The 57,671-nt window shown below is 54.0% G+C and carries 50 protein-coding genes, 2 tRNA genes and 2 pseudogenes (1 of these 54 running past the window's edge); 30 read left to right on the forward strand and 24 right to left on the reverse strand.

What is annotated here, in order from left to right; genetic code table 11:
- Positions 1-236: 236 nt before the first annotated feature.
- Complete coding sequence (locus ACNAU7_RS06605) at positions 237-866, reverse strand: biliverdin-producing heme oxygenase (protein ID WP_002257975.1); 630 nt, start codon at positions 864-866, stop codon at positions 237-239.
- 423 nt (positions 867-1,289) lie between these two features.
- Between ACNAU7_RS06605 and ACNAU7_RS06610 the strand changes: the two are divergent.
- From ACNAU7_RS06610 to gcvP, 6 genes and pseudogenes are all read left to right on the forward strand, one after another.
- Positions 1,290-2,662: pseudogene (locus ACNAU7_RS06610) on the forward strand (PqiA/YebS family transporter subunit).
- Positions 2,655-4,316 (forward strand): intermembrane transport protein PqiB, encoded by a 1,662-nt coding sequence (pqiB, locus tag ACNAU7_RS06615; protein ID WP_416301650.1) that lies wholly within the window; start codon positions 2,655-2,657, stop codon positions 4,314-4,316. Before ACNAU7_RS06610 ends, pqiB begins: the two are co-directional and overlap by 8 nt.
- On the forward strand, positions 4,316-4,834 hold the full coding sequence (locus ACNAU7_RS06620; RefSeq protein WP_416301652.1) for a PqiC family protein: 519 nt from the start codon (positions 4,316-4,318) through the stop codon (positions 4,832-4,834). The genes pqiB and ACNAU7_RS06620 overlap by 1 nt, the downstream gene beginning before the upstream one ends.
- Before the next feature lie 3 nt (positions 4,835-4,837).
- A complete protein-coding gene (locus ACNAU7_RS06625; RefSeq protein ID WP_416301654.1) occupies positions 4,838-5,389 on the forward strand; it encodes a DNA-3-methyladenine glycosylase I in 552 nt (183 codons plus the stop codon).
- Positions 5,379-6,020: an arylesterase gene (locus ACNAU7_RS06630; RefSeq protein WP_308034371.1), complete on the forward strand. Its 642-nt coding sequence runs from the start codon at positions 5,379-5,381 to the stop codon at positions 6,018-6,020. Before ACNAU7_RS06625 ends, ACNAU7_RS06630 begins: the two co-directional genes overlap by 11 nt.
- 192 nt (positions 6,021-6,212) lie before the next feature.
- Positions 6,213-9,065 (forward strand): aminomethyl-transferring glycine dehydrogenase, encoded by a 2,853-nt coding sequence (gene gcvP, locus ACNAU7_RS06635; RefSeq protein WP_416301656.1) that lies wholly within the window; start codon positions 6,213-6,215, stop codon positions 9,063-9,065.
- A gap of 311 nt (positions 9,066-9,376) precedes the next feature.
- Here the strand turns inward: gcvP and ACNAU7_RS06640 are convergent, their stop codons facing one another.
- Positions 9,377-10,216, reverse strand: a complete 840-nt coding sequence (locus tag ACNAU7_RS06640) for a c-type cytochrome (protein ID WP_416301658.1) — start codon at positions 10,214-10,216, stop codon at positions 9,377-9,379.
- A 284-nt stretch (positions 10,217-10,500) separates the two neighbouring features.
- Here ACNAU7_RS06640 and ACNAU7_RS06645 point away from each other — a divergent pair.
- A tRNA-Arg gene (locus tag ACNAU7_RS06645) sits at positions 10,501-10,576 on the forward strand.
- 64 nt (positions 10,577-10,640) lie between these two features.
- Here ACNAU7_RS06645 and ACNAU7_RS06650 read toward each other — a convergent pair.
- Together ACNAU7_RS06650 and trmA are read right to left on the reverse strand one after the other, a co-directional pair.
- Complete coding sequence (locus ACNAU7_RS06650) at positions 10,641-11,831, reverse strand: aromatic amino acid transaminase (RefSeq protein WP_118787627.1); 1,191 nt, start codon at positions 11,829-11,831, stop codon at positions 10,641-10,643.
- 5 nt (positions 11,832-11,836) lie between these two features.
- On the reverse strand, positions 11,837-12,940 hold the full coding sequence (gene trmA, locus ACNAU7_RS06655; RefSeq protein ID WP_416301661.1) for a tRNA (uridine(54)-C5)-methyltransferase TrmA: 1,104 nt from the start codon (positions 12,938-12,940) through the stop codon (positions 11,837-11,839).
- 130 nt (positions 12,941-13,070) lie between these two features.
- Here trmA and aroC point away from each other — a divergent pair, with 130 nt between their 5' ends.
- The gene (gene aroC, locus ACNAU7_RS06660) at positions 13,071-14,171 is read left to right on the forward strand and encodes a chorismate synthase (protein WP_416301663.1); all 1,101 of its coding nucleotides are present in this window, start codon (positions 13,071-13,073) and stop codon (positions 14,169-14,171) included.
- Positions 14,172-14,262: 91 nt separating this feature from the next.
- The gene (locus ACNAU7_RS06665; protein ID WP_416301665.1) at positions 14,263-14,688 is read left to right on the forward strand and encodes a ProQ/FINO family protein; all 426 of its coding nucleotides are present in this window, start codon (positions 14,263-14,265) and stop codon (positions 14,686-14,688) included.
- 73 nt (positions 14,689-14,761) lie between these two features.
- Here the strand turns inward: ACNAU7_RS06665 and parE are convergent, their stop codons facing one another.
- Positions 14,762-16,747 carry a DNA topoisomerase IV subunit B gene (gene parE, locus ACNAU7_RS06670; RefSeq protein ID WP_416301667.1) on the reverse strand — a complete coding sequence of 662 codons (1,986 nt, stop codon included), beginning with the start codon at positions 16,745-16,747 and terminating at the stop codon, positions 14,762-14,764.
- Positions 16,748-16,813: 66 nt separating this feature from the next.
- On the reverse strand, positions 16,814-17,338 hold the full coding sequence (locus tag ACNAU7_RS06675) for an RNA pyrophosphohydrolase (RefSeq protein ID WP_416301774.1): 525 nt from the start codon (positions 17,336-17,338) through the stop codon (positions 16,814-16,816).
- 165 nt (positions 17,339-17,503) lie between these two features.
- Between ACNAU7_RS06675 and serS the strand changes: the two genes are divergently transcribed.
- Entirely contained in the window at positions 17,504-18,799 is a 1,296-nt protein-coding gene (gene serS, locus ACNAU7_RS06680) for a serine--tRNA ligase (protein ID WP_416301669.1), read from the forward strand.
- A 72-nt stretch (positions 18,800-18,871) separates the two neighbouring features.
- Here serS and ACNAU7_RS06685 read toward each other — a convergent pair whose 3' ends face one another.
- From ACNAU7_RS06685 to folP, 7 genes are all read right to left on the reverse strand, one after another.
- Positions 18,872-19,870, reverse strand: a complete 999-nt coding sequence (locus tag ACNAU7_RS06685; RefSeq protein ID WP_416301671.1) for a 2-hydroxyacid dehydrogenase — start codon at positions 19,868-19,870, stop codon at positions 18,872-18,874.
- 124 nt (positions 19,871-19,994) lie between these two features.
- On the reverse strand, positions 19,995-21,071 hold the full coding sequence (prfA, locus tag ACNAU7_RS06690; RefSeq protein WP_416301673.1) for a peptide chain release factor 1: 1,077 nt from the start codon (positions 21,069-21,071) through the stop codon (positions 19,995-19,997).
- A gap of 103 nt (positions 21,072-21,174) precedes the next feature.
- On the reverse strand, positions 21,175-21,942 hold the full coding sequence (locus tag ACNAU7_RS06695; protein ID WP_416301675.1) for a TatD family hydrolase: 768 nt from the start codon (positions 21,940-21,942) through the stop codon (positions 21,175-21,177).
- Positions 21,943-21,949: 7 nt separating this feature from the next.
- Positions 21,950-22,942, reverse strand: a complete 993-nt coding sequence (locus tag ACNAU7_RS06700) for an asparaginase (protein WP_416301677.1) — start codon at positions 22,940-22,942, stop codon at positions 21,950-21,952.
- A gap of 209 nt (positions 22,943-23,151) precedes the next feature.
- Positions 23,152-23,835 (reverse strand): DedA family protein, encoded by a 684-nt coding sequence (locus ACNAU7_RS06705; RefSeq protein ID WP_416301679.1) that lies wholly within the window; start codon positions 23,833-23,835, stop codon positions 23,152-23,154.
- A gap of 190 nt (positions 23,836-24,025) precedes the next feature.
- Complete coding sequence (gene glmM, locus ACNAU7_RS06710; RefSeq protein WP_118808025.1) at positions 24,026-25,360, reverse strand: phosphoglucosamine mutase; 1,335 nt, start codon at positions 25,358-25,360, stop codon at positions 24,026-24,028.
- Between the two features lie 129 nt (positions 25,361-25,489).
- Complete coding sequence (folP, locus tag ACNAU7_RS06715; RefSeq protein ID WP_101148227.1) at positions 25,490-26,341, reverse strand: dihydropteroate synthase; 852 nt, start codon at positions 26,339-26,341, stop codon at positions 25,490-25,492.
- Between the two features lie 275 nt (positions 26,342-26,616).
- On the opposite strand from folP, the gene ACNAU7_RS06720 reads away from it, so the two are divergent.
- Positions 26,617-28,737: an AsmA family protein gene (locus ACNAU7_RS06720; RefSeq protein ID WP_416301682.1), complete on the forward strand. Its 2,121-nt coding sequence runs from the start codon at positions 26,617-26,619 to the stop codon at positions 28,735-28,737.
- Positions 28,738-28,800: 63 nt separating this feature from the next.
- On the opposite strand, the gene ubiD is transcribed toward ACNAU7_RS06720, so the two are convergent.
- From ubiD to ACNAU7_RS06755, 7 genes are all read right to left on the reverse strand, one after another.
- Entirely contained in the window at positions 28,801-30,279 is a 1,479-nt protein-coding gene (gene ubiD / locus ACNAU7_RS06725) for a 4-hydroxy-3-polyprenylbenzoate decarboxylase (protein ID WP_416301684.1), read from the reverse strand.
- A 29-nt stretch (positions 30,280-30,308) separates the two neighbouring features.
- Entirely contained in the window at positions 30,309-30,824 is a 516-nt protein-coding gene (locus tag ACNAU7_RS06730) for a DUF2199 domain-containing protein (RefSeq protein ID WP_416301686.1), read from the reverse strand.
- Positions 30,825-30,830: 6 nt separating this feature from the next.
- The gene (locus tag ACNAU7_RS06735; RefSeq protein WP_416301688.1) at positions 30,831-31,376 is read right to left on the reverse strand and encodes a hypothetical protein; all 546 of its coding nucleotides are present in this window, start codon (positions 31,374-31,376) and stop codon (positions 30,831-30,833) included.
- Between the two features lie 74 nt (positions 31,377-31,450).
- The gene (locus tag ACNAU7_RS06740) at positions 31,451-31,696 is read right to left on the reverse strand and encodes an acyl carrier protein (protein ID WP_416301691.1); all 246 of its coding nucleotides are present in this window, start codon (positions 31,694-31,696) and stop codon (positions 31,451-31,453) included.
- An 11-nt stretch (positions 31,697-31,707) separates the two neighbouring features.
- A complete protein-coding gene (locus ACNAU7_RS06745) occupies positions 31,708-31,968 on the reverse strand; it encodes a phosphopantetheine-binding protein (RefSeq protein ID WP_003750043.1) in 261 nt (86 codons plus the stop codon).
- Entirely contained in the window at positions 31,965-32,723 is a 759-nt protein-coding gene (locus ACNAU7_RS06750) for a lysophospholipid acyltransferase family protein (RefSeq protein WP_416301694.1), read from the reverse strand. The genes ACNAU7_RS06745 and ACNAU7_RS06750 overlap by 4 nt, the downstream gene beginning before the upstream one ends.
- Positions 32,716-33,471, reverse strand: a complete 756-nt coding sequence (locus ACNAU7_RS06755; protein WP_416301696.1) for a beta-ketoacyl synthase chain length factor — start codon at positions 33,469-33,471, stop codon at positions 32,716-32,718. Before ACNAU7_RS06755 ends, ACNAU7_RS06750 begins: the two co-directional genes overlap by 8 nt.
- A 153-nt stretch (positions 33,472-33,624) precedes the next feature.
- On the opposite strand from ACNAU7_RS06755, the gene ACNAU7_RS06760 reads away from it, so the two are divergent.
- Genes ACNAU7_RS06760 through ACNAU7_RS06770 form a run of 3 tightly spaced genes read left to right on the forward strand, consistent with a single transcriptional unit; the run spans position 33,625 to position 36,147 of the window.
- Positions 33,625-34,149 (forward strand): thioester dehydrase, encoded by a 525-nt coding sequence (locus ACNAU7_RS06760; protein ID WP_019272667.1) that lies wholly within the window; start codon positions 33,625-33,627, stop codon positions 34,147-34,149.
- A gap of 37 nt (positions 34,150-34,186) precedes the next feature.
- Positions 34,187-34,915: a 3-oxoacyl-ACP reductase FabG gene (gene fabG, locus ACNAU7_RS06765; protein WP_416301698.1), complete on the forward strand. Its 729-nt coding sequence runs from the start codon at positions 34,187-34,189 to the stop codon at positions 34,913-34,915.
- Positions 34,909-36,147 carry a beta-ketoacyl-ACP synthase gene (locus tag ACNAU7_RS06770; RefSeq protein WP_416301700.1) on the forward strand — a complete coding sequence of 413 codons (1,239 nt, stop codon included), beginning with the start codon at positions 34,909-34,911 and terminating at the stop codon, positions 36,145-36,147. The genes fabG and ACNAU7_RS06770 overlap by 7 nt, the downstream gene beginning before the upstream one ends.
- A gap of 61 nt (positions 36,148-36,208) precedes the next feature.
- Here the strand turns inward: ACNAU7_RS06770 and ACNAU7_RS06775 are convergent, their stop codons facing one another.
- On the reverse strand, positions 36,209-36,841 hold the full coding sequence (locus ACNAU7_RS06775) for a 4'-phosphopantetheinyl transferase family protein (protein ID WP_416301702.1): 633 nt from the start codon (positions 36,839-36,841) through the stop codon (positions 36,209-36,211).
- 29 nt (positions 36,842-36,870) lie between these two features.
- Here ACNAU7_RS06775 and ACNAU7_RS06780 point away from each other — a divergent pair, with 29 nt between their 5' ends.
- The 12 genes from ACNAU7_RS06780 to ACNAU7_RS06835 all read left to right on the forward strand — a co-directional run bounded on the left by ACNAU7_RS06780 (position 36,871) and on the right by ACNAU7_RS06835 (position 49,232).
- Positions 36,871-38,586, forward strand: a complete 1,716-nt coding sequence (locus ACNAU7_RS06780) for an AMP-binding protein (protein WP_416301704.1) — start codon at positions 36,871-36,873, stop codon at positions 38,584-38,586.
- Positions 38,587-38,634: 48 nt separating this feature from the next.
- Positions 38,635-39,360 (forward strand): glycosyltransferase family 2 protein, encoded by a 726-nt coding sequence (locus ACNAU7_RS06785; protein WP_416301706.1) that lies wholly within the window; start codon positions 38,635-38,637, stop codon positions 39,358-39,360.
- The gene (locus ACNAU7_RS06790; RefSeq protein WP_416301775.1) at positions 39,357-40,286 is read left to right on the forward strand and encodes a glycosyl transferase family 2; all 930 of its coding nucleotides are present in this window, start codon (positions 39,357-39,359) and stop codon (positions 40,284-40,286) included. The genes ACNAU7_RS06785 and ACNAU7_RS06790 overlap by 4 nt, the downstream gene beginning before the upstream one ends.
- Positions 40,286-40,726: an acyl-CoA thioesterase gene (locus tag ACNAU7_RS06795; RefSeq protein WP_304677731.1), complete on the forward strand. Its 441-nt coding sequence runs from the start codon at positions 40,286-40,288 to the stop codon at positions 40,724-40,726. The genes ACNAU7_RS06790 and ACNAU7_RS06795 overlap by 1 nt, the downstream gene beginning before the upstream one ends.
- A 60-nt stretch (positions 40,727-40,786) precedes the next feature.
- Positions 40,787-41,380 (forward strand): outer membrane lipoprotein carrier protein LolA, encoded by a 594-nt coding sequence (locus tag ACNAU7_RS06800; protein ID WP_416301709.1) that lies wholly within the window; start codon positions 40,787-40,789, stop codon positions 41,378-41,380.
- Positions 41,381-41,396: 16 nt separating this feature from the next.
- Positions 41,397-43,742, forward strand: a complete 2,346-nt coding sequence (locus ACNAU7_RS06805) for an MMPL family transporter (protein WP_416301776.1) — start codon at positions 41,397-41,399, stop codon at positions 43,740-43,742.
- 9 nt (positions 43,743-43,751) lie between these two features.
- Complete coding sequence (locus ACNAU7_RS06810; protein WP_416301711.1) at positions 43,752-44,282, forward strand: hypothetical protein; 531 nt, start codon at positions 43,752-43,754, stop codon at positions 44,280-44,282.
- Positions 44,279-45,481 (forward strand): beta-ketoacyl-ACP synthase, encoded by a 1,203-nt coding sequence (locus tag ACNAU7_RS06815; protein WP_416301713.1) that lies wholly within the window; start codon positions 44,279-44,281, stop codon positions 45,479-45,481. Before ACNAU7_RS06810 ends, ACNAU7_RS06815 begins: the two co-directional genes overlap by 4 nt.
- A gap of 53 nt (positions 45,482-45,534) precedes the next feature.
- Positions 45,535-45,610, forward strand: a tRNA-Ile gene (locus ACNAU7_RS06820).
- Positions 45,611-45,684: 74 nt separating this feature from the next.
- Complete coding sequence (locus ACNAU7_RS06825) at positions 45,685-46,443, forward strand: glycosyltransferase family 2 protein (protein WP_002246376.1); 759 nt, start codon at positions 45,685-45,687, stop codon at positions 46,441-46,443.
- Positions 46,444-47,508, forward strand: a complete 1,065-nt coding sequence (locus ACNAU7_RS06830; RefSeq protein ID WP_416301716.1) for a glycosyltransferase family 4 protein — start codon at positions 46,444-46,446, stop codon at positions 47,506-47,508.
- Between the two features lie 386 nt (positions 47,509-47,894).
- Positions 47,895-49,232, forward strand: a complete 1,338-nt coding sequence (locus tag ACNAU7_RS06835; RefSeq protein ID WP_304667435.1) for a sodium-dependent transporter — start codon at positions 47,895-47,897, stop codon at positions 49,230-49,232.
- 62 nt (positions 49,233-49,294) lie between these two features.
- Here ACNAU7_RS06835 and ACNAU7_RS06840 read toward each other — a convergent pair whose 3' ends face one another.
- Both ACNAU7_RS06840 and ACNAU7_RS06845 read right to left on the reverse strand, forming a co-directional pair.
- A complete protein-coding gene (locus ACNAU7_RS06840) occupies positions 49,295-50,320 on the reverse strand; it encodes an FAD:protein FMN transferase (protein ID WP_416301718.1) in 1,026 nt (341 codons plus the stop codon).
- Positions 50,321-50,328: 8 nt separating this feature from the next.
- The gene (locus ACNAU7_RS06845) at positions 50,329-51,123 is read right to left on the reverse strand and encodes a thymidylate synthase (protein ID WP_304668386.1); all 795 of its coding nucleotides are present in this window, start codon (positions 51,121-51,123) and stop codon (positions 50,329-50,331) included.
- A gap of 423 nt (positions 51,124-51,546) precedes the next feature.
- On the opposite strand from ACNAU7_RS06845, the gene gdhA reads away from it, so the two are divergent.
- Complete coding sequence (gene gdhA / locus ACNAU7_RS06850) at positions 51,547-52,881, forward strand: NADP-specific glutamate dehydrogenase (RefSeq protein ID WP_416301720.1); 1,335 nt, start codon at positions 51,547-51,549, stop codon at positions 52,879-52,881.
- Positions 52,882-53,015: 134 nt separating this feature from the next.
- Here gdhA and ACNAU7_RS06855 read toward each other — a convergent pair whose 3' ends face one another.
- A complete protein-coding gene (locus ACNAU7_RS06855; RefSeq protein ID WP_416301722.1) occupies positions 53,016-53,795 on the reverse strand; it encodes a FadR/GntR family transcriptional regulator in 780 nt (259 codons plus the stop codon).
- Between the two features lie 39 nt (positions 53,796-53,834).
- On the opposite strand from ACNAU7_RS06855, the pseudogene ACNAU7_RS06860 reads away from it, so the two are divergent.
- The 3 genes and pseudogenes from ACNAU7_RS06860 to ACNAU7_RS06870 form a co-directional block, all read left to right on the forward strand.
- Positions 53,835-53,957, forward strand: a pseudogene (locus ACNAU7_RS06860) (IS5/IS1182 family transposase); the annotation flags it as partial.
- Positions 53,958-54,248: 291 nt separating this feature from the next.
- Positions 54,249-55,892, forward strand: a complete 1,644-nt coding sequence (locus tag ACNAU7_RS06865) for a lactate permease LctP family transporter (RefSeq protein ID WP_416301724.1) — start codon at positions 54,249-54,251, stop codon at positions 55,890-55,892.
- Positions 55,893-56,071: 179 nt separating this feature from the next.
- Positions 56,072-57,671, forward strand: partial view of a TonB-dependent copper receptor gene (locus tag ACNAU7_RS06870; protein ID WP_416301726.1) — the 5' portion only. 377 nt of this gene lie beyond the right edge of the window; the window shows 1,600 of its 1,977 coding nt (coding positions 1-1,600); it begins with the start codon at positions 56,072-56,074; its stop codon lies off the right edge, out of view.

The following is a 57,671-nucleotide window of genomic DNA, read 5'->3' on the forward strand; positions in this document are numbered from 1 at the left end:
TTCCGAGGATTTGACCGCAGGCGCATCCCCTCCTCCTGAAATACAGGCGGAAAGGGCAAGGACGGATGCCATTGCAAGCAGGCTTGGTTTGAAAGGAATCGTCATAATTATCTCCTATGGCATATTTTTAATAAAAAATATGATAATTATTTATATCTGATGGTTTGAAAAATGCCGTCATACGCGGCAGAAAATACGGTTCCGCTTCACGAGCCGAGGCGAAACCGTAAAATATATCAATGCCTGTGCGGCATCATACCTTCGGGGGCTTCGGCATCGGCTGCCAAGCCGAAGGTTTCGCGCAACACGACTTTGTAGAATGCAAAGGCTTCGCGTGCGCCTTGGATGGCTTCCGCTTCGGCTTCGGGAGTCAAGTTCAAAGCGTTCAGATGCTCGACGAAGGCGCGCCAGTGTTTGCCGCGACCGTCGGGATGGGGGGCGAGGTGGCGCGCGCCGTGTTCGCCGTTGTAATCGAGTTTTTGGGCGTGTTTGAACAAAAACGCCGCGCCCAAATTGGATCCTTCAGCGCAATAAAGCCAGCCGATTGCTTTGTTGCCGGTTTCGTGTGGCAATTCTTTGTCGAATTTGTAAGGCTCTTCGCCCAAGTCTTTCAAGTCTTGCGTTACGGCATCGTATCGCGCCATGTATTCCAGCTCGGGAATGGCTTTGTTTAATTCGGCATCTTTATAGATGTGGTCGACGGCCTTGTGGAAAACGGATTGGAGTTTCAAAAATTTAATGTAGTTTTCTTTGCTGACAAACGGTTGGACAGACATAACGAGATTGTCCACGCTGTCGTGAACCGCCGTGGTATCCGCCTTCAGACGTTTGGCAAACGTCAGGGCTTGATTTTCAGTTTCGCTCATAGCTTTTCCTTTGTCGGTAAGGGATAAGGATGCGGGGCGGGCAAAATCCGCACTTGCCCGCATATATAGTGGATTAACAAAAACCAGTACGGCGTTGCCTCGCCTTAGCTCAAAGAGAACGATTCTCTAAGGTGCTGAAGCACCAAGTGAATCGGTTCCGTACTATTTGTACTGTCTGCGGCTTCGCCGCCTTGTCCTGATTTTTGTTAATCCACTATAAAAATAATAAAGAATCATAAACGAAATTTATTATCACATATTTTTGGAAAAAATATCATTTGCGTGATGTTTTTAAGCAGGTATTTTACTATTCTTTACAGAATCGGGATTTTATCAAATGGGTTCGGCAGTCGGCGGACAACCGCTCAAAAAATATTTTTGCCGGACGACAAGGGTTTGTTCATACTGCCGAACCCGACGATTTTGCATCCTGATTGGGTGCGTTGCTTTTTTCCTTTATAATGCCGCCACTTATATTTGCTACTTTCCCGATGAAGCCGTTTGCCGAAAATATCCCCCACAGCCTTCGCGGCAGCTGCCGCGACGAAACCCTGCCGCCGCATACGGTAGATTGCCCGGAATGCGGCTGCCGCGCGGATGTGCCCCGGTTGGACAGGGGAGAGGCGGCGTTCTGCCCGCGCTGCGGCTATAAGCTCTTCAGGGTGGGCAGCCACCCTTTTTCCGGCCCACCCGCTTATGCGGCGGCTTCGCTGATTTTGATGGCGTTTGCTTACGGTATGACGTATATCGAGGTCGGGATACCGGGTGCGGCATCCGTCCTTTCGCTGCCCGAGATGGTACGCCTGATGGTGTTTCAGGATTATGGTTTTTTGGCCGAAGTGATGTTTGTGCTGACTTTCGGCGCGCCGGTTCTGTTTCTGCTGCTGTGCCTGTATGTCTATGCCGCGCTGATACGGAAACGGGTGTATCCTGCGCTGCGTTTGGCAACGCGTGTGATGGTGCGCTTGAGGCAGGCGATGATGGTGGATGTGTTTTTTGTTTCCACTCTGGTGGCGTATATCAAGCTCTCGTCTGTGGCAGAGGTTCGCTTCGGGTCGGCGTTTTATCTGATGTTCGCGCTGTCGGTTATGCTGATTCGGACTTCGGTATCAGTTCCCCAGCATTGGGTGTATTTTCAAATCGGGCAGCTGACGGGGGATAATGCGGTTCAGACGGCATCAGAAGGCAAAACCTGTTGCAGCCGCTGCCTGTATTTCCGCGACAGTGCCGAATCCCCCTGCGGCGTGTGCGGCGCGGAACTGTACCGCCGACGGCCGAAAAGTCTGAGTATTTCGTCGGCGTTTCTGACGGCGGCGGTTATTTTGTATTTCCCTGCCAATATCCTGCCGATTATGATTTCGTCCAATCCTGCCACCACGGAGGCCAACACTATCCTTAGCGGCATCGCTTATATGTGGGACGAGGGCGACAGGCTGATTGCGGCGGTTATTTTCAGCGCGAGTATTTTGGTGCCGGTGCTGAAGATTGCGGCAATGTCGGTTTTGATTGCGTCCGCCCGCTTCGCTTTGCCGGCGGGCGCAAAGAAATTGTCGCACCTCTACCGCATCACCGAAGCAGTCGGTCGCTGGTCGATGATTGATATTTTTGTGATTATTATTTTGATGTGTTCGTTCCACACTTATGCCGCGCGCGTCATTCCGGGCAGTGCGGCAGTCTATTTCTGCCTGGTCGTGATTCTGACGATGCTGTCCGCCTATTATTTCGACCCGCGCCTGCTTTGGGACAAACGCGCTTCAGACGGCATTGCTTTCAACGAAACGGAAAAATATGACTGACAACAACCCTCCTCCAAACGGACACGCTCAAGCACGCGTCCGCAAAAACAACACCTTCCTCTCCGCCGTCTGGCTGGTCCCGCTGATTGCGCTGATTGCCGGTGGCTGGCTGTGGATTAAGGAAATCCGCAACAGGGGGCCTGTGGTTACGCTCTTGATGGACAGCGCGGAAGGCATTGAAGTCAACAATACGGTCATCAAAGTATTGAGCATCGATGTCGGACGCGTTACCCGAATCAAACTGCGCGACGACCAAAAAGGCGTGGAAGTAACCGCCCAACTCAATGCGGACGTATCCGGCCTCATCCGCAGCGATACCCAGTTTTGGGTAGTCAAGCCGCGTATCGACCAAAGCGGCGTAACCGGTTTGGGTACGCTGCTTTCGGGTTCGTACATCGCTTTTACACCCGGCAAAAGCGACGAGGCAAAAGACGTGTTCCAAGTGCAGGACATTCCGCCCGTTACCGCCATCGGGCAAAGCGGGCTGCGCTTGAATTTGATTGGTAAAAACGACCGCATCCTCAACGTCAACAGCCCTGTTTTGTATGAAAACTTTATGGTCGGGCAAATCGAAAGCGCGCATTTCGACCCGTCCGACCAAAGCGTGCATTACACCATCTTCATCCAAAGCCCCAACGACAAACTGATTCATTCCGCCAGCCGTTTTTGGCTGGAAAGCGGCATTAATATCGAAACCACAGGCAGCGGCATCAAACTCAATTCCGCCCCTCTGCCTGTCCTGCTGTCGGGCGCGATTTCATTTGATTCGCCGAAAACCAAAAACAGTAAAAACGTCAAAAGCGAAGACAGCTTCACGCTTTACGACAGCCGCAGCGAAGTCGCCAACCTGCCTGACGACCGTTCGCTGTACTACACCGCGTTTTTCAAACAATCCGTGCGCGGACTGACCGTCGGTTCGCCCGTCGAGTACAAAGGGCTGAATGTCGGCGTGGTTTCCGACGTTCCCTATTTCGACCGCAACGACAGCCTGCATCTGTTTGAAAACGGTTGGATTCCCGTACGCATCCGCATCGAGCCTTCCCGCTTGGAAATCAATGCCGACGAACAAAGCAAAGAACATTGGAAACAACAATTTCAGACGGCCTTAAACAAAGGCCTGACCGCCACCATCTCCAGTAACAACCTGCTGACCGGCAGCAAAATGATTGAGTTGAACGATCAGCCTTCCGCCTCGCCCAAGCTGCGACCGCATACCGTTTATGCAGGCGATACCGTCATTGCCACACGGGGCGGCGGTTTGGACGACTTGCAGGCAAAAGTAGCCGACTTGTTAGACAAGTTCAACAATCTGCCATTGGATAAAACCGTTGCCGGCTTGAACGGTTCGCTTACCGAGCTCAAGTCCACACTCAAATCTGCCAATGCCGCCCTAAGCTCCATCGACAAACTGGTCGGCAAACCGCAGACGCAAAACATTCCAAACGAGCTGAACCAAACCCTGAAAGAGTTGCGCATAACCCTGCAAGGCGTATCGCCTCAATCGCCTATCTACGGCGACGTACAAAATACGCTGCAAAGTTTGGACAAAACCTTAAAAGACGTTCAACCCGTCATTAACACTTTGAAAGAAAAACCCAACGCGCTGATTTTCAACAGCAGCAGCAAAGACCCTATCCCGAAAGGAAGCCGATAATGCGCCTTTTCCCAATTGCCGCCGCCCTGACGCTTGCCGCCTGCGGTACTGTGCAAAGCACACAATATTTCGTGTTGCCCGACAGCCGCTACATCCGTCCTGCAACGCAAGGCGGCGAAACCGCCGTCGAAGTCCGTCTTGCCGAGCCGCTCAAACGCGGCGGATTGGTCTATCAAACCGACCCCTACCGCATCAACACCGCACAAAACCACGTTTGGGCAGACACCTTGGACGATATGCTCGAAGCGGCGTTGAGCAATGCATTCAACCGTTTGGACAGCACACGCATCTTTGTTCCTGCCTCACGCAGCGGCAGTACCGACAAATGGACGGTCTATATCGACGCATTCCAAGGCAGCTACACGGGCAAAACCCTCATCAGCGGCTACGCCGTCCTACCCGACGGTACGAACAGACCCTTCCATATCGAAACCGAACAGCAGGGTGACGGCTACGCCGCCATGACCGCCGCACTCGAACAGGGACTGAAACAGGCGGCGCAACAGATGGTCGAGTAAACCGTGAACTATTGCGAATTTGCCGCCTCACTTCCCGAAAACACCGACAACCCGAACAAACATTACCACGACACGCAATACGGTTTTCCGATTGAGGACGACAATGAATTGTTTGAGCGGCTGGTGTTGGAAATCAATCAGGCAGGATTAAGCTGGACGCTGATGCTGAAGAAGCGGCAGGCGTTTCAGACGGCATTTGAAGGTTTCGACATCGATACGGTCGCCGCCTTCGACGACACCGACCGCGAACGCCTGCTTGCCGACACGGGCATCGTCCGCAACCGCCTGAAAATCGATGCCGCCATTTTCAATGCACGGCAAATCCAAGCGTTGCAACAAGAATACGGCTCGTTCAAGAACTGGCTCGACGCGCACCATCCGCTCGACAAGGCTGAATGGGTCAAACTCTTTAAAAAACATTTCAAATTTGTCGGCGGCGAAATCGTCGGCGAATTTCTGATGAGTACCGGCTACCTCAAAGGCGCGCACGCCGAAAGCTGTCCGGTTTACCGTAAAACCCTGAAATACCACCCGAAATGGCTCGATGCCGTCTGAAAAACCAATGAACAGAAGAACCTTCCTCCTCGGTGCAGGCGCGTTGCTGCTTACCGCCTGCGGCAGAAAATCCGCCCGAACCCACGCCAAAATTCCCGAAGGAAGCACCGTACTTGCCTTGGGCGATTCGCTCACCTTCGGCTACGGCGCAAACCCCGGCGAATCCTACCCCGCGCAACTGCAAAAACTGACGGGTTGGAATATTGTCAACGGCGGCGTATCGGGCGATACGTCCGCGCAAGCCCTGTCGCGCCTGCCCGCGCTGTTGGCACGCAAACCCAAGCTTGTGATTGTCGGCATAGGCGGCAACGACTTTCTGCGCAAAGTTCCCGAAGAACAGACCCGCGCCAATATCGCGAAAATCATCGAAACCGTGCAAAAGGAAAACATCCCCGCCGTCCTCGTCGGCGTGCCGCACATCACACTGGGCACGTTGTTCGGGCATTTGAGCGACCATCCGCTGTATGAGGATTTATCCGAGGAATACGGCATTCCGCTGTTCGGTGGCGCGTGGGCGGAAATTTTGGGCGATAATAATCTGAAATCCGACCAAATCCACGCCAACGGCAAAGGCTACCGCCGATTTGCCGAGAAATTGTCCGATTTCCTGCACACTCAGGGATTCCGATAAACGTGCGCCCCATCCGTTGAAACACATCATTATGAAACAAGGCAAACGCACAGACGCTTCCCCGACATCCCGTCTGAGATGCACCGACTACGCCATACGCCCCCGAGAAATATCGGCCCTCCGGCTTTGGATGTGCAAGTCATTCTGCCGCTTCAGACGGCATATCCACGCAACACTATCTAAGGAGTAGGAATGAAACTATCTGAATTGTTCAACCCCAACGAATTTGCCGCGCGGCATTTGAGTTTCGGCGACGAAGCGGCGTTGCTTGCCGCTGTCGGCGAGAAAAGCATGGACGATTTTATCGGCAACACCGTGCCGCAAAGCATCCGTATGCCGTCTGAACTCGATTTGCCCGAGGCCTTGACCGAGGCGGACGCATTGGCGAAATTGAAAGGCATTGCGTCGAAAAACGTGATCAACAAGTCCTATATCGGCTTGGGCTATTATCCGACCCGCGTGCCGAACGTGATTTTGCGCAACGTATTGGAAAACCCGGGTTGGTACACCGCCTACACGCCGTATCAGGCGGAGATTGCCCAAGGTCGTTTGGAAGCGTTGTTGAATTTCCAACAAGTGTGCATCGATTTGACCGGTTTCCCTGTGGCGGGCGCGTCTTTGTTGGACGAGGCAACTGCCGCGGCGGAAGCGATGGCGATGGCGCACCGCGTGGGCAAAGTGAAATCCGAGCGTTTCTTTGTAGATGCGCGCGTGTATCCGCAAACTTTGGACGTGATGAAAACCCGCGCCAAATATTTCGGCTTTGAACTGGTGGTCGGCGATTTTGCCCAAGCGGATGAAGGCGAATACTTCGGCGCGCTGTTCCAATACGTCGGCAAAGACGGCGACGTACAAGATTTGCAGGATGTTATCAGCCGTCTGAAAGCAAAAGGCACGATCGTGGCCGTTGCCGCCGACATCATGAGCTTGGTTTTGCTGAAGTCGCCTGCCGAATTGGGCGCGGACATTGCGTTGGGCAACACTCAACGCTTCGGTGTGCCGATGGGCTTCGGCGGGCCGCACGCCGCTTATTTCGCCTTTAAAGACGCGTTCAAACGTTCCGCCCCGGGCCGCATCATCGGCGTATCCAAAGACGCATCGGGCAAACCTGCCTTGCGCATGGCGTTGTCCACCCGCGAGCAACACATCCGCCGCGAAAAAGCGACATCCAATATTTGTACCGCGCAGGCATTGCTGGCGAACTTGGCGGGTATGTACGCCGTTTACCACGGCCCTGAAGGTGTGAAACGCATCGCCAACCGCATTCACGCGCTGGCTTCTGCCTTTGCCGATGCGCTGGTTTCAGACGGCCTGAATGTGGTTCATAAGGTCTTCTTCGATACCGTTACCGTCGATTTCGGCAACAAAGAGAAAGCAGACCAAGTGTTTGCCGCTGCTTTGGAATCGGGCTATAACCTGCGCCGCGTTAACGATACTCAAGTTGCGGCTGCATTCCACGAAACATCGGCATGCGAAGATTTGGTTGATTTGTACCGCGCGTTTACCGGCAAGGATACGTTCGCATTTGCCGATGATGTCAAAGGCCGTCTGAATGCAGAATTGCTGCGTCAGGACGATATTCTGCAACATCCTGTGTTCAACAGTTACCACACCGAACACGAAATGCTGCGCTACCTGAAAAAACTCGAAGACCGCGATTTGGCGATGAACCGCAGCATGATTTCGCTCGGTAGCTGCACCATGAAGCTCAATGCGACTGCGGAAATGCTGCCGATTACTTGGGCGGAATTCTCCGACATCCACCCCTACGCCCCCGAAGCGCAAACCGCAGGCTACCGCGAACTCCTGACCGACATGGAAAACAGCCTGAAAGCCATCACCGGCTTTGACGCGATTTCCTTCCAGCCCAACTCCGGCGCGCAGGGCGAATACAGCGGTATGCTCGCCATCCGCCGCTATCAGGAAGCCCAAGGCGAAGCGCACCGCAACATCTGCCTGATTCCCAAATCCGCCCACGGCACAAACCCCGCCACCGCCGCCATGCTCGGTTTGAAAGTCGTCGTCGTTGATACCGACGAACACGGCAACGTCAACATTGACGATTTGAAAGCCAAAGCCGAGCAACACCGCGACGCTTTGTCCTCCATCATGATTACCTATCCGTCCACCCACGGCGTGTACGAAGAAGGCATCCGCGACATCTGCCGCATCATCCATGAAAACGGCGGACAGGTTTATATGGACGGTGCCAACCTCAACGCTCAAATCGGCATCATGCAGCCTGCTGAAGTCGGCGCGGACGTGTTGCACATGAACCTGCACAAAACCTTCTGTATCCCTCACGGCGGCGGCGGCCCGGGCATGGGTCCGATTGGCTTGAAAGCCCATCTGGCTCCGTTCGCACCAGGCCATACCTTGACCGACACCCACAGCGCAAGTGCCGATCAAACTGCCGTGGCTGCCGCAGCATATGGTTCTGCGTCCATCCTGCCGATTACTTGGATGTACCTGACCATGATGGGCAAACAAGGCATGGAGCAGGCAACACGCTGGGCATTGCTCAACGCCAACTACGTCGCTAAACGCTTGAGCGAAGACTATCCGATTCTGTATACAGGCAAAAACGGCCGCGTCGCGCACGAATGTATCGTCGATTTGCGTCCGCTCAAAGCCGAAAGCGGCATCACCGAAACCGACATCGCCAAACGCCTGATGGACTACGGCTTCCACGCGCCGACGGTTTCCTTCCCTGTTGCCGGTACGCTGATGATCGAACCGACCGAGAGCGAAAGCAAAGCCGAACTCGACCGCTTCATCGCCGCCTTGAAATCCATTCGCCGCGAAGTGCAGAAAGTCATCGACGGCGAATGGCCGAAAAACGACAACCCACTGGTCAACGCGCCGCACACCGCCGCAGATATAACCGGCGAATGGGCGCATCCGTACTCTCGCGAAGAAGCCGTCTTCCCGCTGCCCTTCGTGCGCGAACACAAATTCTGGCCGAGCGTCAACCGTGTGGACGACGTGTACGGCGACCGCAACCTCGTGTGCAGCTGCCCACCGATGGAAAATTATGAAGACTGACTGTTGAAAGGCTGAAACAAAAATGCCGTCTGAAACACTTTCAGACGGCATTTTCATCAACGGAAAACCAGTTGCACCGATACACGTATCTCGACTATAACTTTAAAACAAATAAGTTAAACCAATATCCATACACCGGTTTTTTATCATCCTACTTTTTATTCATCCGATCGGGCAGACAGATTTCAAAGATGAAAAGCCTATTTGCACCCTTTGATGTCATTTCCACACGGACAAACAAATAAATTCCCATAAAAAAACGGAGCAGATACCTGCCCCGTTTTTATTTAATCCGAAATTTTAATCCGAATTTAGAATTTCGCACCGGATTGGTTTGCCATATAGTCAACAGCCGCTTTGACTTCGTCATCGCTCAAGCCGGCGTTGCCGCCTTTTGCAGGCATTGCGTTAAAGCCTTCAAGGGCGTGTTTATGCAAGGTTTCTTTACCTTGTTTGATGCGGGGAGCCCAATCGTCTTTTTTACCTATGCCGGGAATGCCGGGGATTGAACCGCCGTGGCACGCCTGACAGTTTGCTTCAAAAACTTTCTTGCCGTCTGCACCGGCTGCAGGTGCGGCAGCACCTTTGTCTTCTGCCTTCGCTTCCGCCGGAGCTGCATTATCGGCAGGAGCAGAAGCTGTTCCTGAAGCGGCACTGTCGGCAGGCGCTGCCTCATCCGGATTCGGGAAAGAACCTCCACTTTTGTTCGCCATGTAGGTAATCGCCCGTTTGAGTTCCTGATCGGTCAGGTCTGCCGCACCGCCTTTGGCAGGCATGGCGTTAAAGCCGTTCAGCGCGTGTTGGAACAAAGTATCGAAGCCTTGCGCGATACGCGGCGCCCAGTCGCCGTTGTGCTCCAGTTTCGGGGCGTTCGGCACATTGCTGTCCGCCGCATGGCATTGGATACAGATTTTGCCGAAAATCTGTTCTCCTTGGCGTTCGCCGACGGGGATACCGTCGCCCATCGTCAATTGTCCGACGGGCTGGATACGGGTCTGCGTCGCCGCCTCCGTAGTGGCATCGACATCGCCGAACGAGCCGCTGCCCGCCAGCTTAATCAGGAAATAAAGGACTGCAATAACAATAACGATACCGCTCACAAGGGTAAACAGTGCAGAGCCTTGGGCTTTATTGTCGCGGAGTTGTTTCATTTGGTAGGCCTCGCCGTCAGGTTAGGTTGTGCTGTAAATTATAGTTTGGTGTGTTAAACGCAGTTAACAATATTTTGCTGGATTATACTGAATTCACAGGGTCTTTCCAATCGCTATCATTGAAAATATGAAAAAATTTGCCAACGGTATCCATATAAAATAAATAATTCGTTGAAAATACTGGATTATCTCCAAGAAAACATCCCTCACGCCGCCATACGCCGCCTGCCGGCGCAAGATAACCTTTGCCAATTTGCAGAATTTACGTTAACCTTACGCTTTCCGCACCCATAGCTCAGTTGGAAGAGTGTCAGTTTCCGAAGCTGGAGGTCACAGGTTCGATCCCTGTTGGGTGCGCCAATTATAAAGAGGCCGTCTGAAAGATAAATACTTTTCAGACGGCCTTTTGACTTACTTCAAACTCTTATTTCAAGACTTCCGCGAATGCGCGGGCAACATAGCCGGTATTCGACGTATTCAGCCCGGCGACGCACATCCTGCCCGAATCCAGCAGGTAAACGGCAAATTCGTCGCGCAACCGGCGGACCTGCCCCACGCTCAACCCCGTGTAGCCGAACATTCCGCGCTGCTTGATGAAATAAGTGAAATCGCGGTCGGGGATTCGGTCGGTCAATACGCCGTAAAGTTTCTGCCGCATCGCACGGATGCGGTCGCGCATCATATAAACTTCGTTTTGCCACAAAGCGTAAAGTTCGGGGCTGCTCATCACGTCGGCGGCGATATACGCGCCGTGCGCGGGCGGGCTGGAGTAGATGCGGCGGACGGTAAATTTGAGTTGTCCGAACACCAAATCCGCTTCTTCCTTATTCGGGCAAACCACGCTCAAACCGCCGACGCGCTCGCCGTAGAGCGACAGGTTTTTCGAGAAGGAATTGCTGACGAACAAGGGCAATTCCATTTCCACAGCCTTGCGGACGGCGTAGGCATCGCTGTCCAAATCGCCGCCGAAGCCTTGGTAGGCGATGTCCATAAACGGAATCAGTTTGCGCGTTTTGATGATGTGCAACACTTCGTCCCATTGCTGTTCCGACATATCCGCGCCAGTCGGATTGTGGCAGCAGGGATGCAGGATTAAGACGCTGTGTTCGGGCAGGGTGTTGAAAAACGCGGTCATTTCGTCGAATTTCACGCCGGCGGCAGGGTCGTAATATGGGTAAGTGCCGACTTCGAAACCTGCGCCTTCAAAAATGCCGCGATGGTTGTCCCAAGTCGGGTCGCTGACGTAGGCGCGCACTTCGGGAAACCAGCGGTGCAGGAAATCCGCTCCGACTTTGAGCGCGCCCGAGCCGCCCAAGGTTTGCACGGTAACGATGCGTCCTTGTGCGAGCGCGGGGTTGTCTTTGCCGAACAATAAATGCTGCACCGCGCTGCGATAAGCATCCAAACCTTCCATCGGCAGGTAGGGCGACGGCGCAGGCGTGGCGGCGCGGGCGGTTTCGGCACGGCGCACGGATTCCAACACGGGCATTTTGCCTTCGTCGTCGAAATAAATGCCTATGCTCAAATTGACTTTTTCGGGGCGCGGGTCGTTTTTGAAGGTTTCGACCAAACTCAAAATCGGATCGCCGGGATAGTATTCGATGTGTCGGTACATAGTCCTTACCTCTTGCTTTTTCCAAGGATTTTCTTTTTCAACAGTACGCCGCTTTCAATATGCGGCGTGAACGGAAATTGGTCGAACAGGGCGACACGCTCTACCGTATGGGTTTGTGCCAAGGTGTCCAAATTAGCACGCAGCGTTTCAGGATTACAGGAAATGTAGATAATATTGTCGAACTGCGACACCAGCTTCAAAGTTTCCCCATCGATACCGGCACGCGGCGGATCGACGAAAATAGTGGAAAATGCGTAATCCGCCAAAGCAATACCGCCCTCCTTAAGACGTTTAAACTCGCGTTTGCCCGTATAGGCTTCGGTAAATTCTTCGGCAGACAGGCGGGCGATTTTGATGTTGCCTATCCCGTTTGCCTCAATATTCCATTGCGCCGCGCCTACTGAAGTTTTGGAAATCTCGGTTGCCAAAACACGTTCAAACTTTTCAGATAAAGGAAGCGTAAAATTGCCGTTTCCGCAATATAGTTCGAGCAAATCCCCACCCAGCCCTTCTGCCGCACCGCATGCCCATTCAAGCATTTTTTGACACACGGCAGCATTGGGTTGGGTAAAACCGCCTTCAATTTGCCGATAATGGAAATCCCGGTTGCCGACCTTCAAAGTTTCCGTCACATAGTCCTGTTTTAAGACTATTTTCTGCCCCCTGCTCCGCCCGATAACGGAAATATCCAGCTGTTGCTGTAACGCTTGCGCCGCCCGTATCCACTCATCGTCAAGCCTTTTGTGGTAAATCATAGTAACCAGCATTTCTCCGCCGAGCGTAGACAGAAATTCGACGGCATACCAACGGTTTCTCAGTTCGGCAGATTGGGCGGCAAGGGCGATCAATTCGGGCATCAGGCGGTTGACGGCCTCGGAAGCAGCATCGAAGCGGTCGCAACGGATCAGGCTTGCCCCGCCGGCCTTCTGCCCTTTTTCAAACATAGCGTAAAACATTTCACCGCCTTCGTGCCAAATACGGAACTCGGCGCGCATACGATAGTGTTTGTCCAGGGATTCATACACTTCCCACTCGGGAACATCCAAACCTGCAAAAAGGGTTTTAAGGCGGTCTTTTTTATCTTGAAGCTGCTGCGTGTAGTCATTCATATCGCTATCCTGAAAAATCAGACCGGATTATAAGCCGATTCACTGCAAAACACGCAACCCCTTACCCGTTTCCCGCCGGCTTTTATGCTAAAATCCGCCGTCTCCAACATACCGCCCACAGAAGGAAAACATGGCAGGCAACACTTTCGGACAACTCTTTACCGTTACCACGTTCGGCGAAAGCCACGGCGCAGGCTTAGGCTGCATCATTGACGGCTGCCCGCCCGGATTAGAATTGAGTGAAGCGGATATCCAATTTGACCTCGACCGGCGCAAACCCGGCACCAGCCGCCACGTTACCCAACGCCGCGAAGCCGACCAAGTCGAAATTCTTTCCGGCGTATTTGAAGGCAAAACCACCGGCACACCCATCGCCCTCTTAATCCGCAATACCGACCAGCGCAGCAAAGACTACGGCAACATCGCCCAAAGTTTCCGCCCCGGCCACGCCGACTATACCTATTGGCACAAATACGGCACGCGCGACTACCGGGGCGGCGGCAGGAGTTCGGCCCGCGAAACCGCCGCCCGCGTTGCTGCCGGAGCCGTCGCCAAAAAATGGCTGAAAGAAAAATTCGGCACGAAAATCACCGCCTACGTTACCCAAGTCGGCGAAAAAGAAATCCGGTTTGAAGGCTGCGAACACATTTCCCAAAATCCCTTCTTCGCCGCCAACCAAAGCCAAATTGCCGATCTGGAAAACTATATGGACAGCGTGCGCAAATCCTTGGATTCCGTCGGCGCGAAGCTGCATATCGAAGCCGCCAACGTCCCTGTCGGTTTGGGCGAACCCGTTTTCGACCGCCTCGATGCCGAAATCGCCTACGCGATGATGGGCATCAACGCCGTCAAAGGCGTGGAAATCGGCGCAGGTTTTGACAGCGTAACGCAACGCGGCAGCGAACACGGCGACGAACTCACCCCGCAAGGCTTCCTGTCCAACCATTCGGGCGGCATCCTCGGCGGCATCAGCACCGGACAAAACATCCGCGTCAATATCGCCATCAAACCGACCAGCTCCATTGCCACACCGCGCCGCAGTATCGACATCAACGGCGACCCCGTCGAACTCGCCACCCACGGCAGGCACGACCCCTGCGTCGGCTTGCGCGCCGCGCCGATTGCCGAAGCTATGCTGGCATTAGTTTTAATCGACCACGCCCTGCGCCATCGTGCGCAAAATGCCGACGTTCAGGTTAATACGCCCGACATTACCCTTTCAAACAAATAAAAATTTAGCCAAAACACAGACTTTATAATAGAATACCCAGCATTGCCGTGCAGCCTTGACGCACGGGTTTGTTTAGAGGAATGCAACTGAAATGATACAAGAAACCGCTTTGGGCGCAGCACTGAAATCTGCGGTCCAAACCATGAGCAAAAAGAAACAGACAGAAATGATTGCCGACCATATCTACGGCAAATACGATGTATTCAAACGATTTAAACCGTTGGCACTCGGTATCGACCAAGACTTGATTACCGCGCTGCCCCAATACGATCCTACACTTATTGCACGCGTTCTCGCCAACCACTGCCGCCGTCCGCGCTATCTGAAAGCCTTGGCGCGCGGCGGCAAACGTTTCGATTTGAACAACCGTTTCAAAGGCGAAGTTACCCCCGAAGAACAGGCGATCGCGCAAAACCATCCTTTTGTGCAGCAGGCTTTGCAACAGCAGTCCGCCCAAGCTCCCGCCGAAACGCCGTCTGTTGAAGTCGAAGCAGCCGAATCTTCCGCAGCAGAATAAATCCCCAAACGAAATGCCGTCTGAAAACCGATTTGGTTTCAGACGGCATTTTTTCGTATGCGGCAATCACGGTTCAAATATCGAGTTCCGCCGTATCGCCTTCGCGCTCCATCCAGGCACGGCGGGCGGCGGCTTCGCCTTTGCCCATCAGTTTGACGAAGATGTCGCGCGTCTCGTCCGCCGCGCCTTCGGGGATTTGCACCTGCAACAGGCGGCGGGTGTCGGGGTGCATGGTGGTGTCTTTGAGCTGGTCGGGATTCATCTCGCCCAAGCCTTTGAAACGGCTGATGGAATAGGCGGTTTCTTTGACGCCTTCTTTTTGCAGCCGCTCTAAAATGCTGTCGAGTTCGTTTTGGTCGAGGGCATAGAATTTGCGGGCGGGTTTGCTTTTGCCTTGTGCGTTGACATCGACGCGGAACAGCGGCGGCTGGGCGACGTAGATATGTCCGTCGGCAACCAGTTTGGGGAAATGGCGGTAGAACAGGGTCAACAGCAAAACCTGAATATGCGAACCGTCCACGTCGGCATCGGACAGGATGGCGATTTTGCCGTAGCGCAGGCCGCTTAAATCGGGATGGTCATTGATTCCATGCGGATCAACGCCGATGGCGACGGAAATGTCGTGGATTTCGGCGTTGCCGAAGAGTTGGTCAGGGTGGACTTCAAAGCTGTTGAGCACCTTACCGCGCAGAGGCAGGATGGCTTGGGTGGCTTTGTCGCGGGCGAGTTTGGCGGAGCCGCCAGCGGAATCGCCTTCGACGAGGAAGAGTTCGTTTTCGCGAATGTCTTCGCTTTCGCAGTCGGTCAGCTTACCGGGCAGGACGGCGACGCCGCTGCCTTTTTTCTTTTCAATCTTTTTAACCGAACGCATCCGTGCTTGTGCCTGACGGATAGCGAGTTCGGCGATTTTTTTGCCGTAATCCACGTTTTGGTTCAGCCACAATTCCAAAGGGTCGCCCGATACGGTGGCAACGAGTTTCAGCGCATCGCGGTTGGTCAGCTTGTCTTTGGTCTGACCTTGGAACTGCGGGTCAAGGACGCGGGCGGAGAGGACGAAGGCGGTTTTGCCGAACACGTCGTCACTTTGTACTTTCACGCCGCGGGGCAAGAGGTTGTGCAGATTGATGAAGTTGTTGACAGCGTTGAACACGGCTTGTTTCAAGCCTGCTTCGTGCGTGCCGCCCAGCGGGGTGGGGATGAGGTTGACGTAGCTTTCGTTGGCGCACGAGCCTTCTTCCAGCCAAGTCAGGGCAAAGGCGGCGCCTTCTCCGATGCTGAAATCGCCGTTGTGGTCGTCTGAAATATAGTTTTCGCAGGAGAACAGCGGCACGGCTTCCTGCGCGTCGGCAATCAGGTCGGTCAGATAGCTTTTCAGGCCATCGGGGTAATGCCAGGTTTGAGTGCGCGCTTCGTCTTCGCCTTTGACCGGACGGGTCAGGGAAACGCGCACGCCCGGCAGCAGCACGGCTTTGGCGCGCAGCAGGCGTTCGAGTTCGGGAATGCTGTAATTCGGACTTTCAAAATATTTGCCGTCCGGCCAGACGTGCACTTCGGTGCCGCTGTCTTTGACGGCGCATTTGCCCACTTCCGCCAACGGTTCGACCACGTCGCCACCGGCAAACACGATGCGGTGGATTTTGCCTTCGCGTTTGACGGTTACCTCAAGGCGGGTGGAGAGGGCGTTGGTAACGGATACGCCCACGCCGTGCAGGCCGCCTGAAAAGGCATACGCGCTGCCGCCGTCTTTTTTATTGAACTTGCCGCCCGCGTGCAAACGGGTGAACACGAGTTCGACCACGGGTACGCCTTCGACAGGGTGCAGCCCGACGGGAATGCCGCGTCCGTTGTCATGCACGGAAAGCGAACCGTCGTCGTGGATGCGCACGTCGATTGCAGTGGCGAAACCGCCCAACGCCTCGTCCGCCGCGTTGTCGATGACTTCTTGACAGATATGGGTCGGGCTGTCGGTGCGGGTGTACATGCCGGGACGTTCTTTGACCGGCTCCAAGCCTTTGAGGACGGTGATGCTGGATTCGCTGTATTGGTTGTTTTTAGCCATAGGAATAATCTGAAAGTAAGAAAAACAACGCTTTCAGACGGCCTGAAAGCGTTGCGTTCCGTTGTTTTACCGGTTGCCGGAAAGTTGGCGGGCGGCAAAGTCTTCATAACTTTCCATACCGCGCAGGAAACGGGAAGAGAGTTCTTCCAATGCCCCCAAGTAAACGTCTCTTTTGAAATCAATTACTTCGTCAACGGGCGCCCAATATTGATGCCAACGCCAGCCGTCAAATTCGGGGTGGTGGGTGGCGCGCAGGTTGACATCGCAATCCCGGCCGGTCAGGCGCAGGAGATACCAAATCTGCTTCTGTCCGCGATAAGAGCCGCGCCATTCGCGGCGCACCCAGTTGTTCGGCACGTCGTAACGCAGCCAGTCGCGCGTCCGCCCGACGATTTTGACGTGTTGCGGCAGAAGTCCGACTTCTTCGTACAACTCGCGGTACATCGCGGTTTCGGGACTTTCGCCCGGCTTGATGCCGCCTTGCGGAAACTGCCATGAATGTTCGCGTACGCGCTTGCCCCAAAAGACCTCGTTGCGGTTGTTGATTAAGATGATACCGACATTGGGGCGATAGCCTTCTCTGTCCAACACGGTGTCGCCCTCCGTTAAATTCAATCTTAGGATTTTCCCACAAATCGGACGGTTTTGACAAATCAGACGGCATGGCGGTACGCGTGCCGAAACATGGGGGGATTTGGGAAAATATCTTAAATTTGGTTTACAATAATGCATTTCAAATTATTCGGGAATCAGACCATGTTAGATATCCAATTGCTCCGCAGCAACACCGCCGCCGTTGCCGAACGGCTTGCACGGCGCGGTTATGACTTTGATACCGCACGTTTTGACGCACTGGAAGAACGACGCAAGTCCGTTCAGGTGAAAACCGAAGAACTACAAGCCTCGCGTAACAGCATTTCTAAACAAATCGGCGCACTGAAAGGTCAGGGTAAACATGAAGAGGCGCAGGCGGCCATGGATCAAGTCGCCCAAATCAAAACCGATTTGGAACAGGCTGCCGCCGATTTGGATGCCGTTCAAAAAGAATTGGACGCATGGTTGTTGAGCATACCCAACCTGCCGCACGAAAGCGTACCCGCCGGTAAAGACGAAACCGAAAACGTCGAAGTCCGCAAAGTCGGCACGCCACGCGAATTTGACTTTGAAATCAAAGACCATGTCGATTTGGGCGAACCTTTGGGTTTGGATTTCGAAGGCGGCGCGAAACTCTCCGGCGCACGATTTACCGTGATGCGCGGACAAATCGCCCGCCTGCACCGCGCGCTGGCGCAATTCATGCTCGATACGCACACGCTGAAACACGGCTACACCGAGCATTACACGCCCTATATCGTGGACGACACCACCCTGCAAGGCACAGGCCAACTGCCTAAATTTGCAGAAGATTTGTTCCACGTTACCCGTGGCGGCGACGAAACCAAAACCACGCAATATCTGATTCCGACAGCCGAAGTTACCCTGACCAACACCGTTGCAGGCAGTATTTTGGACGAAGGAGAACTGCCGCTGAAACTGACCGCCCACTCGCCCTGCTTCCGCAGCGAGGCGGGTTCGTACGGCAAAGACACGCGCGGTCTGATCCGCCAACACCAGTTCGACAAAGTGGAAATGGTGCAAATCGTTCATCCCGACAAATCATACGAAGCGCTGGAAGAAATGATCGGCCATGCCGAAAATATCCTGAAGGCTTTGGAACTGCCCTACCGCGTGATTACCCTGTGTACCGGCGACATGGGCTTCGGCGCGGCAAAAACGTATGACTTGGAAGTTTGGGTGCCGGCGCAAAATACCTACCGCGAAATCTCAAGCTGCTCCAACTGCGAAGATTTCCAAGCCCGCCGCATGAAGGCGCGTTTCAAAGACGAAAACGGCAAAAACCGCTTGGTACATACTTTGAACGGCTCCGGCTTGGCAGTCGGCAGAACGCTGGTCGCCGTATTGGAAAACCATCAAAACGCCGACGGCAGTATCAATATCCCAGCCGCTTTGCAGCCTTATATGGGTGGCGTTGCCAAGTTGGAAGTGAAATAAGCCTTAACCCTGAACATAAATGCCGTCTGAAACCTGTTTCAGACGGCATTTCCTTTAAACTCTTAAAACACGTCAACCGTCGGCACGAACCCCATTGCCGCAATCGCCGGTCTGTCCGACCTCGCGGATATTGGACAACGTAACTTCCGAAATATTACCCAACGCCTCTTCCGTCAAAAATGCCTGATGTCCGGTAAACAGCACATTATGACAAGACGACAGGCGGCGGAACACGTCGTCGGTAATCACATCGTTGGATTTGTCTTCAAAAAACAGCTCGCGCTCGTTCTCGTACACATCCATGCCCAATGCGCCGATTTTCCGACGTTTCAACGCCTCAATCGCGGCAGAACTGTCAATCAGACCGCCACGGCTGGTGTTGATAATCATCACACCGTCTTTCATTTTGTCGAACGCCGCTTCGTTCAGCATATAGTGGTTTTCCGGCGTGGAGGGGCAATGCAGCGTGATGATGTCCGACTGGGCATACAGCTCGTCCAAATCCACATACCTGCCGCCGAGTTTTTCCACTTCGGGGTTGCAAAACGGATCGTAAGCCAGCAGGTTCATACCGAAACCCTTTAAAATCCGCATCGTTGCGATACCGATTTTCCCCGTGCCGATAACACCCGCCGTTTTGCCATACATATTGAAACCGGTCAGACCTTCCAGCGAAAAATTCGCATCGCGGGTACGCTGATAGGCTTTGTGGATACGGCGGTTCAAAGTCAGCATCAGACCGACCGTATGTTCCGCAACCGATTCGGGCGAATAGGCTGGCACGCGCACGACCTTCAAACCCAACTCTTCAGCCGCCTTTAAATCCACATTATTGAAGCCGGCACAACGCAACGCCACAGTTTTCACGCCAATTTGCGCCAATTTTTCCAACACGGGCCGGCTGCCGTCGTCGTTTACAAAAATACAGACCGCCTCCGCGCCTTCCGCCATTTTCGCCGTTTTCGCATCCAGCATGAAATCAAAAAACTCCAGCTCGAAGCCGAAATGCCGGTTGGCGCGGGTAAAATGTTCGCGGTCATAACTTTTCGTACCGTAAATCGCAATCTTCATCAATATGTCCAGTTGTCGCCTATGGTTGAGAAACGGCATAATACACTGAATTCAAACAAATCAGTAGAATATGGTGGATTAAAATTGATTGCATGCACGGCATTTCCATTTCAAAACACAAAACTCAATCGCCCATCGCCGCTAGAAGTTCTGCCTGATGTTCGGCAATCAGTGCGTCGGTGATTTCTGCCAAATCGCCGTCCATCACGAAATCCAGCTTGTGCAGGGTAAGGTTGATGCGGTGGTCTGTTACCCTGCCTTGGGGATAGTTGTAGGTGCGGATGCGTTCGCTGCGGTCGCCGCTGCCGATGAGGGATTTGCGCTCGGCGGCTTCTTTGGCTTGGACTTCGCGTTTTTGCGCGTCGTTCAGGCGGGCGGCGAGGACTTTCATTGCCTGCGCTTTGTTGGCATGTTGGCTGCGGCCGTCTTGGCATTCGACCACCATGCCGGTGGGCAGGTGGGTGATGCGGACGGCGGAATCGGTTTTATTGATGTGCTGCCCGCCCGCGCCGGATGCGCGGAAGGTGTCGATGCGAAGGTCGACGGGGTTCAACTCGATGTCTTCCAGTTCGTCCGCTTCGGGCATGACGGCAACGGTGCAGGCGGAGGTGTGGATGCGGCCTTGGCTTTCGGTGGCGGGGACGCGCTGCACGCGGTGTCCGCCCGATTCAAATTTCAAACGGCTGTACGCGCCTAAGCCGATAATACGGGCGATAACTTCTTTATAGCCGCCCAACTCGCTTTCGTTGGCGGACACGATTTCAACCTGCCAGCGGTTGCGCTCGGCGTAGCGGCTGTACATACGCAGCAAATCGCCGGCAAACAGCGCGGCTTCGTCGCCGCCCGTTCCGGCGCGTATTTCGATGAAGATGTTTTTGTCGTCGTCGGCATCTTTGGGCAGCAGCAGTTTTTGCAGTTCGGTATCGAGCGTGTTGATTTTAGCTTTTGCCGCTTCGATTTCTTCGGCGGCAAAGTCTTTCATTTCGGGGTCGGACAGCATTTCTTCGGCATCTGCCAAGTCGCTTTGCGCCAGTTGATAGTTTTGAAATACTTCGACAACGGGCGTCAATTCAGCGTGTTCGCGCGTGAGCTTGCGGTAGTTGTCCATATCGGATGTGGCTTCGGGTTGCCCTAAAAGGTGGGTAACTTCTTCCAACCGGTCGCCGAGTTGTTGCAGTTTTTCTAAGATAGACGGCTTCATAATTCTTCCATAACAAACGCCGCCTGAATTTCAGACGGCATCAAAACGCGGTCATTATAATATATTTTCTGAATATTCAAAAAGATAATCTTAGATGGATAACCTACCGTTCCAACAGGGCATCGGCATTGCGCTCCGTTACCTTGGCAATTTCTTCTACACAGGTTCCGCGGATTTCCGCAGCAATCTTTGCAATACCCGGAATATTGGCAGGCGTATTAATCTCCTTTTTCAGCATAAACGGGCTATCCGTTTCCAATACGAAATCCCCGTCGTTCAAGGCTTTAAGCGTATCGCGTATTTTTCGCGCGTTCGGATTGAGCAACAGCGAACCGATGCCGATTTTGAAACCGAGCTTGGTCAACACGTGCGCTTCTTCCGCGCTGCCGGAAAAAGCGTGGACGATGCCGCCTCGGGTAAAGCCCGTCTGTTTGACGGCGGCGGCGATGTCGGCGGCGGCTTTGAGATTATGGATAATCACGCGCCGACGCAGGGTTTGCGCGATTTCAAGCTGGCGGCTGAAGACTTGGATTTGCCGTTCGCGCTGCTGCGGCGTTTGGGTTTTGTCGTAAAAATCCAAGCCGATTTCGCCGACCCACGCGCCGGGATAACGCGCCAATACGGCTGCCAAACCGGCGAAATCTTGTTCCGCAATGCCGTCTGAAAACCAAGGATGGATACCGAAGGCAACCCGGATGCCGTGTTCGGACGGCATTTCCGCCAAATCCGCCACGTCCTGCCAATCCTGCGGACGGGTCGCGGGAACAATAAACCGCTTTACCCCGACTTTCCGCGCGGCGGTCAGGATGTGCGGCAGGTTTTCGCGCAAGGCGGCATCGGCGAGGTGGCAGTGGGTGTCGGTGAAGTTCATTCCGGTTTCACACTAACTTCAGCCTTACCAATTCTTTTTCCACATCTTCCGCGCCCCAGCCTTGCGATACGGCGAGGATCATAAGCGCGGTGGCGGTTTCGAGGTTGCATTTGCCGCCGTTGATGATGCCCGAGTTGCGGAACGCGTTGCCTTGCGCGTAAACGGCAGCAGTTCTGCCTTGTCGGACTTGGCTGATGTTGAGCAACAATTTGCCTTGCCGCGTAAAGTCTTGCACGGCGCGGATGAAACCTTCGTCTGCGGGCGTGTTGCCGTGTCCGTAGCTTTGCAGGATAAGGGCGTGGGCGGAAAGCTGTCCGAGTCCGTCGGCAAGTTCTTGGACAGCAAAGCCGGGGATAAGCGTACGGACGGCGATTTTCGCCTGCGGATCGGGATAGCGGATTTTGAGGCCGTCTGAAACGGCTGCTGCGTCTTGGGACGGAATACGGAGATTGTGCCAACCCCGGGTTTCGTCCCATTCGGCAAGCGCGCCGAAATGCGGATTGTCGAAGCCTGCGGCGGTTTCGGTGCTGACTTTGCTGCTGCCGACGGCGGGATACAGTTTGCCGTCAAACGCGATGACGGTTTGTTTGAGCTTGAGGTTGAAGGCGGCGACGGCGGTGGAGAGATTGCGCGGGGCATCGCTATTTTCGGCGGCGTAAGGCCATTGCGAACCGGTCAGGACGATCGGTTTGTCCAAACCTTGCAGGGCGAGCGCAAACAGATTGGCGGTATAGGCGAGCGTGTCCGTGCCGTGCAGCACCAAGATGCCGTCGCATGAAGAGAGTTTGGCGGCAATGATGTTCAGCCAATCGCACCAGTGTTGCAGCGTAACGGAAGAGGAATCAATCAAGGGATTGCAGACGTGCCACTCGAAGTCGAGGCCGTCTGAAAAAGGGGAAAGGGCTTGGCTGACCAGTGCGGTATCGGGGCGCAGGCCTTCGCTACTTTGGGTCATACCGATTGTGCCGCCCGTGTAGAGGACGAAGATTTTTTGTTTCATAGCGTTGTCGTACCGTCTGAACATTAATGATGCGGCTTATTTAACTATATTTCGCACCGTCCGGCAATTTGGCGGCGGAAGCGGCTTTCAGACGGCATCGGAATAAAAAAACACCGGAGCTGCCGACATTCCGCCTTCCCGACGATTTGCATTTGAAAACCGGCAAACTCAAAAAGGCGCGGCAGCCGCCGAATACCGGCGGCCCTGCCTTATTGCCTGTTCCGCTCGGCTTTTTTGGCTGCCTTGGCGGCTTTGCGTTGCGCCCGCTTTTCTTTCAATTTGCTGCGGTAAAACTGGATACGTTGGCGTTTTTTCCACCAAACCCAAGCAACGACGGCCGCACCTATACCCAAGATAACGAAAATACCCGATTGCAGGCTGTGCATTTTCGCCATCAGCCAATCGATATTGTGCGCACCGTATTCGCCCAGATAAATCCAAATAGGGACGGAAATCAATGCGGCCAGTCCATCCATAATGATAAAACGCAAGTATGAAACCTTGCGGCTGATACCGGCTGTAACAAATACGGCCGTTCTCAAACCGGGCAGGAAACGGGCGACAAATAAGACCCAGTTACCGTATTTGTCGAATTTTTCCTGAACTTGCTCATAACGTTTCGGCGTCATGATACGCGCAATAGGTTTGAACCTTAGGATTTTCTGCCCCCAAATTCGTCCGGCGGCGAACATGATGCCGTCCCCGACCAATACGCCGAACATACCGACTGCAAACATAATATGCGGATTGGTATAACCCATACCCGAAATCACGCCGCCTGTTACCAAGGTCAAATCCTCGGGAATCGGCACGCCGAAACCGCAGATGACCAATACAAAAAAAACAGCCGCATAACCGTATTCGACAAAAAAGGCTTCTAAAAAAGCAAACATGGCGGATATTCCATTGTCGGAGATAAAAAGTCAGAACAAACCGAAACATTTTCTACATGAAACAGGCATTCTATCAAAGATTATGCCGTCTGAAAGCGGAAAAAAGGCAGATTCGCGCATCCTCCGCATGTTCAGACGGCATTTAAACAGAAAACCGGCCGGTTCTGAAAACGGTTTTTCCTGATTTTGTCTAAAGGCTGCCGATGGCGGAAGCAATACGTTCCGCCCCTTCGCGCGCCCAATCGGCCTGTCGTGCCTCAACCATCACTCGCACGACGGGTTCGGTTCCCGAAGCGCGCAACACAACCCTTCCTTTGCCTTCGAGTTCTTTTTCCACTTCCGCCAACACGTCTTTTGAGGCTTCCTGCCATTTCTGACCCTTTTGGATGCGCACGTTAATCATAGTTTGCGGATACGGCTGCCAGTCGGCGCAAACGGTGGCGAGGTCTTGGTTCAGGATTTGCAGCGCCGCCAAAACTTGCAGCGCGGAAATAATGCCGTCGCCGGTGTTGTGTTTGTCCATGCACAAAATATGGCCGCTGGCTTCGCCGCCGATGAGCCAGCCGCGTTGGTTCAGCTGTTCCAACACATAGCGGTCGCCGACTTTGGCGCGGCAGAAATCGACGCCCTGCTCTTTCAGGGCGATTTCCATCGCCATATTGGTCATGACCGTGCCGACCACGCCGCCGATGTTGATACCTTCTCGGGCGCGGGCTTTGGCAATGACGTAAATCAGGCTGTCGCCGTCGTAAACCTTACCGTTTTTATCGACCATCATCAGGCGGTCGCCGTCGCCATCTAAGGCGATGCCGTAGTCGGCTTCATGCTGTAAAACGGCGGCCTGGAGTGTCTTGGTATAAGTCGCACCGCATTTTTCATTGATATTGTAGCCGTTGGGTTCGTCGCCGATGCTGACGACCTGTGCGCCCAGTTCGTGAAACACCTTGGGTGCGACACCGTACCCCGCGCCGTTGGCGGTATCGATAACCAACTTCAAACCCCGAAGGTCGGAATGACTGGGGAAGGTGGATTTGCAAAATTCGATATAGCGGTCGTCTGCACCGCTGATACGGCGTGCGCGCCCGAGGCGTGCAGAAGGCTGGGTTTTCATTTCTTCATCGATTTTGGCTTCGATTTCCAACTCGACTTCATCGGAAAGTTTCACGCCGCCTTCGGCAAAGAATTTGATGCCGTTGTCGGAATAGGCATTGTGCGACGCGGAAATCATCACACCGGCGGACAGGCGCAGCGCACGGGTCAGATAAGCCACGCCGGGCGTAGGCAGCGGACCGGTCTGTACCACATTCACACCCGCCGCCGTAAAGCCCGCCACTAGCGCGGCTTCCAGCATATAACCGGAAATACGCGTATCCTTGCCGATTAAAACGGTCGGTTTCTGGTCAGTGTCGTGCTGAACCAAAACCTGACCCGCCGCATAGCCGAGTTTCAATACAAAATCGGGCGTAATCGGAAACTGCCCGACTTCGCCGCGCACGCCGTCCGTGCCGAAATATTTTTTTGCCATGTGTTGCTCCGAGAATGTGAACCGTTGTCCGAGATTATACAGTCTGTTTGTACCTTGCTGTCTGCACCGTTGATGCCGTCTGAAGCCGCTCCGCCCTTTTCAGACGGCATAAAGTATGCGAACCGCTGTTTACAGATTGATGCCCAACGCTTCCCACGCCTTCAAAGCATCCGCCGTCGCCTTCACATCGTGCACGCGCACGATTTTCGCGCCGCGTGCCACAGCCGCCAAAGCCGCCGCCACGCTGCCGTGTCCGCGCGCCGCCGCGTCGGTTTCGCCCGTCAGTTCGCCTATCATGCTTTTGCGCGACACGCCGATCAGCAGCGGATAGCCCGTTTCCGCCATCAATTCGGGCAGATGCCGCATCAGTGTGATATTGTGTTGCAAGGTTTTGCCGAAGCAGAAACCGGGGTCGAGTGTAATGCGTTGCGGGGCGATGCCTGCCGCGATGCATTCCGCCGCCCGCGCTTTCAAATACCGCGCCACTTCACCGACAACATCCTGATATTTCGGATTAATCTGCATATTCTTAGGCAAGCCCTGCATATGCATCAGGCAAATGCCCGTATCCGCCTGACACGCCAGCAATTCGAGCGCGCCTTCGTCGGTCAACGCCGCCACATCGTTAATAATATCGATGCCGCCGAGTGCCAACGCTTTTTCCATAACCACCGTGTGGCGCGTGTCCAAACTGACGGGAACGCCCCACCCCACCACTTCCGCCAAAACAGGCGCAACCCGCGCCCATTCTTCTTCAGGCGAAACATAATCCGCACCCGGCCGCGTCGATTCGCCGCCGATGTCGAGAATGTCCGCACCCTCTTTCAAAAGCCGTTCAGCATGCGCCAAAGCTGTTTGGGCGTTTTGCGAATACGCGCCGCCGTCGGACAAAGAATCGGGCGTGAGATTCACGATGCCCATGATTTTCGGCTTGTCCAAACCAATTTCAAACCGTCCTGCCTGCCAAACGCATCCGACCATATCCGTGCCTCCGGAATAAAAAGCAAATTATATGCCGTCCGAACAAAACTTGTCCATTTCAGACGGCATCGGTATTTCAAAAAAGCATCTTGCAGAATCCGCCTCCGTATGAAACATACACTGCCCCTGCAAACGCGGCAACACCCGCGATACCTGATCCGGCGGTATGCCTGCTTATGGGCATTACCCCTTTAATGCAAGATAATCCGCCCGCACAAAATAGGATTTCTACAAGCCGTGTTATACTGTGGCATGTTTTACAGACTTTTCAGGCTATGGATTTATTATCGGTCTTCCACAAATACCGTCTGAAATATGCAGTAGCGGTGCTGACGATGCTGCTTTTGGCGGTAGTCGGGCTGCACGCGTCCGTGTACCGCATCTTCACGCCTGAAAACATCCGAAGCCGCCTCCAACAAAGCATTGCCCATACGCACCGGAAAATTTCGTTTGATGCAGACATTCAGCGCAGGCTTCTGCCCCGGCCGACCGTCATCCTGAAAAACCTGACCATTACCGAACCCGGCAGCGACCGGACTGCCGTTTCCGTCAAAGAAACCAAAATCGGATTGGGCTGGAAAAATCTGTGGTCGGATCAGATACAGATTGAAAAATGGGTGGTTTCGGGTGCGGAACTTGCCCTGACGCGCGACGAGAAAGGCGTTTGGAACATCCAAGACCTGATCGACAACCCAAAACGCAAAGCCTCGGTAAACCGCATCATTATCGAAAACAGCACCGTCCGCCTCAACTTCCTGCAAGAGCGGTTTACCCTGAAGGAAGTCCGCCTCAACCTGCAATCCCCCGTTTCATCGGGACAACAGTTTGAAAGTTCGGGCATACTGACAAGCGAAAACCTGTCTGCCTCATGGAAAAGCAAAGGGCTTTTCATTTCAGACGGCATCAATCCGCCCGAAATCTCACCGTTCCATTTCGAAGCCGAGACCGCCCTAAACGGGCACGGCATTACCGTTTCCACCACCGGCAACCCCACTATCCGTTTTAACGACGGCGGACCGGATGCGGCCAACCTCAGCCTGCGTGCCGACACCGCCTTCCACAACCTCCACCTGACCGCCCAAATCCCAACGCTGGCACTCAGGAACAACAGCATTAAAATTGAAACCGTCAACGGGACATTTACCGCTACCGCCGACGGCGGGAACTCCCAATGGGGCGGATCGTTCAAACTCGATAAGGCCAAACTTCACCCCGGTATCGGCAACATCGGCAACGCCGAAATCTCCGGCAACGTCAAAACACCCCGCCTTCAAACCAACTTTTCCCTCGGCTCGCCATTGGTTTGGAACCGGAATAACGGTCTGGAGGCACCGCGCCTGCATGTATCAACCCTTCAGGATACCGTCAACCGCCTGCCGCAACCCCGTTTCATCAGTCGGCTCGACGGTTCGATGTCCATAAAAAACCTTCATCAGTGGCATGCCGAACTCAACGGTTCGTTCGACCGCCAAACCGTTGCCGCGAAATTCAGATACACACATGAAGACGCACCGCACCTGGAAGCCGCCGTCGCACTGCAAAAATTGAACCTGACCCCCTATCTTGACGACGTGCGGCAACAAAACGGCAAAATATTTCCCGACACCCTCGGCAGGCTGTCCGGAGATATCGAGGCTCACCTTAAAATCGGCAATGTCCAACTTCCCGGCCTGCAACTGGACGATATGGAGACCTACCTCCACGCCGACAAAGGCCATATTGCGCTCAGCCGTTTCAAGTCAGGGCTTTACGGCGGCCATACCGAAGGCGGCATCAGCATCGCCAACACCCGTCCCGCCACTTACCGCCTGCAACAAAATGCAAGCAACATCCAAATCCAACCGCTGCTGCAAGACCTGTTCGGCTTCCACAGCTTCAGCGGCAACGGCGATGCGGTCATCGACCTGACCGCGAGTGGCGAAACCCGAAAAGAGCTTATCCGCTCGCTTCAGGGCAGCCTGTCGCTGAATATTTCCAACGGCGCATGGCACGGTATCGACATGGACAATATCCTGAAAAACGGCATTTCGGGCAAAACTGCCGACAATGCCGTACCCAGCACACCCTTCCACCGATTCACGCTCAACAGCGAAATTTCAGACGGCATCAGCCGCCACATCGATACCGAACTCTTCTCCGACAGCCTCTATGTTATCAGCAACGGCTATACCAATCTGGATACGCAGGAATTGTCTGAAGATGTCCTTATCCGCAACGCCGTCCATCCGAAAAACAAACCGATTCCCCTGAAAATCACCGGTACGGTGGACAAGCCGTCCATTACCGTCGATTACGGCAGGCTGACCGGCGGCATCAATTCGCGCAAAGAGAAACAGAAAATCCTCGAAGACACCCTGCTGGAACAATGGCAGTGGCTCAAACCTAAAGAACCGTAAATACCCTGCGTACAAAAATGCCGTCTGAAACACATTAAGCTTCAGACGGCATTACCGTAAAACCTACAACCCCAATTCCCCCCAAATCTCATCAATCTTAGCCGTAACCGCAGGGTCTTTTTTAATCACCCGTCCCCATTCACGGTCGGTTTCGCCCGGCCACTTGTTGGTCGCATCCAAACCCATTTTGCCGCCGAGTCCGCTGACGGGGCTGGCGAAGTCGAGATAATCGATGGGCGTGTTTTCTACCAAAACAGTGTCGCGTACGGGGTCCATGCGCGTGGTTACTGCCCAGATGACTTCTTTCCAGTCGCGCACGTTCACATCGTCATCCACCACGATGATGAATTTGGTGTACATAAACTGGCGCAGGAACGACCAGCAGCCCATCATCACGCGCTTGGCGTGTCCGGCGTACTGTTTTTTCATACTGACCACCGCCATGCGGTAGGAGCAGCCTTCGGGCGGCAGATAAAAATCGGTGATTTCTGGGAACTGCTTTTGCAAGAGCGGTACGAACACTTCGTTCAACGCCACGCCCAAAACGGCGGGTTCATCAGGCGGTTTGCCTGTGTAGGTGGAATGGTAAATCGGGTTTTCACGCATGGTGATGCGTTCGACCGTAAACACAGGGAAATGATCCTGCTCGTTGTAATAGCCGGTGTGGTCGCCGTATGGACCTTCCAACGCGGTTTCGTTCGGATGGATCACGCCTTCCAGCACAATTTCGGCTCGTGCAGGCACTTGCAAATCATTGCCGATACATTTCACCAGCTCCGTCCGCGAACCGCGCAGCAATCCGGCAAACTGGTATTCGCTCAAGGTATCGGGAACAGGCGTTACCGCGCCCAAAATGGTGGCGGGGTCGCAGCCGAGTACGACGGCGACAGGATACGGCGTATCGGGATTGAGTTTGCGGAATTCCTGATAATCCAACGCGCCGCCGCGATGCGATAGCCAGCGCATAATCAGCTTGTTTCTGCCGATTAATTGCTGGCGGTAAATGCCGAGATTTTGGCGTTTTTTGTGCGGTCCGCGCGTAACGGTCAGGCCCCACGTTACCAGCGGCGCAACGTCTTCCGGCCAGCAATGCTGAATCGGAAGTTGGTATAAATCAACGTCCTCGCCTTCCCACACGATTTCCTGACACGGCGCGTTTTTCACCACGTTCGGCGCCATGCTCCAAATATCTTTCAGCAGCGGCAGTTTGGAAAACGCGTCTTTGATGCCTTTGGGCGGTTCCGGTTCTTTCAGATACGCCAGCGTCTGCCCGATTTCGCGCAACTTGGACACACTGTCCGCACCCATACCCAGCGCCACGCGTTCGGGCGTACCAAACAGATTCGCCAACACGGGATAATCATAACGCGTACCGTCAGGCTTAATCGGGTTTTCAAACAACAACGCCGGCCCTTCGGCGCGCAGCACGCTGTCGGCGATTTCGGTCATTTCCAAATGCGGCGACACCGGATGCTGAATGCGCTTGAGTTTGCCTTGCTGCTCGAGCATGGTGATGAAGTCGCGTAGGTCTTTGTATTTCATATTTATCCTTTTTGTCCTTTTTATCCTTTTTATCCTGAACAATCCGATTCGGATACCGCCCCTATCCTTGCCTGCGCTTCGGCATATTCTATGCCGTGATAAAAGTCGCGTACCAGCGGATGTCCGCCGCCTTGATGGAGTTGTAGCAAAGGACGTTGACCATCGGGTTGGGTAACGACATTGCAATGCAAACCGAAGGTGTCGGTTTCATAAGGGGGCAGCCGGTTGCAGATCATACCGAAATAAACGGCGTTTTCCGGATTGTCGTAAAAGCGGCTTTGATAGTCGTTAAAACTCTTTTCGCTGACGGATACCCACACGCCGTATTCCAGCGTTTCCTGATGCCCGATAATCGGAATCGGCAGCACCGCGCGGATAAAGCGGTCGGTTTGGTCGGGATAGCGGATGATGCAGAAATCACCGTTACACTCAGCTTGGTAGATGCTACGTTCGTCCTCGCTAAACTCATTATAGGGATCGGGGGTGATAAAGCCGATTGCGGGCATCTCTTCATGGTTTTCGCCGCAGGAAGTGCAAGTGTACATAAGGTTTCAGACTTTCAAAACGAGTTTGCGGTAAAGCCATTCGCCGGCAAACAGCATCCCCATCAATACATAGGCAATCACGCCTGTATAAACCGCCCACCAATCATATCGCCCCAACCGGGCCAACAAAGCGGCAAGCGTCCCGTTGATTATAAAAAATACGCACCAAACCTGCGTTACCCGGCGGGTATAGCGCACGGCTTTTTCAGGCAGGTCGGGCTGTTGCAGCCGCGCGAGCCTTTCTATGACCGTCTGTTTGGCAAACAGGCTTCCGCCGAACACCGCCAACATCATCAGATTGACGAGGACGGGATACCAATACATCGAATCATGCCGCCCGAACACCAATACTGCGGCAAAAAACAGTGTAATAAACAAAGCCGCATAACGCTGTTGGGGCAGTTTGGCAGTCAGGGCGCGCAGCAACCACAATCCGCACATCGCCGCCGCCAGCCAGACAAACCAGCCCGCCTCCCTGCCGTAATACCACAAAGCCGGATAGGCAATGCTTAATACGGTCAGAAAAATATGTCCGAAAAAACCGGGTTTCATTTTGAATCCGCACAAATGTTTTCAGACGGCATCCGATAAAAACATGCCGTCTGAAAAATAATCAGAGATGCCGCCTACCCCGCCTGAATCTTCAATACCGCCTGTACCACGTCGTTGACGGTGCGGACATTGCGGAAATCTTCGGCCTGCAGCTTGCGGCCGGTTTCACGCTTGATGCGGTCGATCAGGTCGATGGCATCGATGCTGTCGATTTCCAAATCTTCGTAAAGGTTGGTATCGGGCGTAACCCGTTCTGGTTCGATTTCAAACAACTCGGTCAGGGTATCGCTCAACAACCGGTAGATTTCTTGTTCGGTCATATGTTTCATCCTTATGCTTGGCGGCTTTTGACAAAGGCGGCGAGTGTTTTGACATTGGCAAAATGTTCGCGCAAGTTCTCCTGCTCGCCGTCCAATCGGAAACCGAAATGTTTTTGCACCGCCAAGCCCAATTCCAGCGCATCGACGGAATCCAGTCCCAGCCCTTCGTCGCCGAACAGCGCGTCTTCGCTGCCGATGTCGGCGGCGGTTATATCCTCCAAAGCCAAACTGTCGATAATCAGTTGTTTGATTTGGTTTTCCAAGTCGTTCATATGGTTTTCCTTGTAAAATAGTCCTGCAGATATTCATTCAGCCGCCGCGCCGCAATCGGCAACGGTTTCTCGGCGAGCCAGTCTTGGGGGAGGATGTCGTCTCCGACGGTAATTTCATACCGTATCCTTTTCGGGGGGATGCGGTACCACGGCTGCCCCTTTTTAAAATTGGGCGGATTCATTTTGATACATACGGGCGTAATCACTTCGGCATAGCGCAGTCCCAAAGAAACCGCGCCCCGGTGCATTTTTACCCGTCCGTCCCAGCCCGTCCTCGTTCCTTCGGGGAACACCAGCAGGCTCTGCCCGCTGTCAAAAACCGCCTTTACCGTTTCCAGCATTGCTTCCGACTCTTCGTTCGGAATATAGCCCGCACCTTTAATCTGGCTGCTCATTGCCGGATTGTGCTGCAAATCTTTTTTCACGATGCAGTTCATTTCGGGCACATGGCCGACAAGCAGCACCACATCCAGCAAAGACGGATGGTTTGCCAAAATCAACTGTCCCGGGCGGTTGAGTTTTTCAACACCCTTGAACGCTACATCCAACACGCCCGACCATTTCAGATAAGCAACGAACAAACGCCAAGATGTTCCGATAATCCGGCGCGCCGCCAATTGGCGGGCGACAGACCCTGAAGTGCCGTTCAAAGTATAAGGCAGCAAAACCAATTTCATCATAATGCCGCCGACACCGAAAATCACAAATCCTAACCAAGTCGCAAAAAAACGGCGGCAATAATCCAATTTATCCATTCCGCTGCCACAGCCATTCACGATTGCGATATACCCGGCGGCATTCCCGACTGCCGTTCAGCAGAAAGCGCACCCATTCCAAACCGCTCCAATATGCCTCGGGCAGCATACCGGCTTCAGACGGCATATCGTCCAAAGCAGACAAAGTCAGACTGTAACGCGTCCCTTTGGTCAGGACCATCGCCAAAGCATAAGCAAACGGAGCGCGAGTCGCCGATACGGCATATCCTTCCGGCAGCGGATCGTCCGCCACCAAAACCAAAACCGACCCGAATCCCTCTTCCAACAGGGACACCGCTTCTACCAAAGCTGTCTCCACACCGTCGGCACACACGGCCAATGCCGTCTGCTCACTCATATCCTGCCTCAATATCGACCATTGCCCCGCCGTCGCATTGTGCACCGACAAACCGAACGAAGTCGGTGAAACGGTTTGCGATTTCAACAGTTCCAACCACAAATCGAAACTACGCGCCATTTCCCCATCGTGCGAGGCATAAACTACCGGACTGCCGGGATGGGCGGAGACAATGTCCCAAGCCGCGTCGCATACCAAACGCGCCGCCTTACTCAAACGGCGGCGCTGTATAGCGGGCAGGAACGGCAATTCCGGCCTGACATCGGGCAAACCGTCGGCAAAATCCGGACATTCCGCCCATTTTGCCCACTGCGCCATATCGCGCATTTTGCTGCCCGAAACCCGCCAGTCGGCGATGTCGAAGTGGAACCGGCAAATAATCGGCGGCATAGTTTCTTTCAAAAATTTACACTGTGCCGCATTCTAACCAAAGCCCATTCCCCTGACAATGCCGAAATTCAAACGCATCCACGCCATTTTCTCCGACAACGCCGCCCCTCGGCAAACCGCCAGAATTAGCCTGAATTTACATTTATCATTATAATGCCCGTATTTGCCAGCCTGCCGCCGCAATATATGGACACACTGCCAGAATGCCCGATTACCGACACCGCCTCCCTGCTGCCGCACAGCGGGCGTATGGTTCTGATAGACCGCATTACCCGATACGGTGATGATTTTGTCGAAGCAGGGGCGCAGATAAAACCCGACCACATCCTGCTGGCCGGCGGCATACTGCCCTACACGGCATTTATCGAACTGATGGCACAGGCTGTCGGCGCGTATGCCGGCATCCAAGCCCGAAAAAACGCGCAACCGGTTCGGCTCGGCTTCCTGCTCGGCACGCGCAAACTTGAAATCTTCGCCCAATCCGTCCCTGTCGGCACGCATCTGCTGGCAACGGCGCATATGTCTATTCAGGATGCCGGGGGAATGGGCGTGTTCGACTGCGAACTGCGTTGGACAGACGCGCCGGAAACTTCGTCCGGAACACTCCCTTCAGACGGCATTTTGGCGCGCGCCTCACTCAACGTGTACAGCCCCGAACACCCTGTCAAAACAACTTAATGCCGTCTGAACAGGCACACACATACGGAGAACAACGATGACCGAAACCGTCCTGATTACCGGCTCCAACAGGGGCATAGGCAAAGCCGCCGCACTCGGTTTGGCGGAAGACGGCTATGATATCGCCGTCCACTGCCGCAGCCGCCGCGACGAAGCCGAAGCCGTAGCGGAAGAAATCCGCGCTTTGGGCAGAAATGCGCGCGTGTTGCAGTTTGACGTGTCCGACCGCGAAGCCTGCCGCGAGATTCTGACCACCGACATCGAAGCGAACGGCGCGTATTACGGCGTAGTGTTAAACGCCGGACTGACGCGCGACAACGCCTTCCCCGCGTTTTCAGACGACGATTGGGATGTGGTGCTGCGGACTAATTTGGACGGTTTTTACAATGTATTGCATCCGCTAGTTATGCCGATGATACGCCGCCGCAAAGCCGGACGGATTGTGTGTATGGCATCGGTGTCTGGTCTGACGGGCAACCGCGGGCAGGTCAATTACAGCGCGTCAAAAGCGGGCATTATCGGCGCGGCAAAAGCTTTGGCGGTTGAGTTGGCAAAACGCAAAATTACCGTCAACTGCGTGGCACCAGGTTTAATCGATACAGAGATTGTCGATGAAAATGTACCCGTCGAAGAAATCTTAAAGGCTGTCCCTGCCGCGCGTATGGGGCTGCCGGAAGAAGTGGCGCACGCGGTGCGTTTCCTGATGGATGAAAAAGCGGCGTACATCACGCGCCAGGTGATTGCGGTGAACGGAGGTTTGTGTTGAATACCAGAAGGGTCGCAGTAACAGGCATAGGCGGCATTACCGCCTTCGGCCGGGATTGGCAAAGCATACAGGCAGCATTCAAAGCCGAAAAAAACGCCGTCAAATATATGGATTGGCGCGAACGTTTCCCCGAATTGGAAGCGCAACTGGGTGCGCCGATTGAAAATTACGCGCCGCCGAAACATTGGACGCGCAAGCAGCTCAGAAGTATGGGGCGCGTGTCGTATTTGTGCGTCGATGCGGCGGAGCAGGCTTTGACGGATGCCGGTTTGCTCGGAGACGAAAGTATTACCGACGGACGGATGGGCGTTGCCTGCGGCTCTTCCAGCGGCAGCACCAAAGACATCGGCGATGTGGGCGAATTGTTGCTAACCGGCACGTCGCGCAACTTCAGTGCCAACACCTATGTGCGTATGATGCCGCACACCACCGCCGCCAATATCGGCATCTTTTTCGGGCTGAAAGGGCGCATCATCCCGACATCGAGCGCGTGTTCGTCCGGCAGCCAAGGCATAGGTTATGCCTACGAAGCCATCAAATACGGGCTGACCGATATGATGCTGGCGGGCGGCGGCGAAGAATTTTGCCCGTCCGAAGTGTATGTTTTCGACTCGCTTTATGCCGCCAGCCGCCGCAACGGAGAACCGGAAAAAACCCCGCGCCCATACGACGTAAACCGCGACGGTCTGGTCATCGGAGAAGGCGCGGGGATTTTCGTATTGGAAGAATTGGAACACGCCAAACGGCGCGGTGCGAAAATTTACGCCGAACTCGTCGGCTACGGTGCCAACAGCGACGGCAGCCACGTTACCCAGCCGCAAAAAGAAACTATGCAGAAATGTATGGAACTCGCGCTGCAGGACGCGGGCATCACGCCTGACAAAATCGGTTATGTGAACGGGCACGGCACAGCAACCGAAAAAGGCGACATCGCCGAAACGCTGGCGACTGAAGCCGTGTTCGGATTTGTGCCCATCAGTTCGCAAAAAAGCTATTTGGGACACACGCTCGGCGCGTGCGGCGCGCTGGAAGCGTGGTTCTCGATTGAAATGATGAACGGCGGCTGGTTCGCCCCGACCCTGAACTTGAACGACATCGATCCGCGCTGCGGCAAGGCGGACTATATTTTAAGCGGCGGCCGTGAAATCGAAACGGATTATGTGATGAGCAACAATTTCGCCTTTGGCGGCGTGAACACTTCACTGGTGTTCAAACGTTGGAAAAACGGATAAAGCCGCACAATCCGATTACATCATATTGATTTAAAACGGAATAAAACAACAAACTGCCCTTTCAGACTTCCTTGCCGCCTATCCGCTCGATATGGCAAACCGTCCGGACGGCATCCGTTCCGCAATATTGCCACGCCAATTCGGCAGCACCGCGCCACACGCAGGCGACAACCGCGTCGCCGCACCAGATTGCGCTGACGGCGTGCCAACCGGCCCCGCCATCCGCACGCAAGCCGCAAACTACCGAACCGTCGGTCAGATAACCGACTTTCGCCATATCTTGCGGAAAACCCAAACCGCAGGCTTTAAGCAGTGCTTCCTTAATGCACCACAGGCGGTAAAAAGCCTCTGCCTGCCAACCGGAACGTGCCAAAAAAACCCGTTCTTCAGGGGAACAAACCCATTCGGCAAGTGCCTGAAAATTGCGCGGACGGACCGTTTCAATATCGACACCGCAAACCGTGCCGCCGCCGCAGACCAAAACCGCCGCCCGCCCTTTGCTGTGCGAAAGCGAACATATCTTGCCGCCCTGCTGCTTCAGGAAGCGGCTGACCCGCCAATCTGTCCGCCCTGCCAATTTCGGCGCACGCAGCAAACGTGCCCTGTCCGCATCATCCAGACAGGATTCCCGATAGGCGGCAGCCGCCGACGCATCGGCAAGGCGGCACTGCAATACTGTTTTATCATCCGGCACGACACCCTCCGTTCTGCCATTTGGAATATATGACCCGAATGTTTGACATCAACTTCTCCGACAATACGCCGATTGCCCTCGACCCGCTATGGACCCGCGCCGATTTTATACGCACGGTACACACCCTGTCGTTAAAATTAAAGCAAAACAACATCCGTTCGGCGGCATTGTGGTTTGACGATGCCGCGCTGTTCGCAGCCGCATTGCTTGCCGTTTGGCGCAGTGGCGGCAAAGCCCTGCTGCTGCCGAATACCGCACCCGGAAACCTGACTTGGGCGAAATCCGCACAAATCCTGCTGACCGACACCGATATTGTTTCAGACGGCATCCGCGTTTGGCAAATGCCGGAATCTTGCGGCGGTATGCCGTCTGAAAGCCGCATACCGAAAACATTGGACATCCCGCCCGAATCAGAAGTGCATTTGCGTACATCAGGCTCCGGCGGGGAAGCCAAAACAATCGTCAAAACCGCCGCGCAAATCGAATCGGAAGCCCGCGCGCTGGCTGCGGCAATCCCATTCGGACGCGGCAAAACCGCCGTCCTCGGCAGCGTATCGCCGCAACATATGTACGGACTGACCTTCCGCTTCGCGCTTCCGCTGCTGATGGGGTGGGCGATGATCCGCAGGCAAAACGCCTATCCCGAACTGCTGCTGTCGGCAAGCCTGAACGTGCCGTCCGATTATCAAAATGTCTGGATTGCCAGCCCCGCCCTGCTCAACCGTTTCGGCGAAAATCGGGATTGGGCGGCGTTAAACGGAAGGATAGACGGCATCGTTTCCGCAGGCGGGGAACTCCCACCGGAAACCGCCGCCCTGTTGGAACAATATGCGGTACGCCCTTATGAAGTTTACGGCAGTACGGAAACCGGCATCATTGCATCCCGCCAAAAACAGACCTTATGGCAACCGTTTCCCGATGTTGCCGTCCGCAATACTGGCAAATCGGCGGAAATCTCTTCGCCGTGGACAAACGGCGTGCAATACATTGCCGATTGCATCGAAACCCACGAAGACGGTTTTGCCCTGCTGGGCAGGCAGGACAGGATAATCAAACTGGCAGACAAACGCATTTCGCTCAACCAAATCGAACACGAATTGCTGAAACACCCTTGGATTGCCGACGCACATTGCACCCTGCATCCGGAACACGGACGCATTGCCGTTTGGGCGGCACTCGATACGGAAGGCATCACGGCGTGGCTGGAACAGGGGCGCACCGCCGTTATCGCCGCACTCAAGCAACACCTTGCCCAAACGCAAGACACGGCTGCCCTGCCGCGCTACTGGCGTTTTACAGACCGTCTGCCGCGCAACGGACAAGGGAAAATTACCGCAGCGGATTTTCAGACGGCATTGGCAGAACCCGCCGTGCCGCAATGGCACACCTTGCCGCCCGAAGGAAACCGGTTGCGCTATCAAACCCGCGTACCGCCGGATTTGCCCTATTTCGGCGGACATTTTTCCACCTTCCCACTCGTCCCCGGCGCAGTCGAATTGGAATGGGTACGCCGGCTTGCCGCACGGCACCCTTTCGGCAGGCAAAACATTATCCGCATCGAAAACCTGAAATACCAACAGTTTATCCGCCCGTATGACGACATTTCCGTAGAACTCGGATACGATGCCGATAAAAACAAACTGTCATTTAAAATCCAAAAACAGGATGCCGCCTGCGCCTCGGGGAAACTGGTATTCGACACGCCGCAGGACGGCCCCAACCCAACCGCAAGGGAAGAACGATGAACTGCCTTCGCAAAGGCAATAAGATTACCGCCTTACCTTGATATAAATATGAACATCCTCGCCCTCATCCCCCATTACAACCACCCGACAACCGTCGGCACGGTCGCGCGCGGCCTGCGCGCCTGCGGTTTGGACGTGTTGGTCGTGGACGACTGCTCCCGCCCCGACTGCATACCCGTTTTAGAAAATCTGGCTTCAGACGGCATCCGCGTCATCCGCCGCACAAGCAACGGCGGCAAAGGCGCGGCAGTACGCACAGGTTTCGAGGCGGCGGCGGAGCTTGGATACAGCCACGTCCTGCAAATCGATGCCGACGGCCAACACTGTTTGGACGATGTGCCGAAGTTCGTCCGTGCCGCGCAACTCAATCCCGAAGCCCTCATCTGCGGTCAGCCGCAATACGGCGGCGACGCGCCCAAATCCCGATTGTACGGGCGCAAAATTACCGACTTTTGGAATATGGTCCATACCTGGTCGTCCGATATTAAAGACGGTATGTGCGGCTTCCGCCTTTATCCGTTGCCGCCTGCGTTGGCGGTCATACGCGGAGAATACATCGGCAACCGTATGGACTTCGACATCGAAATCCTGATCCGGCTATATTGGCGCGGCATCAAAACCGTTTGGATACCCACGCCCGTCCGTTACGCCGCAGACGGCATTTCCCACTTCCGCGCCCTTGCCGACAACATCCTTATCAGCCAAATGCACACACGGCTGTTTTTCGGTATGCTCAAATGGCGTTGGCGCATCTTGAAAGGCGCATTCCGATGAACGGCGCATCCCGACACTGGGCGGAACAAAACGAACGCGGCAACCGCCTGTTCCTCAAGCTGACGGTGGTGATTGTCCGTTATCTGCCCCCTTTTTTAATGAGACCGTGTATTTGGTTCGTCGTCCTATATTTTTACCTGACCTCGCCCCAGGCGCGGAAAAACCTCCATACCTACCAAAACCGCCTGCGGCATACCTTTCCCGACGCTATGCTGTCTGAAAACCGCATATTCGCGCAGTTTTTGGCATTCGGCGAAGCCGTTTGCGACCGGTTTGCCGTATGGCAGCGCAAAATACGTTACGAAGACTTGATTATCGAAGACCCCGACAACCTGACCGCCGCCATGTATCAAAACGGGCGCGGGCAGATTTTTGCCTGTTCGCACCTGGGCAATACGGAAATCTGCCGCGCACTGGTTTCCCACCACCGGAATTTCAAACTCAACGTCCTCGTACACAGCCGCCACGCACAAATGTTCAACGAAGCCCTGCAACAGGCGGGAGCGGACAAAATCCAACTGATACAGGTAAGCGACTTGGACGCATCGTTGATGATGACGCTTAACCGGCGCATTGAAGCAGGGGAATGGTTGGCAATCGCCGCCGACCGCATTCCCGTCCGGGGCGAAAAAACCGTAACCGTCGATTTTTTGCAACACCGTACCGAAATACCCCAAGGGGCGTGGATTCTGGCATCGCTGCTGAAAACCAAGGTCAACGCGCTGTTTTGCATCAAACAGGACGGACGCTACCGCCTGAAACTTCGCCCTATGACCGACACATCGGATTGGACGCGGGTGGAACGCACGCAAAAAATCAAAGAATCCGCGCAACATTTCGCCCGCATTTTAGAAGAAGAATGCCGTCTGAATCCGCTGCAATGGTTCAATTTTTACGACTTTTGGCACACGGAGCACCATCCCTGATGAACAAAAAACACATTTTCTGCCGCCACAGCCACATCATCCAAGTCCCATTTTTCGATGTCGATCCGATGCAAATCGTCTGGCACGGCAACTACGTCAAATACCTCGAAGTCGCACGCTGCGCCTTCCTTGAAAGCATAGGCTACGGCTACGATGAAATGGGGCGGCTCGGCTTCGGCTGGCCCATCGTCAAAATGGACTTGAAATACATACGCCCCGCACGGTTCGGACAAACCATCCGCATCGATATGGCCATCGTCGAAATCGACACTTGCCTGCGTATCGACTACACTTTGTCCGATGAGCAAACCGGCGAAAAACTGACCCGCGCATCGACCACGCAGGCGGCAGTATCCTTGGAAACCGGAGAAACACAGTTCCAAACGCCGGAAAGCTGGCTCGAAGCCATACGGAGTCATCCGACTTTTCAAGCCGCATAAGCCCTGCCGCCCGCTTTCAGACGGCATTTTTACCCATTATTGCCACACCGACAGACAACCATGAAAAAATACCTGCTTGCCGCACTCCTTGCCGCAACCGCCCTTTCCGCCTCAGCATTTTCCACTGCCGAACTGACCCGGATACTGCAAAAACCCGAAAACATCCAAGGCAGCTTTATCCAATACCGCCATCTGAAATCCCTATCCAAACCGATGGCTGCAACCGGAAAATTCGTACTGATGCCCAAACGCGGACTGCTCTGGCAGATGCAAAAACCGTTTGCCGCCACCCTGCGCGTCCGTTCAGACGGCATCAGCCAATGGAACGGCAAAGGCTGGATAATGCCCGACACCGGAAAAATGCCCGGACAAAGCAGGCAAATCAAACTCTTTCTCGACCTGATCGGCGGCGATACGCAAGGGCTGGAAAAACAGTTCGATCTGAAACTCGAAGGGTCGGCGCAAAAATGGACGCTGCAACTCACACCGAAAACACTGGTGATGAAACAAATCTTCAACCATATCGACATCAGCGGGGACAGCGTCGTACGCCGCATCGAACTGCACGAAAAACAAGGGGACAAAACCGATATGCAGTTTAACGGCATCACCATCGGCAACCCGCCGGACAAGTTTGCCGAACAATCACTCTGACACCGTCCGAACCGCTATGATCCGCCTGATTTACACCCTGCTGATGTCGGCACTTGCCGTCTTTGCCTGCTACAACATCACAACGCACGATTGGCTGCAAACCGATTTAACCGAGCTGCTGCCCAAAAGCAGCCAGGACGCCGTTTTGCAGGCGGCGGAACGCGCCGGCGACGCGCAAATCAACAGTCAAATCATCCTGCTGGCGGGCAGCCCCCGACCCGAAACCGCATTTCAGACGGCATCGGAAATCGCCGACTTGTGGCGGCAAAGCGGGATATTTTCCGAAGTAAACAGCCAAATCAGCCCCGACCTTGCACAAATCCGCCAAGACATCGGCAGAATCAGCTTGGCGGTCTTACCCGAAGCCCAACGGCGTTTGCTGATCGAAAAACCCGCCGACTATTTCCGCCAACGCGCCGAAGATGCCGCCAACCCGTTTGCCGTATCCCCCCTGCCCTTAGACGAGGACTGGCTGGGTTTCGGGCGTTTCGTTGCCGGCAAAATCAATCCCCAAACCCGTCTGCAATGGCACCCCGAAAACGGTATGCTGTTCAACGAAGACAACGGAAAAACCTGGGTTTGGATACGCGCCAAGCTGCCCGATAACGCCCTTCCTCAAGATGCCTTGGCAAACCTGCTCCAAAAAACACAGACATTGGCATCCGGCAGGCACGCCGAAATCCTGACCGGGGGCGGCGCACTTTTTGCAGCAGCCGCCAAAGCCGATGCAGAAAAAGAAAGCCGGATAATGGGTTTTGCCGGCACCGTCCTGACCGTCGCCCTCATCTTGTGGGTTTTCCGCAGCGCGCGCACCTTTTGGCTGCTGCTGCCGCCTGCGGCGGGAATGCTGGCGGGTTTGGCGGCGACGCTGGCGGTATTCGGGCATATTCACGCCCTGACGCTGGTTATCGGTACGAGCCTGATCGGGATGCTGGTCGATTTCCCGCTGCACTGGCTGACCCCGTCGGTATTCTCGCCGTGGCAGGCGAAACCGGCGATGAAACAGGTATTGCCCACCTTTGCCGTCAGTCTGCTGATTACCGTTTCGGGATACGCGCTGCTCTGGTTCACACCTTTGCCGGTTTTACAACAAACTGCCGTTTTCTCCGGATTCTCGCTACTTGGCGCATTCGGCGCGACCATCTGCCTGCTGCCGCCCCTGTTTGCCCGTTATCAGGCGAAACCCGTACCTTTTGCCGCCTTGAGTGCCGCGCTCAGCAAACACATCCGAAAACAACTTCCCCCGTCCTTCACTTATCCCGCAGCAGTTTTCCTGATGGTTTTCGCCACCGTCGGACTGTGGCGCAGCAACTGGCATGACGACATCCGCCAATGGGTGAATATGCCGTCCGGACTGTTGTCGCAAATACAAAAAATCGGCACATTGGGCGGAACCGATTTCAGCGGTCAATATCTGGTTGCCGAAGCCGCAAGCGAAGACGCGCTACTGTTGAAAAATGCCGAGTTGCGCCGCGCCCTCGCCCCCCTGATTCGACAAGGCAAACTGAAAGGCATCCAATCGCTGGATCAATTCATCCTGCCGGCAGCCGAACAAAACCGCCTGAAACAATATTTGCGCGCGATTGCAGACAAACCCGGCAACTACCGCGCCCTGCACGAACTGGGTATTCCGGAAGACACGCTGAAATCCGCCCTGCTGCAAGCGGCCGGCACGCCCACCCTCACGCTTTCAGACGGCATCGCCCTGCCTCTGGCGCAGGCTTGGAAACCCCTGTATCTCGGCGAAGTCGAACCGCACCGTTATGCCTCCGTTATCCGTCTGAACGGCTTGACCGAACCGGAAACCGTCCGCAAAACGGCAGAAACCGTTCCGGGAATCAAATGGGCGGACAAACGCGGCAGGCTCAACGAACTGTTCCGCCATACGCGCAATCAGGCGGCTTGGCTGAAATTGTCGTCTTACCTGTTGGCATGGCTGCTGCTGTGGCGGCTGTTTGGCGCACGGCAGGGTGGAAAAATCCTCGCCGTACCCGTCGCTGCCGCCATCGGCACTGTTGCCGTATTGGGTTGGCTGGGCATTCCCGTCAGCCTGTTTGCCATGTTCGGATTGCTGCTGGTTTCCGCCATCGGCATCGATTATGCCGTTTACGCGCTCAATGCCGGACACAGCACCGATGCGCGGCTAGGCGGTATGCTGCTTGCCGCGCTCACGACCGGCATCTCCTTCGCCATACTTGCCTTCAGCGGCACACCGGCCGTCGCCGCATTCGGCATGACCGTCGGCATCGGGGTCATATTGAACCTGTGGCTGGCGGCACGGCTGATGTACTCCGCCCCCGATACGCAACATCCCAACCATCAGCCGCCCTGCCGCCGTTTCCGCTTCAGACGGCATTTTTGAAAGGAACTTATGCGCCCGACCACGACCCTGCTTGCCCTATTGACCGCAAAACTGCTCACCGCCTGCGCCCCATATGCCCTGCCCCTGCCCCTGCCCCAAACCCAACCGCGCCTTACCCAAGACGTACAATGGTTCAAATGGGAACGCTACAATAAGGGGCAAGAACCGGTACAAACCGGCATACTGGCGGCCGAACAGCTGGAAGACGGCATCCGGTTTGTACAAACCGACATATTGGGCGCACCGGTTTCACGCCAGACTATCAACAGCGGCGGCTGGCAAAATGACGGGTTCGTGATGCCCAATATGCCGTCCCGCCGCCTGTTTGCCGCACTGCTCCCGCTGATAACAGCCGAAAATGCCGCGCCCCCCTATCCCGACCTCAAACAGGCAGGCGGCGGCGCGTCCTTCTGCAAAGAGGGGGCATTGTTCCGCTACCGCAATCGGGACATATGGTGCGTCAACCATATTGGCGGACAGTTCCTGATTACCCTTCCCGACCAAACCCGCTGGTCGGTTACACCGATTGAACCATTATGAACATACCTGTTTACCTCGGAAGTCCTGCACTCACCAGCGCATTGGGCAGCGGCCTGCACACCCACATCGATGCCCTGCTGTCCCCTTCTTCCAAACCGGCACTGACATTTTCATCCGACTGGATTGACGGCAAAAACCTTGCCTTCGGTATGGTAAAAGAAACCCTGCGCCCCTTTTCAGACGGCACGCCCGCACACTGCCGCAGCCGCACCAACCGGCTGCTTTGGCACACGCTCGAACAAATCGAACCGCAAATCCGCGCCGCCATACGACGATACGGCGCAAACCGAATTGCCGTCGTCATCGGCACATCCACCGGCGGCGCAGACGAAAACATCCCGATGTTCCGACAGGCAGTGCAGGGAAAAGCCTGGCAAGACCTCACGTTCAACCAATGCCAACACCTTATGAACGCGCCCGCCGATTTCATTGCCGATGCTTACGGGCTAAACGGCCTGCGTTACGTCGTTTCCACCGCCTGCACTTCCGGCGCGCGCGCATTAATCAGTGCCGCCCGCCTGCTTCGCGCCGGTATGTGCGATGCCGTCATCTGCGGCGGCGCGGACACACTCTCGCCGCTGACCGTCAACGGATTCGCCTCACTGGAAGTCTTGTCCCCAAACATTGCCAACCCTTTCTCCGCCAACCGCGACGGCATCAATATCGGCGAAGGCGCAGCCGTATTCATCATGACGCGCGATGCGGATTTTTCCGGCGGTATGCAGCTTCTGGGTTATGGCGCAAGCAGTGATGCCTACCATATTTCCACGCCGCGTCCCGACGCTCAAGGCGCAATTCTTGCCTTTCAGACGGCATTGCAACACGCAAACCTTGCGTCCGAAGACATCGGCTGGATTAACCTGCACGGCACCGGGACGCACCACAACGACAGTATGGAAAGCCGTGCCGTTGCAGCGGTTTTCGGCAACAATACGCCCTGCACGTCCACCAAACCGCAAACCGGACACACGCTGGGCGCGGCGGGCGCAATCGAAGCCGCGTTCGCGTGGGGCATTGCCGACCGGCAAAGCAATCCCGAAGGAAAACTTCCGCCCCAGCTTTGGGACGGGCAGAACGACCCCGACCTGCCCGCCATCAACCTGACCGGCAGCGGCAGCCGCTGGGAAACCGAAAAACGCATTGCCGCCAGCTCGTCATTTGCCTTCGGGGGAAGCAACTGCGTTTTACTCATCGGATGAAATAAGTTTGTCAATCCCACCGCTATGCTATACAATACGCGCCTACTCTTGACGGGTCTGTAGCTCAGGGGTTAGAGCAGGGGACTCATAATCCCTTGGTCGTGGGTTCGAACCCCACCGGACCCACCAATTCCCAAGCCCGGACGTATGTTTGGGCTTTTTTGCCGCCCTGTGAAACCAAAATGCTTTGAGAAACCTTGATAATGAAAAAAGTCAGCGTATTGATTGTTGCTAGAAATGAAGCAAACCACATTCGGGAATGTATTGAAAGTTGCCGTTTCGATAAAGAAGTTATCGTTATTGACGACCACAGCACCGACAATACTGCCGAAATTGCCGAGAGTTTGGGTGCAAAAGTCTTCAGACGGCATTTGAACGGGGATTTCGGAGCGCAAAAAACATTTGCCATCGAACAGGCAGGCGGAGAATGGGTTTTCCTGATTGATGCAGACGAACGCTGCACGCCGGAACTATCTGATGAAATCTCAAAAATTGTCCAAACCGGCGATTATGCCGCCTATTTTGTCGAACGCCGCAACCTTTTCCCCAACCATCCCGCCACACACGGCGCGATGCGTCCCGACAGCGTATGCCGTCTGATGCCGAAAAAAGACAGTTCGGTGCAAGGCAAAGTACACGAAACCGTACAGACCCCCTACCCCAAACGCCGTCTGAAGCATTTTATGTACCATTACACATACGACAACTGGGAACAATATTTCAACAAATTCAACAAATATACTTCCATTTCAGCCGAGAAATACCGAGAGCAGGGAAAGCCCGTGCGTTTCGTTAGGGACATTATCCTCCGCCCGATTTGGGGTTTTTTCAAAATTTATATCCTGAACAAAGGGTTTCTCGATGGGAAAATGGGTTGGATTATGTCCGTCAACCACAGCTATTACACGATGATTAAATATGTCAAACTATATTATCTGTACAAATCCGGCGGAAAATTTTAAATGGAAAAAGAATTCAGGATATTAAATATCGTATCGGCCAAGATTTGGGGCGGGGGCGAACAATATGTCTATGATGTTTCAAAAGCATTGGGACTGCGGGGCTGCACGATGTTTACCGCCGTCAATAAAAATAATGAGTTGATGCACAGGCGCTTTTCCGAAGTTTCTTCCGTTTTCACAACGCGCCTTCACACGCTCAACGGGCTGTTTTCGCTCTGCGCGCTTACCCGCTTTATCCGGAAAAACCGCATTTCCCACCTGATGATACACACCGGCAAAATTGCCGCCTTATCCATACTTTTGAAAAAACTGACCGGGGTGCGCCTGATATTTGTCAAACATAATGTCGTCGCCAACAAAACCGATTTTTATCACCGCCTGATACAGAAAAACACCGACCGCTTTATTTGCGTTTCCCGTCTGGTTTACGATGTGCAAACCGCCGACAATCCCTTTAAAGAAAAATACCGGATTGTTCATAACGGTATCGATACCGGCCGTTTCCCTCCCTCTCAAGAAAAACCCGACAGCCGTTTTTTTACCGTCGCCTACGCCGGCAGGATCAGTCCGGAAAAAGGATTGGAAAACCTGATTGAAGCCTGTGTGATACTGCATCGGAAATATCCTCAAATCAGGCTCAAATTGGCAGGGCACGGACATTCGGATTATATGTGCCGCCTGAAGCAGGACGTATCTGCTTCGGGAGCAGAACCATTTGTTTCTTTTGAAGGGTTTACCGAAAACATTGCTTCGTTTTACCGCCAAAGCGATGTCGTGGTTTTGCCCAGTCTCGTCCCGGAGGCATTCGGTTTGTCATTATGCGAGGCGATGTACTGCCAAACGGCGGTGATTTCCAATACTTTGGGCGCGCAAAAGGAAATTATCGAACATCATCAATCGGGGATTCTACTGGACAGGCTTACTCCTGAATCTTTGGCGGACGAAATCGAACGCCTCGTCTTAAACCCCGAAGCAAAAAACGCACTGGCAACGGCAGGACATCAATGCGTCGCCAACCGTTTTACCATCAACCATACCGCCGACAAATTATTGGATGCAATATAAGCCGCTTTCAGACGGCATATGCCGTCTGAAAGCCTTTGATGCAACAAACCGCCAAATTATATTCATTCATTGGAAAGAAACACCCCGAATCCATCCTTCAAAATAAGAAAATCCCAATATCTCCCGATATTACGCAGCCTATTGGCAAAGTTTTGCAGCGTCTTCCCCGGCTTGTACTGCCGCATCAAGTGCTTTGTTACAATGTATAGTGGACTAACAAAAACCAGTACAGCGTTGCCTCGCCTTAGCTCAAAGAGAACGATTCTCTAAGGTGCTGAAGCACCAAGTGAATCGGTTCCGTACTATCTGTACCGTCTGCGGCTTCGTCGCCTTGTCCTGATTTTTGTTAATCCACTATACTACTTTCACATTTCTTAATAAATTTTATGAGTAACCATACTTCTTGGTCGTCCAAAATCGGTTTCGTGCTTGCTGCGGCAGGTTCAGCCATCGGTTTGGGCGCGATTTGGAAATTTCCTTATACGGCAGGCACCAACGGCGGCGCGGTGTTTTTCCTGCTGTTTTTGATATTTACTATCTTGGTCGCCCTACCCGTTCAGCTTGCCGAATTTTATATCGGGCGCACGGGCGGTAAAAATGCCGTCGATTCCTTCAGGGTTCTGCGTCCGGGTACGCAATGGCTTTGGGTCGGGCGTATGGGCGTTGCCGCCTGCTTTATTTTGCTGTCGTTTTACAGCGTGGTCGGCGGATGGGTATTGAATTATGTCGTCCACAGTTTTACGGGGGCAATCCATGCGGGAGCGGACTTTGAAGCCCTGTTCGGCACAACGATTTCCAATCCGGCAGGTTCGCTGTCCTATCAGGCACTGTTTATGCTGATTACGGTTTGGGTGGTCAAAGGCGGGATTTCAGACGGCATTGAAAAGGCAAACCGTTATCTGATGCCGGGGCTGTTTATCCTCTTTATTGCGCTGGCAATCCGTTCGCTGACGCTGCCGGGTGCAATGGAGGGCGTGTCATTCCTGCTCAAACCGAATTGGTCGTACTTTAAAGCCGATACGATGATTACGGCTTTAGGACAGGCGTTTTTTGCCCTGAGCATCGGCGTTTCCGCCATGATCACCTACGCTTCGTATTTGGGAAAAGATCAGGATATGTTCCGTTCCGGCCATACGATTATGTGGATGAACCTCTTGGTTTCGCTGCTTGCCGGCCTGGTGATTTTTCCGGCGGTGTTCGCCTTCGGTTTTGAACCGAGCCAGGGGCCGGGATTGATTTTTATCGTATTGCCCGCAGTGTTCATGAAAATGCCGTTCGGTACGGTTTTGTTTGCGGTATTCATGCTTCTGGTCGTTTTCGCCACGCTGACTTCGGCATTTTCGATGTTGGAAACGGTCATTGCCTCAACCATCCGCCAAGACGAGCGCAAACGCAAAAAACATACTTGGCTTATCGGCACGGCTATTTTCATTGTCGGCATCCCGTCCGCACTGTCTTTCGGCATCTGGAGTGAGTTTAAGATTTTCGGCAAAACCATTTTTGATTTGTGGGACTACCTTATTTCCGCCGTCATTATGCCGATTGGTGCTTTGAGTGTTTCCATCTTTACCGCCTGGATTCAGGACAAGCAGTCTGTGTTAAAAGATGCCGGCGCGGGCAGCACCGTACCACGGGCAGTGCTGCTGCTGTGGCTGAATACCTTGCGCTACCTCGCCCCGATTGCCATTATTATTGTTTTCATCAATTCTTTGGGCATCCTTTAAAAGCCATCCAAACAGCAAAAATGCCGTCTGAAAGCCTTTCAGACGGCATTTTTGCTTCAGGTTCAGCCTATTTCGTTCAAAGTATTGTCCAGCATGACCAGCCAAACTTTAAGCCGCCTGCTTTCGGCAACCGACCGTATCAAAGGCAAATCCATAATGGAAAACGCCGTCGACAAGGCATCGGCAATCGCCGCATCATCCGCCATTACGCTCATGCTTTTATAACGCGGCGTACTCACGCCGGTTCGCGGATCGAACAAATGGGTAAACCTGCCTGCTTTGTCCATCACCGTCCCATAGCCGCCCGAAGTGGCAAACGCCTTGTCTTTCATCGTGATATTTGCCAACACGCCTCCTTCGTCGTCCGGATTGCGGATGCCGACATTCCAAGTCCGTTTACCGTTTGTATCAAACCCGCGGATTTCACCCATATCGGCCAAAGCGGCAGGCACGCCGTTTGCCTTCAGCAACGCGACGACCTTATCCGTAATATAGCCTTGCGCGATGCCGTTCAAGGACAAACCCATACCCTTTTCGGCAAAACGGATTTCACGGTCGTCAAACGAGACTTTGCCGAAGCCTACCCGTTTCAGGGCTTCCTTCACGCTATTCTCCGGCGGCGGCGTTTCCGCATCGGGACGGGCGGCAAAATAATCGGCATACAGTTTCCACAACGCCTGAACCGTCGGATCGAACGCGCCTTCCGTCAGCGCGTGAATATCGCGGCACAGGCTCAACAGTTCCAAGAAATCCGCCGGCGGCGAAGCCAGATAACCGTCGCGGTTCAGACGGCTGATCAGGCTGTCTTCACGGTAAAGGCTGAACATTTTTTCCAAACGCGCCACTTCCGCCAAAACCTTGTTGACCAAATCCGCCGCACGCCTGTCGTCCACACCGAACAGGCGCAGCTCCGCGCCGGAACCCAGCGCGACACCTTTCCAGAAAAACACATTTTCATTGCGTTTTTCATCTTTATTGCGTTTTTCATCATCGGCGGCAAAAGGATTCGGCAAAAAAGAAACCGCCGCGCCTGCCGCCGCAACGGCGGCAACTGTCAAAAAACGCCTGCGCCCGAAATGCCTGCCCATACCGCCTCCTAAACCGACACTGCCGCCTTGATATGCGGATGAGGGTCGTAACCTTCCAACTCAAAATCTTCAAACTTGAAGGCAAACAAATCTTTGACTTCAGGATTGATTTTCATCACAGGCAAGGCACGCGGTTCGCGTTCCAACTGCAATGCGGCCTGCTCGAAATGGTTGCGGTACAAATGCGCGTCGCCAAACGTATGGACAAACTCGCCCGCCTCCAATCCGCACACTTGCGCCATCATCATCGTCAACAGCGCGTAGCTGGCAATATTAAACGGCACGCCGAGGAAAATATCCGCGCTGCGCTGGTAAAGCTGGCAGGACAGTTTGCCGTCGGCAACGTAAAACTGAAACAGCGCGTGGCAAGGCGGCAAGGCCATCTCATCGACCAAAGCCGGATTCCACGCCGACACAATCAGGCGGCGCGAATCGGGGTTTTTCTTGATTTGTTCCACCACATTGGCAATTTGGTCGATATGGCGGCCGTCAGGTGCGGGCCAACTGCGCCATTGGTAGCCGTAAACCGGGCCTAAATCGCCGTTTTCATCCGCCCACTCGTCCCAAATGGAAACATTATTGTCTTTCAGGTATTTGATATTGGTATCGCCTTTGAGAAACCACAGCAGCTCGTGGATTATCGAGCGCAAATGCAGCTTTTTGGTCGTCAGCAGCGGAAAGCCCCTGCCCAAGTCAAAACGCATCTGATAACCGAATACGGAGCGCGTGCCCGTACCGGTGCGGTCTGATTTGTCCGTACCGTTGTCGAGGACGTGGCGCATCAAGTCCAAATAGGCCTTCATCATCATCTTTCATCAAATTAAACGGCGCATATTGTAACATTTCCAGCCAACGCCCGAGTCCGAACAAACGCGCAGGCCGCCCCACCTGACGATAAAAACGCGAGTACGGTCAGGCAGGATTGTTGACAATTTTAGTCCTTTTTCCACAGTAAAACCCGGATGGAAAACAAAATTACCTTGATTGTAATCAAAAAATCTAGTTTAATTACTTAGAATAAAATTTCAATAATATTTTTATTTGCGAAATTAATTTATGATTATTAATTGATTATCAGCAACAAACATCAAATATCGAAAATATGGAAAAAATAATGTCAACAATTTGTGCAAAATCAGACTTGGCATCAGAAAAAAATAGGTTTATATTGCCAACTACAAATTTGTTTTCCCATTAGTACAACATCAACCAAAAGGAGTATCCGAATGACTGACCTGAACACCCTGTTTGCCAACCTCAAACAACGCAACCCCAATCAGGAGCCGTTCCATCAGGCGGTTGAAGAAGTCTTCATGAGCCTCGATCCGTTTTTGGCAAAAAATCCGAAATACACCCAGCAAAGCCTGCTGGAACGCATCGTCGAACCCGAACGCGTCGTGATGTTCCGCGTAACCTGGCAGGACGATAAAGGCCAAGTTCAAGTCAACCGGGGCTACCGCGTGCAGATGAGCTCCGCCATCGGTCCTTACAAAGGCGGCTTGCGCTTCCACCCGACCGTCGATTTGGGCGTGTTGAAATTCCTCGCTTTTGAACAAGTGTTCAAAAACGCCTTAACCACCCTGCCTATGGGCGGCGGCAAAGGCGGTTCCGACTTCGACCCCAAAGGCAAATCCGATGCCGAAGTAATGCGCTTCTGCCAAGCCTTTATGACCGAACTCTACCGCCATATCGGCGCGGACACCGACGTTCCGGCCGGCGACATCGGCGTAGGCGGACGCGAAATCGGCTACCTGTTCGGACAATACAAAAAAATCCGCAACGAGTTTTCTTCCGTCCTGACCGGCAAAGGTTTGGAATGGGGCGGCAGCCTCATCCGTCCCGAAGCGACCGGCTACGGCTGCGTCTATTTCGCCCAAGCGATGCTGCAAACCCGCAACGATAGTTTTGAAGGCAAACGCGTCCTGATTTCCGGTTCCGGCAACGTGGCGCAATACGCCGCCGAAAAAGCCATCCAACTGGGCGCGAAAGTGCTGACCGTTTCCGACTCCAACGGCTTCGTCCTCTTCCCCGACAGCGGTATGACCGAAGCGCAACTCGCCGCCTTGATCGAATTGAAAGAAGTCCGCCGCGAACGCGTTTCCACCTACGCCAAAGAGCAAGGCTTGCAATACTTTGAAAACCAAAAACCGTGGGGCGTTGCCGCCGAAATCGCCCTGCCCTGCGCGACCCAAAACGAATTAGATGAAGAAGCCGCCAAAGCCCTGTTGGCAAACGGCTGCTACGTCGTTGCCGAAGGTGCGAACATGCCGTCAACTTTGGGCGCGGTCGAGCAATTTATCAAAGCCGGCATCCTCTACGCCCCGGGCAAGGCCTCCAACGCCGGCGGCGTGGCGACTTCGGGCTTGGAAATGAGCCAAAACGCCATCCGCCTGTCTTGGACGCGCGAAGAAGTGGACAACCGACTGTTCGGCATTATGCAAAGCATCCACGAGTCCTGCCTGAAATACGGCAAAGTCAGCGACAAAGTGAACTACGTCAATGGTGCGAACATTGCCGGCTTCGTCAAAGTTGCCGATGCCATGCTGGCGCAAGGTTTCTAAGCAAACGCCGCCGCCCCGCAAACCAAATGCCGTCTGAACCGCAAATGCTGTTCAGACGGCATTTCCTTGTCCGCCCGTTCAAATCGGGTGAGACTACCGATACATCTGAATATGCTATGCCGTCTGAACGGCATTCACACCGCCCAATCCTGCACGCGCTTCAAATCGTTTTGCGCCAAAGTATCCGCGTGGCGGTTACGGCTCTGATATTCCCTGTCTTTCAATATGCTGCTCGCCACATAATTCAAATGTGCCTTTGCCGCCTCCGAAGCCTCGCCCGGCCGGCGGTTCGATATCGCCTCATACAATACACGGTGCTGCGCCATCAGTTTCGGACGCGGATCTTCTTCCTGATTCAGATAAATAAGGCTGCTGCGCGTCTGCCGGTACAGCATTTTCAACAAACCGCCTGACAAATGGCTGAACAACAAATTGTGCGCCGCATCCGCAATCGTCTGATGGAAGCTGACATCGGCTTCGCTCTGATGTTCCAAATTGCCGCTTTCGCACGCTTCCTCAAACTTTTCAAGCCAAAACCGAATCCGCTTCAAATCGGCATCCGTCCGGCGTTCTGCCGCCAATGCCGCCATACAGCCTTCGATGTGGCAGCTGAAATCAAAAACATCCTGTTCCCAATTGGAATGCTTGCCCAAAAGCTCCTGCCAACTTTGCAAAAAATCCTGCTGCGGCTTGACCGAAACATAATAACCGTCTCCCTGCCTCGCTTCCAAAACCTGACGGGCAACCAAAACATTCAATGCCGACCTGACCGACGGGCGCGAAACGCCGAACTCTTCCGCCAAAACGCGTTCAGGCGGAATCTTGCCCCCTTCCGCGTAAACCCCTTCCACGATGCGGCTTTCCAATACCGACAATACCTGATCGCTGATTTTCTGAGGCCTTACCAGTTTCATCACTCCTCCTTTATAAAGATTCCCTGCAGAACCCTTCCGAAATATAGTGGATTAAATTTAAATCAGGACAAGGCGACGAAGCCGCAGACAGTACAAATAGTACGGCAAGGCGAGGCAACGCTGTACTGGTTTAAATTTAATCCACTATACATCAAACATCAAATTGGACTGACCAATCAGGGCGGATTCTAATGACACGCCGTTCCCGCCGTCAACGGCATTTACCTCGCACCGCCCCGAAACATAAGAAAAAACTACACCAAACTACAATTTTTGTTCATACAAATATTTGTTTTAACTGAATTTAAACGAAAGCTCCGATTCAAATCTGCCTAACCGCCCAAAAATATATTGACCTGAATAATAAAGTTTCGTAAAGTAATGCAACGTTGCTTTAATTGGTTTGACCACTATTGCCGACGATTAGAAAAATATTTTCGGAGATGTTCAATTATGGAAACTTGGGTTCAAAACTACACGGCAATCGGCGGCAGCCTGTATCTGACTGCCGCCGCCGCACTCTTACCCATCGTCTTTTTCTTTGCCGCGCTGACCGTCCTGAAGCTGAAAGGTTATCAGGCGGGGCTTTATACGCTGCTGATTGCGCTTGCCGTTGCTGTATTCGGCTTCGGGATGCCGGCGGGTATGGCAGTTTCTTCCGCGCTGTACGGCTTCGCTTACGGTTTGTGGCCGATTGCCTGGATTATCGTTACCGCCGTATTCCTGTATAAAATTACCGTAAAAACAGGGCAGTTCGATATTATCCGCGCCTCCGTTATTTCAATTACAGAAGACCAACGCCTGCAAATGCTCTTGGTAGGTTTCTCTTTCGGAGCCTTCTTGGAAGGTGCGGCAGGTTTCGGCGCGCCGGTGGCAATTACCGCCGCTTTGCTGGTCGGTTTGGGCTTCAATCCGCTCTACGCCGCAGGTTTGTGTTTGATTGCCAACACCGCGCCTGTGGCTTTCGGCGCGATGGGTATTCCCATCTTGGTTGCCGGCCAGGTGTCCAACCTCGATCCTTACCATATCGGTCAGGTAGCCGGCCGCCAACTTCCGATTTTGTCAGTTATCGTTCCCTTTTGGCTGGTCGCTATGATGGACGGTATGCGCGGCATACGCCAAACTTGGCCTGCCGTGTTGGTTGCCGGCGTATCCTTTGCCACAACCCAATTCATTACCGCCAACTTTATCGGTCCCGAGTTGCCCGACGTTACCTCCGCACTGGTCAGCCTAATCTGCCTGTCTGCCTTCTTGAGAAAATGGCAGCCTGAAGAAATCTTTACATTCAACGGCATGAAAAAACCGTCCGAACGCAAAGCGGGCGAATACACTGCCGGACAAATCATCAAAGCCTGGTCGCCTTTTGCCATCCTGACCGTTTTCGTCAGCGTGTGGACGATTAAGGGCGTAAAAGAGGCTTTGGGCGTTGCCACCGTCAAATTCGACTGGCCGATGCTGCACAACCTGGTGCAAAAAGCCGCGCCCATCGTCAGCGAACCGACACCATACGCCGCCGTGTTCAAAATTGACTTCCTCGGCGCGGTCGGTACGGCAATCCTGTTTGCTTCCATCGTTTCCGCCGCCTTGCTGAGAATGAAACCCTCCGAAGCCGTCGGCACGTTCTTTGAAACGCTCAAAGAACTGCGCCTGTCCATCCTGTCTATCGGTTTGGTACTCGGCTTCGCATTCGTGGCAAACTATTCAGGACTGTCATCTACATTGGCACTCGTCCTCGCCGCTACCGGAGCCGTGTTCCCGTTCTTCTCGCCGTTCCTCGGCTGGCTGGGCGTATTCCTGACCGGTTCGGACACTTCCGCAAACGCCTTATTCGGTTCTTTGCAGGCAAGTACGGCGCACCAAATCGGCGTTACCCCCGAATTGACCGTTGCCGCCAATACAACCGGCGGCGTAACAGGCAAAATGATTTCCCCTCAATCCATCGCCATCGCCTGTGCGGCAGTAGGCTTGGAGGGCAAAGAATCCAACCTGTTCCGCTTCACCGTGAAACACAGCCTGATTTTCTGTAGCTTCGTCGGCCTGTTGACCCTGCTACAAGCTTACGTCTTGCCGTGGACGCTGATTTTCTTTAATAAATAACCCGTCTTTCAAAATGCCGTCTGAAGCCGTTTCCGCTTCAGACGGCATTTTTTTATCAGGCCGATACATTCGTTATTGATGTATGTTAAATAAAGTGCAACTTCTGATACATCGTTCAGTTTAGTTTTATATACTACTTTAGAACTAACACAACAACCCTCCATTTAAGGAGATTAGATATGAAAACCACCCGTTTCCTACTCCTCCCCCTCGCAGCCGCGCTCAGCCAAGTATGGGCTGCCCCTGTTGCGGAAGAAACCGCCGAGCTCTCCCCCGTTACCGTTACCGGGACACAGCAGCAAAAAGCCAACACCGTCAAATTCAATCCTAAAGCCACCCTCCAACCGCTGCCGGCAGGCGACGGCGCGGATTTGCTGCAATCCGTCCCCAATATGAGCATCATCCGAAAAGGCGGCAGCTCGGGCGATCCATTGTTCCGAGGTTTGGGCGGCTCGCGCCTTGCCATCAACGCAGACGACCAGTTCGTTTACGGCGGCTGTTCCAACCGCATGGACCCGCCCACTTCCTACATCCACCCCAGCACCTTTGATGAAGTTGTCGTTACCAAAGGCCCGCAAACCGTTACCCAAGGGATGGGCTTGATCAGCGGTTCGGTTCATTTCGTCCGTAAAGATCCGACCTTCCGCGAACAACCCTACTCCTTCAACGGCAGCACCACATTAGGCAGCAGCGGCAGACGCGATGCCTCCTTTGAAGCAGGTGCGGGCGGCAAATACGGTTATGCCCGCCTCAATGTCTCACACAACGAATCCGGCGACTATAAAGACGGGGCAGGCAACCGCGTACATTCCAACTTCAAACGCGACAGCCAAATGGTTCAGTTGGGCGTTACCCCGACCGAAAACACCACCATCGCCGGCACATACGAACGCAGCCGCGGTAAGGCCGCCTACGCCGACCGTATGATGGACGGCAGCAAATTCGACCGCGACGCGTGGAATGTCCGCATCAGCCAGCGCCATCTGACACCATGGTTCAGCGAACTCGAATTGCGTTACGGAAAAAGCGAAATCGACCACGTTATGGACACATACAGCCTCCGTCCGGTTACTATGATGATGGGCAAACGTGCCATGAACCCGAAACGCAACACCGATACCGGCAACCTCAAAGCCGTATTCGACTGGGACAATCTCAACCTGCAGACCGGCATCGACTATATGCGCGACAAACGTGTCGAACGCATGGAAGGAAACGGCGGAGGATACCGCCACAAACCCTACAATCCCGACCAAAGTTTCAAACACTGGGGCGGATTTGCCGAAGCCACATGGCAGCGCACCGATAACCAGAAATGGGTAGCAGGCATACGCCGCGACAACGTAACCGGCGTGTACGACCCCTATCCGGACACCGATCCCGCCAAACGCCAAACCTACCGCCTGACCTCCGGTTTTGCCCGTTTGGAACAGATTTACGGCAACGCCAAATACTATGCGGGCTTCGGTATCGCCCAACGTGCGCCTGACTACTGGGAACGCAATCGGGATGAAGACCTGAAAAAAGAAACCAACCGCCAAATCGATGCAGGCATGATTTGGAACAAGGGCAACCTCCACCTTGCCGCCTCACTCTTTGCCGGTAAAATCCGCGACTATATCCTGATTGAACAGCACATGATGCACCACGGCGGACATGTCATGACCATGGCGCGCAACATCGACGCTACCCGTTTCGGCGGCGAACTTGAAGCCAAATGGCAGTTTGCACCAAGCTGGAGCATCAGCAGCAACCTTGCCTACACGCGCGGTAAAAACA

The sequence above is a fragment of the Neisseria sp. LACPHL-SPEC-2024-00856 genome (genome assembly GCF_047915665.1).
GTDB lineage: Bacteria > Pseudomonadota > Gammaproteobacteria > Burkholderiales > Neisseriaceae > Neisseria > Neisseria polysaccharea.

Coding starts and splice junctions, on each gene's coding strand:
- ACNAU7_RS06830 (WP_416301716.1), top strand. CDS start 46,444: ATGGAAAAAGAATTCAGGATATTAAATATCGTATCGGCCAAGATTTGG.
- serS (WP_416301669.1), top strand. CDS start 17,504: ATGTTAGATATCCAATTGCTCCGCAGCAACACCGCCGCCGTTGCCGAA.
- ACNAU7_RS06705 (WP_416301679.1), bottom strand. CDS start 23,835: ATGTTTGCTTTTTTAGAAGCCTTTTTTGTCGAATACGGTTATGCGGCT.
- ACNAU7_RS06695 (WP_416301675.1), bottom strand. CDS start 21,942: ATGAACTTCACCGACACCCACTGCCACCTCGCCGATGCCGCCTTGCGC.
- ACNAU7_RS06740 (WP_416301691.1), bottom strand. CDS start 31,696: ATGACCGAACAAGAAATCTACCGGTTGTTGAGCGATACCCTGACCGAG.
- ACNAU7_RS06795 (WP_304677731.1), top strand. CDS start 40,286: ATGAACAAAAAACACATTTTCTGCCGCCACAGCCACATCATCCAAGTC.
- trmA (WP_416301661.1), bottom strand. CDS start 12,940: ATGAATGACTACACGCAGCAGCTTCAAGATAAAAAAGACCGCCTTAAA.
- prfA (WP_416301673.1), bottom strand. CDS start 21,071: ATGAAGCCGTCTATCTTAGAAAAACTGCAACAACTCGGCGACCGGTTG.
- gdhA (WP_416301720.1), top strand. CDS start 51,547: ATGACTGACCTGAACACCCTGTTTGCCAACCTCAAACAACGCAACCCC.
- ACNAU7_RS06720 (WP_416301682.1), top strand. CDS start 26,617: ATGGATTTATTATCGGTCTTCCACAAATACCGTCTGAAATATGCAGTA.
- ACNAU7_RS06780 (WP_416301704.1), top strand. CDS start 36,871: ATGACCCGAATGTTTGACATCAACTTCTCCGACAATACGCCGATTGCC.
- ACNAU7_RS06605 (WP_002257975.1), bottom strand. CDS start 866: ATGAGCGAAACTGAAAATCAAGCCCTGACGTTTGCCAAACGTCTGAAG.
- folP (WP_101148227.1), bottom strand. CDS start 26,341: ATGGTCGGATGCGTTTGGCAGGCAGGACGGTTTGAAATTGGTTTGGAC.
- ACNAU7_RS06845 (WP_304668386.1), bottom strand. CDS start 51,123: ATGAAGGCCTATTTGGACTTGATGCGCCACGTCCTCGACAACGGTACG.
- ACNAU7_RS06735 (WP_416301688.1), bottom strand. CDS start 31,376: ATGAAACCCGGTTTTTTCGGACATATTTTTCTGACCGTATTAAGCATT.
- parE (WP_416301667.1), bottom strand. CDS start 16,747: ATGGCTAAAAACAACCAATACAGCGAATCCAGCATCACCGTCCTCAAA.
- ACNAU7_RS06630 (WP_308034371.1), top strand. CDS start 5,379: ATGCCGTCTGAAAAACCAATGAACAGAAGAACCTTCCTCCTCGGTGCA.
- ubiD (WP_416301684.1), bottom strand. CDS start 30,279: ATGAAATACAAAGACCTACGCGACTTCATCACCATGCTCGAGCAGCAA.
- gcvP (WP_416301656.1), top strand. CDS start 6,213: ATGAAACTATCTGAATTGTTCAACCCCAACGAATTTGCCGCGCGGCAT.
- aroC (WP_416301663.1), top strand. CDS start 13,071: ATGGCAGGCAACACTTTCGGACAACTCTTTACCGTTACCACGTTCGGC.
- ACNAU7_RS06700 (WP_416301677.1), bottom strand. CDS start 22,942: ATGAAACAAAAAATCTTCGTCCTCTACACGGGCGGCACAATCGGTATG.
- ACNAU7_RS06685 (WP_416301671.1), bottom strand. CDS start 19,870: ATGAAGATTGCGATTTACGGTACGAAAAGTTATGACCGCGAACATTTT.
- ACNAU7_RS06790 (WP_416301775.1), top strand. CDS start 39,357: ATGAACGGCGCATCCCGACACTGGGCGGAACAAAACGAACGCGGCAAC.
- fabG (WP_416301698.1), top strand. CDS start 34,187: ATGACCGAAACCGTCCTGATTACCGGCTCCAACAGGGGCATAGGCAAA.
- ACNAU7_RS06745 (WP_003750043.1), bottom strand. CDS start 31,968: ATGAACGACTTGGAAAACCAAATCAAACAACTGATTATCGACAGTTTG.
- ACNAU7_RS06805 (WP_416301776.1), top strand. CDS start 41,397: ATGATCCGCCTGATTTACACCCTGCTGATGTCGGCACTTGCCGTCTTT.
- ACNAU7_RS06835 (WP_304667435.1), top strand. CDS start 47,895: ATGAGTAACCATACTTCTTGGTCGTCCAAAATCGGTTTCGTGCTTGCT.
- ACNAU7_RS06650 (WP_118787627.1), bottom strand. CDS start 11,831: ATGTACCGACACATCGAATACTATCCCGGCGATCCGATTTTGAGTTTG.
- ACNAU7_RS06855 (WP_416301722.1), bottom strand. CDS start 53,795: ATGAAACTGGTAAGGCCTCAGAAAATCAGCGATCAGGTATTGTCGGTA.
- ACNAU7_RS06815 (WP_416301713.1), top strand. CDS start 44,279: ATGAACATACCTGTTTACCTCGGAAGTCCTGCACTCACCAGCGCATTG.
- glmM (WP_118808025.1), bottom strand. CDS start 25,360: ATGGCAAAAAAATATTTCGGCACGGACGGCGTGCGCGGCGAAGTCGGG.
- ACNAU7_RS06730 (WP_416301686.1), bottom strand. CDS start 30,824: ATGTACACTTGCACTTCCTGCGGCGAAAACCATGAAGAGATGCCCGCA.
- ACNAU7_RS06865 (WP_416301724.1), top strand. CDS start 54,249: ATGGAAACTTGGGTTCAAAACTACACGGCAATCGGCGGCAGCCTGTAT.
- ACNAU7_RS06665 (WP_416301665.1), top strand. CDS start 14,263: ATGATACAAGAAACCGCTTTGGGCGCAGCACTGAAATCTGCGGTCCAA.
- pqiB (WP_416301650.1), top strand. CDS start 2,655: ATGACTGACAACAACCCTCCTCCAAACGGACACGCTCAAGCACGCGTC.
- ACNAU7_RS06640 (WP_416301658.1), bottom strand. CDS start 10,216: ATGAAACAACTCCGCGACAATAAAGCCCAAGGCTCTGCACTGTTTACC.
- ACNAU7_RS06800 (WP_416301709.1), top strand. CDS start 40,787: ATGAAAAAATACCTGCTTGCCGCACTCCTTGCCGCAACCGCCCTTTCC.
- ACNAU7_RS06760 (WP_019272667.1), top strand. CDS start 33,625: ATGCCCGTATTTGCCAGCCTGCCGCCGCAATATATGGACACACTGCCA.
- ACNAU7_RS06620 (WP_416301652.1), top strand. CDS start 4,316: ATGCGCCTTTTCCCAATTGCCGCCGCCCTGACGCTTGCCGCCTGCGGT.
- ACNAU7_RS06840 (WP_416301718.1), bottom strand. CDS start 50,320: ATGGGCAGGCATTTCGGGCGCAGGCGTTTTTTGACAGTTGCCGCCGTT.
- ACNAU7_RS06825 (WP_002246376.1), top strand. CDS start 45,685: ATGAAAAAAGTCAGCGTATTGATTGTTGCTAGAAATGAAGCAAACCAC.
- ACNAU7_RS06785 (WP_416301706.1), top strand. CDS start 38,635: ATGAACATCCTCGCCCTCATCCCCCATTACAACCACCCGACAACCGTC.
- ACNAU7_RS06810 (WP_416301711.1), top strand. CDS start 43,752: ATGCGCCCGACCACGACCCTGCTTGCCCTATTGACCGCAAAACTGCTC.
- ACNAU7_RS06755 (WP_416301696.1), bottom strand. CDS start 33,471: ATGCCGCCGATTATTTGCCGGTTCCACTTCGACATCGCCGACTGGCGG.
- ACNAU7_RS06750 (WP_416301694.1), bottom strand. CDS start 32,723: ATGGATAAATTGGATTATTGCCGCCGTTTTTTTGCGACTTGGTTAGGA.